48 protein-coding genes and 1 CRISPR repeat array (2 of these 49 running past the window's edge) are annotated in these 57,481 nt (G+C 74.3%); of the genes, 25 read left to right on the forward strand and 23 right to left on the reverse strand.

Annotation, left to right across the window (positions count from 1 at the left end; all coding sequences use genetic code 11):
- Positions 1-223, reverse strand: the 5' end (the start) of a protein-coding gene (locus ABZ249_RS01215) for an ABC transporter substrate-binding protein (protein ID WP_355255531.1). Its footprint begins 839 nt before the window's first position; the window shows 223 of its 1,062 coding nt (coding positions 1-223); the start codon lies at positions 221-223; the stop codon falls past the left edge of the window.
- Between the two features lie 287 nt (positions 224-510).
- The gene (locus ABZ249_RS01220) at positions 511-1,389 is read right to left on the reverse strand and encodes a MetQ/NlpA family ABC transporter substrate-binding protein (RefSeq protein ID WP_355255534.1); all 879 of its coding nucleotides are present in this window, start codon (positions 1,387-1,389) and stop codon (positions 511-513) included.
- Between the two features lie 244 nt (positions 1,390-1,633).
- Here ABZ249_RS01220 and ABZ249_RS01225 point away from each other — a divergent pair, with 244 nt between their 5' ends.
- Positions 1,634-2,149, forward strand: a complete 516-nt coding sequence (locus ABZ249_RS01225) for a winged helix-turn-helix domain-containing protein (protein WP_355255537.1) — start codon at positions 1,634-1,636, stop codon at positions 2,147-2,149.
- Positions 2,150-2,201: 52 nt separating this feature from the next.
- Here ABZ249_RS01225 and ABZ249_RS01230 read toward each other — a convergent pair whose 3' ends face one another.
- Complete coding sequence (locus ABZ249_RS01230) at positions 2,202-2,699, reverse strand: MarR family transcriptional regulator (protein WP_355255540.1); 498 nt, start codon at positions 2,697-2,699, stop codon at positions 2,202-2,204.
- Positions 2,700-2,799: 100 nt separating this feature from the next.
- On the opposite strand from ABZ249_RS01230, the gene ABZ249_RS01235 reads away from it, so the two are divergent.
- Both ABZ249_RS01235 and ABZ249_RS01240 read left to right on the forward strand, forming a co-directional pair.
- Positions 2,800-3,417: a hypothetical protein gene (locus ABZ249_RS01235; protein WP_355255543.1), complete on the forward strand. Its 618-nt coding sequence runs from the start codon at positions 2,800-2,802 to the stop codon at positions 3,415-3,417.
- Positions 3,418-3,429: 12 nt separating this feature from the next.
- The gene (locus ABZ249_RS01240) at positions 3,430-4,002 is read left to right on the forward strand and encodes an NAD(P)H-dependent oxidoreductase (RefSeq protein WP_355255546.1); all 573 of its coding nucleotides are present in this window, start codon (positions 3,430-3,432) and stop codon (positions 4,000-4,002) included.
- Between the two features lie 61 nt (positions 4,003-4,063).
- On the opposite strand, the gene ABZ249_RS01245 is transcribed toward ABZ249_RS01240, so the two are convergent.
- The 4 genes from ABZ249_RS01245 to ABZ249_RS01260 form a co-directional block, all read right to left on the reverse strand.
- Positions 4,064-5,323: a putative sulfate exporter family transporter gene (locus ABZ249_RS01245; protein WP_355255549.1), complete on the reverse strand. Its 1,260-nt coding sequence runs from the start codon at positions 5,321-5,323 to the stop codon at positions 4,064-4,066.
- Positions 5,320-5,454 carry a hypothetical protein gene (locus ABZ249_RS01250; protein WP_355255551.1) on the reverse strand — a complete coding sequence of 45 codons (135 nt, stop codon included), beginning with the start codon at positions 5,452-5,454 and terminating at the stop codon, positions 5,320-5,322. The genes ABZ249_RS01245 and ABZ249_RS01250 overlap by 4 nt, the downstream gene beginning before the upstream one ends.
- A gap of 176 nt (positions 5,455-5,630) precedes the next feature.
- Positions 5,631-6,017: a rhodanese-like domain-containing protein gene (locus ABZ249_RS01255; protein WP_355255553.1), complete on the reverse strand. Its 387-nt coding sequence runs from the start codon at positions 6,015-6,017 to the stop codon at positions 5,631-5,633.
- Complete coding sequence (locus ABZ249_RS01260; RefSeq protein WP_355255555.1) at positions 6,014-6,541, reverse strand: cysteine dioxygenase family protein; 528 nt, start codon at positions 6,539-6,541, stop codon at positions 6,014-6,016. Before ABZ249_RS01260 ends, ABZ249_RS01255 begins: the two co-directional genes overlap by 4 nt.
- Positions 6,542-7,155: 614 nt before the next feature.
- On the opposite strand from ABZ249_RS01260, the gene ABZ249_RS01265 reads away from it, so the two are divergent.
- The 4 genes from ABZ249_RS01265 (at position 7,156) to xylB (ending at position 11,070) form a co-directional block, all read left to right on the forward strand.
- Positions 7,156-8,412: an SfnB family sulfur acquisition oxidoreductase gene (locus tag ABZ249_RS01265; RefSeq protein WP_355255557.1), complete on the forward strand. Its 1,257-nt coding sequence runs from the start codon at positions 7,156-7,158 to the stop codon at positions 8,410-8,412.
- A 65-nt stretch (positions 8,413-8,477) separates the two neighbouring features.
- Positions 8,478-9,023 (forward strand): NAD(P)H-dependent oxidoreductase, encoded by a 546-nt coding sequence (locus ABZ249_RS01270; protein ID WP_355255559.1) that lies wholly within the window; start codon positions 8,478-8,480, stop codon positions 9,021-9,023.
- Between the two features lie 31 nt (positions 9,024-9,054).
- Complete coding sequence (locus ABZ249_RS01275; protein ID WP_355255562.1) at positions 9,055-9,570, forward strand: flavin reductase family protein; 516 nt, start codon at positions 9,055-9,057, stop codon at positions 9,568-9,570.
- 114 nt (positions 9,571-9,684) lie between these two features.
- Complete coding sequence (gene xylB, locus ABZ249_RS01280; RefSeq protein WP_355255565.1) at positions 9,685-11,070, forward strand: xylulokinase; 1,386 nt, start codon at positions 9,685-9,687, stop codon at positions 11,068-11,070.
- 13 nt (positions 11,071-11,083) lie between these two features.
- On the opposite strand, the gene ABZ249_RS01285 is transcribed toward xylB, so the two are convergent.
- From ABZ249_RS01285 to ABZ249_RS01295, 3 genes are all read right to left on the reverse strand, one after another.
- Positions 11,084-13,882 (reverse strand): tetratricopeptide repeat protein, encoded by a 2,799-nt coding sequence (locus tag ABZ249_RS01285; protein WP_355255567.1) that lies wholly within the window; start codon positions 13,880-13,882, stop codon positions 11,084-11,086.
- Positions 13,882-15,018 (reverse strand): hypothetical protein, encoded by a 1,137-nt coding sequence (locus tag ABZ249_RS01290; protein ID WP_355255570.1) that lies wholly within the window; start codon positions 15,016-15,018, stop codon positions 13,882-13,884. Before ABZ249_RS01290 ends, ABZ249_RS01285 begins: the two co-directional genes overlap by 1 nt.
- 70 nt (positions 15,019-15,088) lie before the next feature.
- Complete coding sequence (locus ABZ249_RS01295; protein WP_355255573.1) at positions 15,089-16,441, reverse strand: hypothetical protein; 1,353 nt, start codon at positions 16,439-16,441, stop codon at positions 15,089-15,091.
- A 125-nt stretch (positions 16,442-16,566) separates the two neighbouring features.
- On the opposite strand from ABZ249_RS01295, the gene ABZ249_RS01300 reads away from it, so the two are divergent.
- Complete coding sequence (locus tag ABZ249_RS01300) at positions 16,567-17,379, forward strand: DUF3592 domain-containing protein (protein WP_355255576.1); 813 nt, start codon at positions 16,567-16,569, stop codon at positions 17,377-17,379.
- A gap of 114 nt (positions 17,380-17,493) precedes the next feature.
- Positions 17,494-19,230: a hypothetical protein gene (locus ABZ249_RS01305; RefSeq protein WP_355255579.1), complete on the forward strand. Its 1,737-nt coding sequence runs from the start codon at positions 17,494-17,496 to the stop codon at positions 19,228-19,230.
- Positions 19,231-19,244: 14 nt separating this feature from the next.
- Here ABZ249_RS01305 and ABZ249_RS01310 read toward each other — a convergent pair whose 3' ends face one another.
- On the reverse strand, positions 19,245-21,353 hold the full coding sequence (locus ABZ249_RS01310; protein WP_355255582.1) for a hypothetical protein: 2,109 nt from the start codon (positions 21,351-21,353) through the stop codon (positions 19,245-19,247).
- A 144-nt stretch (positions 21,354-21,497) separates the two neighbouring features.
- Between ABZ249_RS01310 and ABZ249_RS01315 the strand changes: the two genes are divergently transcribed.
- The 3 genes from ABZ249_RS01315 to ABZ249_RS01325 all read left to right on the forward strand — a co-directional run bounded on the left by ABZ249_RS01315 (position 21,498) and on the right by ABZ249_RS01325 (position 25,784).
- Positions 21,498-22,451, forward strand: a complete 954-nt coding sequence (locus ABZ249_RS01315) for an aldo/keto reductase (RefSeq protein ID WP_355255585.1) — start codon at positions 21,498-21,500, stop codon at positions 22,449-22,451.
- Positions 22,452-22,514: 63 nt separating this feature from the next.
- On the forward strand, positions 22,515-23,126 hold the full coding sequence (locus tag ABZ249_RS01320; RefSeq protein WP_355255588.1) for a hypothetical protein: 612 nt from the start codon (positions 22,515-22,517) through the stop codon (positions 23,124-23,126).
- Between the two features lie 168 nt (positions 23,127-23,294).
- On the forward strand, positions 23,295-25,784 hold the full coding sequence (locus ABZ249_RS01325; protein WP_355255590.1) for an ATP-dependent Clp protease ATP-binding subunit: 2,490 nt from the start codon (positions 23,295-23,297) through the stop codon (positions 25,782-25,784).
- Between the two features lie 128 nt (positions 25,785-25,912).
- On the opposite strand, the gene ABZ249_RS01330 is transcribed toward ABZ249_RS01325, so the two are convergent.
- Positions 25,913-27,007: a glycoside hydrolase family 5 protein gene (locus ABZ249_RS01330; protein ID WP_355255593.1), complete on the reverse strand. Its 1,095-nt coding sequence runs from the start codon at positions 27,005-27,007 to the stop codon at positions 25,913-25,915.
- A gap of 868 nt (positions 27,008-27,875) precedes the next feature.
- Here ABZ249_RS01330 and ABZ249_RS01335 point away from each other — a divergent pair.
- The 13 genes from ABZ249_RS01335 (at position 27,876) to mmsB (ending at position 44,400) form a co-directional block, all read left to right on the forward strand.
- Positions 27,876-29,207, forward strand: a complete 1,332-nt coding sequence (locus ABZ249_RS01335) for an MFS transporter (RefSeq protein WP_355255596.1) — start codon at positions 27,876-27,878, stop codon at positions 29,205-29,207.
- Complete coding sequence (locus tag ABZ249_RS01340) at positions 29,197-30,615, forward strand: aspartate aminotransferase family protein (protein ID WP_355255599.1); 1,419 nt, start codon at positions 29,197-29,199, stop codon at positions 30,613-30,615. The genes ABZ249_RS01335 and ABZ249_RS01340 overlap by 11 nt, the downstream gene beginning before the upstream one ends.
- Positions 30,616-30,724: 109 nt before the next feature.
- Positions 30,725-32,014, forward strand: coding sequence for an ATP-grasp domain-containing protein (locus tag ABZ249_RS01345; protein ID WP_355255601.1), 1,290 nt, complete (start codon positions 30,725-30,727; stop codon positions 32,012-32,014).
- 14 nt (positions 32,015-32,028) lie between these two features.
- Positions 32,029-34,071, forward strand: a complete 2,043-nt coding sequence (locus ABZ249_RS01350; RefSeq protein ID WP_355255604.1) for a CocE/NonD family hydrolase — start codon at positions 32,029-32,031, stop codon at positions 34,069-34,071.
- 44 nt (positions 34,072-34,115) lie between these two features.
- Positions 34,116-34,385 carry a hypothetical protein gene (locus ABZ249_RS01355; RefSeq protein ID WP_355255607.1) on the forward strand — a complete coding sequence of 90 codons (270 nt, stop codon included), beginning with the start codon at positions 34,116-34,118 and terminating at the stop codon, positions 34,383-34,385.
- Positions 34,386-34,483: 98 nt separating this feature from the next.
- The gene (locus ABZ249_RS01360) at positions 34,484-35,761 is read left to right on the forward strand and encodes a cytochrome P450 (RefSeq protein ID WP_355255610.1); all 1,278 of its coding nucleotides are present in this window, start codon (positions 34,484-34,486) and stop codon (positions 35,759-35,761) included.
- A 46-nt stretch (positions 35,762-35,807) separates the two neighbouring features.
- Entirely contained in the window at positions 35,808-36,023 is a 216-nt protein-coding gene (locus tag ABZ249_RS01365) for a hypothetical protein (protein WP_355255613.1), read from the forward strand.
- Between the two features lie 453 nt (positions 36,024-36,476).
- The gene (araB, locus tag ABZ249_RS01370) at positions 36,477-38,165 is read left to right on the forward strand and encodes a ribulokinase (RefSeq protein ID WP_355256030.1); all 1,689 of its coding nucleotides are present in this window, start codon (positions 36,477-36,479) and stop codon (positions 38,163-38,165) included.
- Positions 38,166-38,203: 38 nt separating this feature from the next.
- Complete coding sequence (locus tag ABZ249_RS01375) at positions 38,204-38,869, forward strand: L-ribulose-5-phosphate 4-epimerase (RefSeq protein WP_220565918.1); 666 nt, start codon at positions 38,204-38,206, stop codon at positions 38,867-38,869.
- Between the two features lie 26 nt (positions 38,870-38,895).
- Entirely contained in the window at positions 38,896-40,332 is a 1,437-nt protein-coding gene (locus ABZ249_RS01380) for an L-fucose/L-arabinose isomerase family protein (protein WP_355255616.1), read from the forward strand.
- Between the two features lie 116 nt (positions 40,333-40,448).
- Positions 40,449-41,540 (forward strand): multiple monosaccharide ABC transporter substrate-binding protein, encoded by a 1,092-nt coding sequence (chvE, locus tag ABZ249_RS01385; RefSeq protein ID WP_355255619.1) that lies wholly within the window; start codon positions 40,449-40,451, stop codon positions 41,538-41,540.
- A 44-nt stretch (positions 41,541-41,584) separates the two neighbouring features.
- Positions 41,585-43,114 (forward strand): sugar ABC transporter ATP-binding protein, encoded by a 1,530-nt coding sequence (locus ABZ249_RS01390; protein WP_355256033.1) that lies wholly within the window; start codon positions 41,585-41,587, stop codon positions 43,112-43,114.
- The gene (mmsB, locus tag ABZ249_RS01395; RefSeq protein ID WP_355255622.1) at positions 43,111-44,400 is read left to right on the forward strand and encodes a multiple monosaccharide ABC transporter permease; all 1,290 of its coding nucleotides are present in this window, start codon (positions 43,111-43,113) and stop codon (positions 44,398-44,400) included. The genes ABZ249_RS01390 and mmsB overlap by 4 nt, the downstream gene beginning before the upstream one ends.
- Before the next feature lie 19 nt (positions 44,401-44,419).
- Here mmsB and ABZ249_RS01400 read toward each other — a convergent pair whose 3' ends face one another.
- The 11 genes from ABZ249_RS01400 to ABZ249_RS01450 form a co-directional block, all read right to left on the reverse strand.
- A complete protein-coding gene (locus ABZ249_RS01400) occupies positions 44,420-45,406 on the reverse strand; it encodes a LacI family DNA-binding transcriptional regulator (protein WP_220565920.1) in 987 nt (328 codons plus the stop codon).
- 319 nt (positions 45,407-45,725) lie between these two features.
- Positions 45,726-46,546: direct repeats of the CRISPR family, unit length 29 nt; unit sequence GGGACCATCCCCGCGTGCGCGGGGAGCAC.
- A 98-nt stretch (positions 46,547-46,644) separates the two neighbouring features.
- The gene (cas2e, locus tag ABZ249_RS01405) at positions 46,645-46,995 is read right to left on the reverse strand and encodes a type I-E CRISPR-associated endoribonuclease Cas2e (protein WP_355255625.1); all 351 of its coding nucleotides are present in this window, start codon (positions 46,993-46,995) and stop codon (positions 46,645-46,647) included.
- On the reverse strand, positions 46,992-47,942 hold the full coding sequence (gene cas1e, locus ABZ249_RS01410) for a type I-E CRISPR-associated endonuclease Cas1e (RefSeq protein ID WP_355255629.1): 951 nt from the start codon (positions 47,940-47,942) through the stop codon (positions 46,992-46,994). The genes cas2e and cas1e overlap by 4 nt, the downstream gene beginning before the upstream one ends.
- On the reverse strand, positions 47,939-48,673 hold the full coding sequence (gene cas6e / locus ABZ249_RS01415; protein WP_355255632.1) for a type I-E CRISPR-associated protein Cas6/Cse3/CasE: 735 nt from the start codon (positions 48,671-48,673) through the stop codon (positions 47,939-47,941). Before cas6e ends, cas1e begins: the two co-directional genes overlap by 4 nt.
- Positions 48,673-49,383, reverse strand: coding sequence for a type I-E CRISPR-associated protein Cas5/CasD (cas5e, locus tag ABZ249_RS01420; RefSeq protein ID WP_355255635.1), 711 nt, complete (start codon positions 49,381-49,383; stop codon positions 48,673-48,675). Before cas5e ends, cas6e begins: the two co-directional genes overlap by 1 nt.
- Positions 49,380-50,567, reverse strand: a complete 1,188-nt coding sequence (gene cas7e, locus ABZ249_RS01425; protein WP_355255638.1) for a type I-E CRISPR-associated protein Cas7/Cse4/CasC — start codon at positions 50,565-50,567, stop codon at positions 49,380-49,382. The genes cas5e and cas7e overlap by 4 nt, the downstream gene beginning before the upstream one ends.
- Positions 50,568-50,708: 141 nt before the next feature.
- Complete coding sequence (gene casB / locus ABZ249_RS01430; RefSeq protein ID WP_355255641.1) at positions 50,709-51,356, reverse strand: type I-E CRISPR-associated protein Cse2/CasB; 648 nt, start codon at positions 51,354-51,356, stop codon at positions 50,709-50,711.
- A gap of 22 nt (positions 51,357-51,378) precedes the next feature.
- Positions 51,379-53,091 carry a type I-E CRISPR-associated protein Cse1/CasA gene (gene casA, locus ABZ249_RS01435; protein WP_355255644.1) on the reverse strand — a complete coding sequence of 571 codons (1,713 nt, stop codon included), beginning with the start codon at positions 53,089-53,091 and terminating at the stop codon, positions 51,379-51,381.
- Positions 53,081-55,948, reverse strand: a complete 2,868-nt coding sequence (gene cas3, locus ABZ249_RS01440) for a CRISPR-associated helicase Cas3' (protein WP_355255647.1) — start codon at positions 55,946-55,948, stop codon at positions 53,081-53,083. Before cas3 ends, casA begins: the two co-directional genes overlap by 11 nt.
- Positions 55,949-56,705: 757 nt before the next feature.
- Entirely contained in the window at positions 56,706-56,906 is a 201-nt protein-coding gene (locus ABZ249_RS01445) for a DUF397 domain-containing protein (protein ID WP_355255650.1), read from the reverse strand.
- Positions 56,903-57,481 carry the 3' portion of a DUF5753 domain-containing protein gene (locus tag ABZ249_RS01450; RefSeq protein WP_355255653.1) on the reverse strand. 291 nt of this gene lie beyond the right edge of the window, so only the last 579 of its 870 coding nucleotides appear in the window; its start codon lies beyond the right edge, outside the window — the gene reads right to left on this strand; its stop codon occupies positions 56,903-56,905. The genes ABZ249_RS01445 and ABZ249_RS01450 overlap by 4 nt, the downstream gene beginning before the upstream one ends.

The raw sequence follows: 57,481 nt of genomic DNA on the forward strand, positions 1-57,481 counted from the left end.
TCTGCAACTCGACGTCGCCCAGCGCCTCGGCGAGGGTCCCGTTCTCCACGCCGACCAGGGCCGGGGCGTGGGTGAGGTTGGGGAAGTAGCCGAGGGTCAGGGAGTCGGCCGGGGCGCCGTCGCCGGACCCGCCGCCGTCCTCCGCTCCCCCGCACGCGGTCGCGGCCAGGCTGAGCGCCAGGGCCGCCGCGGCGGCGGAGAGCACGGTGGTGCGCTTGCTCATCTCGGGATTCCTCTTCACGACGTAGGGGGAGGCCGGAGCGACCAGGAAAAAACATACTTAATTAGTAGGATTAGTAGGAAGTCAATCGACAGTGATCCAGCTCACAAAAAGCTTGCGCAGAGGGGCCCTGGCCGGGAACGCCGCGAGGGGCGGCGGGGCGCACGGCCCCACCGCCCCTCACGGTGTGCGGGGTCCCGCGCCGCCCGCCGGAGAGACGAGCCGGGGGCGGCGCGGAGCCCTGGTGCGATCGGGGCCCGCCGGGCCCCGCTCGGTGTCGTCGCCGGGTGCTACTCGGCGGTCTCGATGACGTTGCCCTCGGCGTCCACGGCCAGGACGACGCCCTGCCAGGACTCCTTCACGAACTCCAGGACGCGCTCGTCGTGCAGCAGCTCGGCCAGGAGCCGAACACGCTCGTCCTCGGCGTTCTCCTCCAGGGCCACCAGGCCGTTGGCGTAGGCCTGCACGTAGTCGTCGCCCTCGGGCTCCCAGGCCAGGACGTTGCTCTCCTCGGGCAGGTTCGCCTCGATGGCGTAGTTGCCGTTGACGACCGCGGCGTCCACATCGGCGATGGCGCGCGGCAGCTGCGCGGCCTCCAGCGGCGTGACGGTGATGTCCTTGGGGTTGTCGGTGATGTCGTTCTCGGTGGCCAGCTCGCCGGCCTCCGGGTCCACCTCGATGAGGCCCTCGGTCTGGAGGATGCCCAGGGCGCGGTTGAGGTTGGCCGGGTCGTTGGGCACGGCGATCTCGGCGCCCTCGGGCAGGTCGGCGACGCTCTCGACGCTCTCGGAGTACAGGCCGAGGCGCTCGATGTGCACGTCGGTGATGTAGGTGAAGTCGGCGTCGGGACCGTTGGCCGTCCACTCCTCCAGGTAGGTGCGGTGCTGGAAGTAGTTCGCGTCCAGCTCGCCCTCGACCAGGAGGGTGTTGGGGGTGTTGTAGTCGGAGATCTCCACGATCTCCAGGTCCAGCCCGGCCTCCTCGGCGAGGTTCTCGTCGATGAAGGCGAGGATGTCGCCGTGCGGGACGGGGCTGACGCCCACGCGCAGCACCTCCGCCGCGCCCTCTCCCCCGTTGTCCTCCGCGGCCTGCTCACTGGGGGCGCCGCAGGCGGTGAGCGCCAGGGTGACAGCGGCGGCGGCACCGATGACGGCTGAGGTCGTGCGCATGTGCGCTCCTTCGTGATCGTGAGGGTGGGGATCGCGGGGGGTTCCGCCGCACCGGTGCGCGACCGGCGCTCGGGTGGGACCGGAGGGTCCGATGGGACATCCGATGACCCAATGGAAGACTATCCCACCTCCTTGGTAGGAAATCTCCCGGCCTCCCCCCGCGCCACGTGGCATCGGCCACAGGGGGCCAAGATTACCAACTAATACGGTAGCTAATATCGAGAATAGGCCGCATCATGGAGTCATGCTCACCGCACACACCGCCACAGCCGAGACCGAGGCCCGGCCCGCACGCCCGGCCCTGACCGCCGTCCCCGGCCCCCGGGAGACCCCCGGCGCCGACTCGGGCGAGCACTCGCTCCTGGGCGTGCTACCCCTTCCCGAGAGCGGCAAGTACATGCTGGTGTACGGGGTCGTCGTGGACGAGCCCCACACCCGGGTCCGCCCCCTGCCGCCCGCCGGCGGCCTGCTCCTGGACCGCGACGCCCGCCGGGTGTGGTCGGACGGGCGCGAGGTGGAGCTGACCTACCAGGAGTACGAGCTGCTGGAGTGCCTGACCGGCTCCCCCGGCCGCGCGATCACCCGCACCGAGCTGATGGAGCGGGTGTGGGGCGCCGCGGAGGGGATGCACTCGCGCACCATCGACGTGCACATCCACCGGCTGCGCCGCAAACTCGGCCCGGCCGGGGACCTCATCGCCACCGTGCGCAGGGTCGGCTACATCTACCGGGGCCCGGGCGCGCCCTCCGCCGAGGCCTGACCGCCGGCGCGGCGGGCGGGCCCCGGAGCGGCACGGCGCACCCGCCCGCGCGTCAGGCCCGCCCCCGCGCCCGGCGCTCCGGGCTGCGCGTGGGCGTGTCCCGCGCCAGGCGCTCCACCACCTTCTCGGCGATGTCGCCCAGCACCCGGACCTCCTCCGGGGTGAGCAGGTCGATGAAGTGCTCCCGCACCGTCGCCACATGGGCGGGCGCGGCGGCCTCCAGGACCTCCCGCCCGTGACCGGTGAGCGCGATCTCACTGCCGCGGGCGTCCTCCTCCGCCTCCAGGCGCCGGACCAGGCCGCGCTTCTCCATCCGGGAGACGTGGTGGGAGAGCCGGGAGGTGGACCAGAGCATGCGCGAGGCCATCTCACGGGTGCGCAGCCGGTTCCCGGCGGCCTCGCCCAGGTTGGACAGCACGTCGTAGTCCGCGTCCGACAGCCCGTCCTCGGCGAAGTCGCGGGTGATCCGCAGGTCGAGCAGGGCGCGCATGCGCCGGTAGCCGCGCCAGGCGCGGGCCTCGGGGGCGGTGAGCCAGCGTGGTGGTTCCATGCCCCCACCCTAGCGTTGACATGTCACCAAGACTCCCCTTACATTGGTGACACGTCACCGGGATATCGGATTCTTGGTGACACATCACCAAAGGAACGCCATGTCCTCCCTCCCCCTCCGGTACACCGCCCTCACCGCCGGCCTCGCGCTCTTCGGCCTCGGGGTCGCCCTGATGGTCCGCGCGGACCTGGGGATGTCCTCCTGGGACGTGCTCCACCAGGGCCTGGCCCACCGCACCGGCCTGCCGTTGGGCGGGGTCGTGATCGGGGTCGGCGCGCTGGTGCTGCTGCTCTGGCTCCCCCTGCGCCAGCGGCCGGGTCCCGGCACCGTCGCCAACGTGCTGCTGGTCGGCCCGGCCGTGGAGGTCTCCCTGGCCCTGCTCCCCGATCCGCAGTCCCTGCTCTGGCGCTGGGCCCTGCTGGCGGCGGGCGTCGTGCTCACCGCCGCGGCCACCGCCCTCTACGTCGGCGCGGGACTGGGCCCGGGTCCCCGGGACGGGCTGATGACCGGCCTGGCCGCGCGCGGCCTGAGCATCGCCCGGGCGCGCACCGCGATCGAACTGTCCGTCCTCGTCCTGGGCTGGCTGTTCGGCGGCTCGGTCGGCGTCGGCACCGTGCTCTTCGCCCTCGCCGTCGGCCCGCTCACCCAGGCGTTCCTGTCCGTGCTCCGCACCGGGGCGCCCCTCCCCGCGCCCGCCCACTCGCCCTCGAAGAACTGAGGAGGCACTCCCATGCCCCGCCTGATGGTCCTCTCCGCCAGCACCCGCCCCACCAGCCCGGGCCCCTCGATCGCCTCCTGGGTGACCGGGCGCGCGGTACGCGAGGGCGTGTTCACCCCCTTCACCGTGGACCTCGCCGAGCTGGCGCTGCCCTTCCTGGACGAGCCGGGCTCCCCCTCCCAGGACGCGCCCGTGCACCCGCACACCAGGGCGTGGAGCGCGACGGTCGCCTCCGCCGACGCCTTCGTGTTCGTGGTGAACGAGTACAACCACTCGTACACCGCCCCGCTCAAGAACGCGGTCGACTTCCTCTTCCACGAGTGGCGGCGCAAGCCCGTGGGCTTCGTCGGCTACGGGATGTCCTCGCGGGGGATACGCGCGGTGGAGGCGTTCCAGCCGGTGGCGGCGGCCCTGGGCATGGTCCCGGCGGCCCCGGTCGTCACGGTCGGGCTGCGCGACGACCTGGACGGGGCCGGGGTGTTCCGGCCCGGCGCGGCCCTGGACTCCGCGGCCGACGCGATGCTGCGCGAGCTGGGCGGCCTGGAGCGGGCGCTGTCCGGACTGCGCGCCTCGGGGGCCGCCTGACCCCGGGACACGGCGAGGGGGGCGGGCACCGGCCCGCCCCCTCGCGCGTGCGCGCTCCGGCTCAGAAGGAGAAGCCGCGGAACAGCAGGAACGCCAGCACCAGGCCCACCAGCAGGTTGAACACGGTGGCCAGGGCGAAGACGCCGATCGGCCGCCAGCCGGCCTCGCGCAGCGAGCCCGCCTTGAACTCCAGGCCGATGCTGGTGAACGCCGCGATGAGGAACCAGTCGCGCAGCGCCTTGGCGGTGTCCAGGCCGTCCTGGGCGCCGTCGCCCCCGGCGTTGGCCCAGACCGTGGCGATGACCGAGGCGGCCAGGAAGCCCAGTACGAACTTGGGGAACCGCTCCCACAGGGTCGTCAGGCCCGGACGGGCGGCGGCGCCCTCCCCTGCGGGGGCGGCCTTGACGGCGAAGTAGGCGGTGAGCAGCACCGCCACCACGCCCATCAGGACGTTCTGGGTGGACTTGACGATGGACGCGATCTGGAGCGCGTCCTCGCCGACGATCGCACCGGCCGCGGCGACCGCCGCGGTGGTGTCGATGTTGCCGCCGATCCAGGCGCCGGCCTGGGCGTCGTCGAGGCCCAGCACGCCGACCAGCCAGGGCAGCAGGAAGATCGACGGGACGGCGAACAGGATGACCAGGCTCGCGGTGTAGGCGAGCTGCTCGCGGCGGGCCTGCACGGCCCCGGCGGCGGCGATCGCGGCGCTGACGCCGCAGATGGAGACCGAGGAGGCCAGCAGCGCGCGCAGCCGGTCGTCCAGGCCGAACCGGCCGCCGAGCCACCAGGTGAACAGGAACACCGCGGTGACCAGGAACAGCGCCTGGAGGATCGCGGGACCCGCGGCCCGGACGATGACGTCGAGCAGGACGGTGGAGCCCACCAGGACCAGGCCGGTCTTGATGAAGAACTCGGTGCGGAAGGCCGGGGCCAGGCGGTCGCGCACGCCGGCCAGGGTGAGCACCAGGTTGCCGAGCAGGCCCAGCAGGATGGCGTAGACCGGGTACTCGACGGCCTCGGCGAACCCGGCCAGGGCCGTTCCCGCCGCGGCCTCGGGGACCCAAGAGGTGAGGAACCGGGTGGTGGCGGCGAGCGCCAGGACGACGGCCAGGCCGACCGCGGCCCAGGCCGGGGAGGCGCCGCCGCGGACCGCCGGGGCGTCCGCGCCGCCGCTTCCGGTGGTGTCCTCGGTGGCGGCCGCGCCCTCCCCTGCCGCCTCCGGCGGGCCCGGGTCCGCCCCGGTCCGCACCGTCTCGGCCCCGGCGGCCCCGGGGGCCTCCTCGGGGGTCTCGTCGCCGGGGGCGGGGTTCGCGTCGCTCACGGGATCAGCCCCGCCGGGATGGCGCCGACCAGGGCGAGGCCGAGCAGGACGAGTCCGGTGACGGTGGCGGCCCAGTCCTCGCCGAGGCTGCGGCGGGGGCGTTCGGGGGCGGTGGGGGGTGTCTCGCTCATGGTCCTTCTCTGTTTCTCCGGGCGCCGGTGTCGGGGCGCCCGGGGGGTGGGGGGACGCAGCGGGGCGCCGCCGATTCTCTATAAAACCTACTGATTTAGTGTAATTAAAGGCCGTGCGGAGCGCCAGGCCCGGGCGGACACCCGTCCGCCCGGGACTCACCGCGCTCCGGACCGGGTCAGCCCCGGGGTGCGAGGACCGGGAGCCCCTGGGCCCGCCAGGCGCGGAAGCCCCCGACGAGGTCCGTGGCCCGGCTCAGGCCCAGCTCCTGGAGCTGGGCGGCGGCCAGGCTGGAGGCGTAGCCCTCGTTGCAGAACAGCACGATGTGCCGGTCGGCGGAGTCCGCCTCGGGCACCCGGTCCGGACTGGTCGGGTCCAGGCGCCACTCCAGGACGTTGCGGTCGATGACCAGGGCCCCGGGGATCTCCCCCTCGGTCTCGCGGTTGACGGCGGGCCGGGTGTCGACCAGCAGCGCGCCCGCGCGCTGGGCGGCCAGGGCCTCGGCGGGCGAGAGGCGCTCCAGGCGGGCGCGCCTGCTGTGGAGGAGGCGGTCGACCGCGCTCACCGGACCCCCTCGCGGGCCGGGACGCTGTCCAGGGTCGGTGCGCCGGGCTCGGGGTCGGTGGTGAGGACGCTGTCGGTGCGGCGCAGGGCGCCGTCGCCGCCGACCTCGTAGTAGTGCATGGCCGTCAGCGGCGGGGAGTAGGCGTGCACGCTGACGGCGGGCGCGCCGGAGGCGTTGACGACGTCGTGGACGTGGCCCAGCGGGAAGCGGCCGCCCCCGCCGTCGGCGAGGGTGCGCTCGCGCAGCCGGCCGGCCCAGTAGCGCTCGACCAGCTCGCCGGCGACGACGGTCAGGGCGCCCAGGGAGCCCGCGTGGTCGTGCAGCCGGGTGGACTGGTCGGGGGTCCAGGAGATGAGCCAGACGTCGGTGTGGTCGTCCGCGTGCAGGCGCACCGACCAGCGGTTCTCGGCGTCGAAGCGGATCTCGTGCAGACCCCGGCGGACCTCTTCGGCCACTTCGGCGGTCAGCGCCGCCAGGCGGTCCAGGGTGAGCGGCGTGGGTGCGGTGGCGATGTCGGCGGTCATGGGCTTCGTCTTCTTCTCACTGCTGCGGCGGACGGGGTCGGGTGCGGGCGGCGCGGCGCGCCGGCCGCTCACCGACAGCGTTCGTCGAAGGTGAGCGACCTCCGCCAGGTCCGCGGCGGGTGTACCGGAGTGCTGACTGCCATGCACCGCAGTAAACCACATTCCCTACAGGTTTAGTCGGCATACTCCCGCGCCACGCGCGTCGCACCCGCGCCGGACACACCGCCCGACCTCGCTCAATGGCACCCCTCCGAATATTTCCTACTTTTCTGGTTGACAAAATGTGTTTAGCGTTCCAGCCTGGAGAGGGGGCCGACGGAATCGCGGAGCCGCCGGCCAGGACCCGCCGCACCCGCGGCGCCCGCCCGGGCCACCCCGCCGGGCGGACGCCGCGAGGCCGGTCCCCACGCCCCGGGCCGGGAGGGCCGCCGTGCGCGGAGCGGCCCGCCACCCCGGCCCGGGGCGTGCACACCCCCGCCGCCCGAGCCCTCCGCACCGAACGCCACGCCGAAGATCGGGCACCGCCGCCCGTCGCAGGCCCACCCGTGCTGTAATTCCACACAATTCCGGTAGGTATTCACAGGTCAGTGTGCGCCACAAGCAGGAGGTTCCCCGTGTCCGAGACGATCACCGGCCCCGCCCGAGGCACGGCCGACGACCGGGCGCCCGCCCGGGTCCTGGCCACCGACGCCGAGGCCCTGGACGCCGTGCGCGACCTGCTCCCCCACCTGGCCGAGGGCGCCGCCGCCCGCGACCGGGACCGCACGCTCCCCCGCGGGCAGGTGCGCGCGCTGTCGCGCTCCGGCCTGCTGGGCATCACCGTGCCGCGCTCCCTGGGCGGCGCCGGCGTGCGCGCCGCCACCGTCGCCGAGGTGCTGCGGCTGCTCGGCACCGCCGACCTCAGCCTCGCCCAGATCCCCCAGCCGCACTTCGCCTTCCTCAACGCCGTGCGCCTGCGCGGCGGCCCCGCCGCCCGCGAGCGGGTGTTCGGCGACGTCCTGGTGGGGGCCCTGCTCGGCAACGCCCAGGCCGAGCGCTCGGGGAGGACCGCGCACACGCACGCCACCCGGCTGGAGCGCGACGGCGAGGAGTGGTGTCTGGAGGGCACCAAGTACTACGCCACCGGCTCGCTGTTCGCCGACTGGCTCGCGGTCGTCGCCCCCGCCGAGACCCCCGGCGGCCCGCGCCCGCACATCGCCCTCGTGCCCGCCTCCGCCCCCGGGGTCCGGATCGAGGACGACTGGAACGGGATGGGCCAGCGCACCACCGCCAGCGGCACGGTGCACCTGTCCGGGGTGCGGGTGCCCGACGCGCTGGTGCTGGAGCAGTACCGCACATTCGAGGCCCCCACCACGTTCGGCGCGTTCGCCCAGCTGCTGCACACCGCCATCGACGTCGGCGCGGCGCGCGGGGCCCTGGACGCGGCCGCGGAGTTCGTCCGCACCAAGAGCCGCCCCTGGTTCGAGAGCGGGGCGGACACCGCGGCGGAGGACCCCCTGCTCGTCCACCGGTTCGGCGAGCTGGAGGTCCGGGTCCGCGCCGCCGAGGCGCTGCTGGCCACCGCCGCCGCCCGGGTGGACACCGCCGACGCGGTCCTGGCCCAGGACTCCCCCGGGGCCGGGGACGCCACCGCCGAGGCCTCCCTGGCGGTGGCCGCCGCCAAGGTCGCCGGCGGCCGGACCGCCGTGGAGGTGTCCTCGGCGCTGTTCGAGGTGGCCGGGACCCGCGCCACCGCCCAGGGCGAGAACCTGCACCGTTTCTGGCGCGACGCCCGCACCCACACCGTCCACGACCCGGAGCGCTGGAAGGTCCAGCACCTGGGCGAGTACTCCCTCAACCGGCGCCGCCCCCCGCGGCACGGGCAGATCTGACCCGCGACGACCGCTCCGTCCCGACGGCGTCCGTCCGACCGACACACCGAATCCGAAGGCCCGCCATGACCACCACCGTCCTCGTCGGCAACCCCCGACCGCACTCGCGCACCGCCACCGCCGGGCTGGCCGTGGCCCGCCACGCCGCCCGGGCCGCCGGGCTCCCCGAGCGGGCCGACCTGCTCGAACTCGCCGGCCTGCAACCCCTGCTGCTCACCCCCGGTCCGCCGCTGGACGTGGCCGCGGCCCTGGAGCAGGTGCGCGCCGCCGAGCTGCTGGTCGTGGCCAGCCCCACCTACAAGGCCACCTACACCGGGCTGCTCAAGGTGTTCCTGGACCTGCTGCCCCCGGGCGGCCTGGCCGGGGTCACCGCGGTCCCGGTACTGGTGATGGCCTCGCCCGCGCACACCCTCGCGGTGGAGGTGCACCTGCGGCCGCTGCTGCTGGAGCTGGGCGCGACGGTGCCCGCCGCCGGGGTGGCGCTGCTCCAGGACACCGTCCCCGCCGGGGGCCCGGACGTCCCCGCCCCGCTGCTGGACGAGGTGCTCGCCCCCTGGGCCGGGGCCGCCGCGCCGGCGCTGCGCGCGACCGCCCGGGCCACCGCGTCCTGAACCCGCCGTCCCACCACCCCGGGAGAGTCCGTTGAGTGCCACCGAGACCGTCCCCCCGCCCTCGACCGAGGCCGGCCGTTTCCGCGCGACGCTGCGCAACCACCCGGCCGGGGTCGTCATCATCACCGCCACCGTGGAGGGGCGGCCCGTGGGGCTGACCGCCACCTCCTTCACCAGCGTGAGCCTGGACCCGCCGCTGGTGTCGTTCTACATCGCCGACTCCTCGACCACCTGGCCGGCGCTGCGGCTGGCCGGGCAGTTCGGTGTGCAGCTGCTGGGCGAGGAGCAGTCGGAGCTGGCCACCCGGTTCGCGAGCAGGGGGGCGGACCGGTTCGCCCCGCCGACGGCGTGGCGGCCCGGCCCGTCGGAGGTCCCGCTGCTGGACGGGGCGGTGGCGTACCTGGTGTGCGACCGCTTCGACACCCGGCTGATCGGCGACCACTGGCTGGTGGTCGGCCGGGTGACCCACACGCTGGTGCTGGAGGACCCGCGGCCGCCGCTGGTCTACCACCGCGGGGCGTTCGGCGGTGTGGCACCGCTGGCCTGAAACGCTCCGCGGGACACGGGGGGCGCCCGCGGGCGCCCCTCGCCCGTGACAGAACGGACGGCGCGGGCTAAATTCGTTGGGAGCCCCGACTAATTCCTTCACCGCGGAGTCCCGATGCCCCTCGTCGCCGGAATCGACAGTTCGACCCAGTCCTGCAAGATCGTGGTCTGCGACGCCGGGGACGGGAGCGTGGTGCGCGAGGCGCGCGCCCCGCACCCGGACGGCACCGAGGTCCACCCGCGCGCCTGGTGGGCGGCGCTGGAGGAGGCCTCGGCGGGCCTGCTGGACGGGGTCGCGGCCGTCGCGGTGGCCGGCCAGCAGCACGGCATGGTGACCGTGGACGGGGACGGCGAGGTGGTGCGCGAAGCCCTACTGTGGAACGACACCCGTTCGGCCGGGGCCGCCGAGGACCTCATCGCCGAACTGGGCGGGCCCCGGGCGTGGGCGGAGGCGGTGGACAACGTCCCCGGTGTCTCCCTGACGGTGTCCAAGCTCCGCTGGTTCGCCGAGAACGAGCCGGAGGCCGCCGCCCGCGCGACCGGGGTGATGCTGCCGCACGACTGGCTGACCTGGTGGCTGACCGGCCGGGAGGGCGCCCCGACCACGGACCGGGGCGACGCCTCCGGGACCGGGTACTGGTCGGCGAGCGGCGGCGGGTACCGGACGGACCTGCTGGTGCGGGCGTTCGGGCGGGAGCTGGACACCCCGCGGGTGGCGGCGCCCGCCGAGACGGTCGGGTACACCCCGGGCGGGGCGGTGGTCGCCCCCGGCACCGGGGACAACATGGGCGCGGCCCTGGGCCTGGGGTTGCGGCCGGGCGACGCGGTGGTGTCGCTGGGGACGAGCGGGACGGTGTTCGCGGTGAGCGAGACCCCGGTCCGCGACGCCTCGGGCACCGTGTGCGGGTTCGCCGACGCGACCGGGCGCTACCTGCCGCTGGTGTGCACCCTCAACGCCGCCCGGGTGCTGACCGCGACCGCGGGGCTGCTGGGCACCGACCCGGCCGGTCTGGACGCGCTGGCGCTGGCCGCCGAGCCGGGGGCGGGCGGGCTGGTGATGCTGCCCTACCTGGACGGCGAGCGGACCCCGGCGCTGCCCTCGGCCGCCGGATCGCTGCACGGGATGCGCCGGGACAACATGACGGCCGCCCACCTGGCGCGGGCCGCGGTCGAGGGGATGCTCTGCGGGCTGGCCGACGGGCTGTCCGCGCTGACCGACCGGGGCGTGCCGGTGCGCCGGGTGCTGCTGGTGGGCGGGGCCGCGCGTTCGGAGGCGGTGCGCCGGGTGGCGGCGACCGTGCTGGACGCGCCGGTGGCGGTGCCCGAGCCCGCCGAGTACGTGGCGCTGGGCGCCGCCCGCCAGGCCGCCTGGGCGCTGGCGGGCACCGACGCCCCGCCGGAGTGGAACGCCGGGGGCATCGCGGAGGAGGTCGGGGCCTCCCCCGCCCCGCAGGTGCGCGCCCGCTACGCCGAGGTCCGCCGCGCCGTCCACGGGGTCTGACCGTCGGGGGCCCTCAGCGGGGGCCCGCGGTGGCGGTGGCCGGGGCCGCCCACAGCAGGGGAACGGCGGCCGGGTCGCCGGTGGTGCGCCAGCGGTCCAGGCGGGTGCGCTGCCAGTCGGCCAGCGCGCGCACCGGCGCGGGGGCGTCGTGGGCGGCGTCCACGGCGGCGATCAGCTCCGTGAGCGGCCGCTCCCCGGCCGGGACCCCGCCGAAGCGGTGGAAGGCGGCGTTGGTCGGCAGCGCCCACCGGGCCGCGGTGACCAGGTCGGCGCCGTTGCGCAGCAGTGCCGAGGCGGGGCCGAAGGGTTCGGCGAACCGGGTGTCGGCGCCGCTGTCGCAGGCGATGAGCGCCACCCGCGCAGGGGACGGCCACACCTCGTGCCCGGGCCGGCCGTCCGGGGTGCCCAGCAGCAGGTCCTTGGCGCTGAGCGGGCGGTGCCCGCGCACCGGTTCGGCGTGGCCCCCGGTGTCGGCGGTGCAGCACAGGTGGAGCAGGGTGTCCTCGCTCTGGCCGTCCTCCACCGGGGCGGAGGTGGCGTGGCCGACGTAGAGCAGGCGGCGCGCGCCCGCGCGCAGGGCCCCGCCCAGCCAGTGGCGGTCCTGGTCGGTCCGCCGCAGCGCCTCCTGCGGCGCGGCCACCCGGGGCAGCATGTCGTCGGCGGCGCGGTGGGCCTCGACCAGGGCGAGCACGTCCGGGTCGGTGCCCGGCCGCCCCAGCACCGACCCGAGTTCCGAGTCGGCGCGAAAGCCCGGTACGCGCGGGTCCAGGACCAGCACCGCGGGCCCTCCGGGCGCGGGCTCCGGGCGGGGGCCGGCGGTGAGGGCGGCCGGGGCCGCCAGGGACACGTCGGCGAGGTCGAGCAGGCGGGTGCCGCCGGGGTCCGCCGCCAGCAGTTCCCAGGGGACGCGGCCGGTGCGCGGGGACGGCTGGACCCGCACCAGGGGGCGCATGCCCAGCCCCCGGGCGACGGTGCGGATCTGGTCGGTGAGCTCGGCGGGCCAGAGCACCTCGGACAGGCGGGCGGCCAGGGCGCGCTCGGCCGACGGATCGGCGAGCGCGCCGTCCAGGGCCGCGGCGATCCCCTCCGGACCCGGCAGGGCGGCGGACAGCTCCGCCAGCACGGCGTCGGTGTCCGGGCCCGGCGCGTAGCCGGTGCCGAACCCCTGGGCTCCCGCCGTCCAGCGCCAGGACATGTAGAGCCCCCCGGCGTCGGCCAGGCGGACCAGCACCGTCGGCACCGGCTCCGGGTAGGCGCGGTCGGCCCCCGCGACCGGGGCGACGGACCCCTCGGAGACCACCGGGCGGCGGTAGCGGGCCTCGGCCGCGGCGATGTGCTCCTGGAGGGCGAAGCGCCCCGGCGACACCTCCACCCGGGGCACCGGCCCCACCCGCAGCCCCGGGGCGTGGGCGGCCGGAGGCGGGAAGAGCGCGGCGACCGGGTCGGCGGGGCCGGGGGCGCGGTCCACCGCCAGTGGTGCGCCCGCGCAGGCCACCTCCACGAGCTCGAACAGCAGCCCCTGGTCCCCGGTGCTCCAGGCCAGACGGAAGGCCAGGTCGGCGGCGGCGCGGGAGAGCTCGCCCCAGCGGGCGCGGGCGTGCCCGGTGGCGAAGTCCGCGCGCACCGCCGCCAGCGCCAGCGCGACCGGAACCGCCGTGGCCAGGGCCGTGCGCAGCAGCTCGTGTTCGCGGCCCGGGAAGGCCCCCGCCTCCGCGAGGGCGGCGGCGCTCGTGGCCATGAGCAGGTCCACCTGGGCGCAGCGCTCGAACGCCCCCTGCTCCTCGAAGAGGGCGCGGGCCCGGGAGGCGTGCTCCCGCACGGCGGGCAGGTCTCCGGCGGCCAGGGCGCGGCGTGCGTCCTCCAGCAGGCCCTCCCCCAGGGCGGCGCGCACCCCGTGCTCCTCGAACCGGGCGCGGGAGGCCGCGGCCAGGGCCCGGGCGGTGTCGGTGGAGCCGCTCACGCGCGCCAGGGCCGCGCGCACCTGTTCGCAGGCGGCCAGGGAGACGGGGTCGCCCCCGCGCTCGAAGGCGACCGAGGCGCGCAGGTAGAGGCGTTCGGCCTCGGCCACGTCCCCGCGGAGCAGGGCCAGGTGGGCGCGGCCGCCGTCCAGGGAGGGCGGCTCCCCGCCGTGGGCGCGGAAGCGCTCCGCGGCCCGGGCGAGGAGGTCCTCGGCCTCGTCGAGGCGGCCGGTCTCGGCGAGCAGGTCCGCGAGGCCGGAGAGCAGGTAGGGGACGGGGTGCAGGCCGGGGTCGGTGGCCGCCAGGGCGGAGCGGTACAGCTCTTCGGCGGCGCCCCACTCGCCCCGGGTGACCAGGAGGAGGGCGCGGCCGCCCGCGGCCTCGGCGCGGTGGACCTCGGGGGTGACGCTGTCGTCGGCGCGGGCCCCGGCCTCGTCCAGCAGGGCCGCGGCCCGGCCGGTGTCGCCCAGGCGGCGGGCGTTCTCGGCGCGTTCGATGAGGGTGTGGACGAGGATGCCGGTCCAGACGGGGCGGGCAGTGGGGCCGGTGACGTGCGGTCCCAGGGGGCGCAGGAGGGCCAGGGCGCGGTCCAGGTCGGCGGCCCCGCCGGTGAGGTCGGCCAGGCCGACGCGGGCGCGGCCGAGGTCGGAGAGCAGGGTGCCGCGCAGCAGGTCGACCACGGGTGAGGGGTCGAGGCCGCCGGTCGCTTCGAGGAGCCGGTCGAGGATGTCGCGGGCCTCGCGGAAGCGGTGGAGTTCGAGAAGGGTCCCGGCCTTGGCCAGCCACTCGTCGTAGGGTTCGCCGAAGAAGACGCCGTACTCGACGGGGATCTCGTCGGGGGGTCCGCCGGCCATCAGAAGTCCTCGTCCGCGCGGGCGGCGCGGACCTCGGCGGTGAACGGGGGCGGCTCGCCGGGGGCGGCGGGGGCGCCGCGGGCCAGGTCGAGGCGGCGGGCGGCCAGGGAGCGCAGCCGGTCCCGGAACACGGCGGCGCCGGGGCCGCTCGGTCCGGGGTCGAACCCGGGCAGCAGCACCGCGACGTCCGGAGCGGGCACGGCGGCGGCGGGGAGGTCCAGAGCGGCGCCGCCCGCCCAGGCGTCGCCGTCGGGTGCGAGGGGGATCCGGACGGGGGCCGCGCCGGGGGCGGGGACGACCTCGGCGACGGGATGGGCGGACACGCGCGGCCCGAGGGGTCCCATGACCGCGCGCACCTCGATGGAGCGGGCGGCGCCGTGGGCCAGGACCGTCCAGGAGACGGCGGCCTCCGCCGCGTCCAGGAACCCGGCGGGGTGGCGGCACCAGTCGTTGGCGCCGTGGCCGCGTGCCAGGGTCCGGGCGCGCCCGGGTGTTCCGGGGCCCGCCGCGAGGGCGTAGCCGTCGGCACGGGACGGGGCGGCCGGGGGCGCCGCCGCGCCCGTGAGGGCGTCGATGTCGCCGCCGTCGATCCCGGCCGCGTCGGCGACCGCGGCGAGTCCGGCGGCGAGCCCGGGCGGGCCCTCGTCGAGCAGCGCGCCGATCCCGGCGCGGTGCTCCAGCAGCAGGTCGGCGGCCGCGTCCGGGGGCAGGGCGCGGTGGGCCCGGTGGGCGAGAACGGCCAGTTCCAGTCCCAGCAGGTCGGTGTCCAGGGCCGGGACGCCGTCCAGGCGGGAGGCGGGCCACCAGCGGGCCGCCCAGTGGCCCAGGGCCAGGGCGGCCAGGGGCCGCTCCAGGGCGCCCGGCCCGGCGGGGACCCGGACGGTCGTGCCGGGGGCGGCGACGGCGGCGACCGCGCGGGCGGTGTCGGGGCCGTAGAGGTCCCACAGCCACCCCTGGGCGGCGGACACGTCGTCCAGGTGCGCGTCGGGCAGGCCGGACGCGGTGATGTCCGGCCAGGCCAGCAGCCCGCCGTCGGCGTCGACCACCGAGGAGGCGAACAGCGGCGGGGCGGCGCTCCGGCCCGCGAGGGTGACGGTGACGCCGCCCTCGGCCGCGGTGATCTCCACGTCGGTCATGCGCCGCTCCCCCGGCCGCGGGCGGCGGGCGTTCCGGTGCGGGACCGGCGAGCGTGGGACGGGACGGCGCTCATGCGGCACTCCCGGAGGCGTCGGCGGTGTCGTTCGCGGGGGCGGTCAGGGACCGCAGCACCGCGCGGACGCGGGCGCGGTGGTCGCGCAGCACCGAGTAGGCGATGCCGTCCAGCAGCGCCCACAGCTCCGCGGTGTCGGACACCGGCACCGCGTGGGCGTCGCGGCCGTGCAGGCGCGCCCACAGGCGGCGCACATAGGCGGTCCACGGGTCGCGCAGGGCGCGGGCCAGGTCGGCGAAGGGGCCCTGGTCGGCCGCGGGGTCGACGGTGGCGCGGCGGGCCCGGGACACCGAGGACTCGCGCCGCCAGCGCCGGTCCACGGCCCGGTGCGCGGCGGTGGGCCCGGCGCCCGTGCCCAGCGGGTCCAGGCCGACGGCCAGGCGGCCGCCCACCAGGAGCGCGACGCGCAGGGACTCCTCGGCCAGCCCGAGCGGCGCGCAGGCGCGCGCCGCCTCGGCGTCCACCAGTTCGGGCACCGGCGGCAGGCCGTCGTGTCCGGGGGCCCGCAGCAGCGTGAACACCCTCTCGTAGACGCTGCGGTCCAGCGGGGCGGGCAGGGATGTGGTGGAGGCCCCCGCGCCCACCGCGGGCGGCGGCGGAACGGGCTCCGTGGTCAGGCCCAGGTGCGCGGGCGCTCCGGGCCGGCCCCACCCGGAGGCGGCCCCGCCCCACAGCGCCGAGCCCAGGGCGCCGCCGTGGCCCCCGTCGACCAGAGCTGTGAAGGCCTCCCCTCCCCCGCCGTCCGGGCAGCCGTCCAGCACTGCGTCCGCCAGCGCCCGGGTCCCCTCTTTCGGCGCCGGGCCCGCGGGCGGCGGCAGGGGGCGGGACTCCCAGGCGGCGGCCAGGGCGGAGGCGACGGCACGGGCGCGCGCGGGGTCGGCCAGGTGGCCGCGCAGGGCGGACACCGTGCGGTCGCCCTGGTCGGCCGCCTCCAGGACGGCGGCGCGGGCGACCTCCTCGGCGTCGGGGCCGTCGGGGGCGCCGTGCTCGGTAGCGAGTTCGTAGCACCGCTGGAAGTACAGGTCCTGGGGGTTGCCCCCGACCACCTTCAGTGCCCGGCGCACCCGCTTGAGCAGCGCGAACCAGCGGGCCGTGGCCACCAGGCGGGGCCCGTCGGCGCGCAGCAGCCCGGCCGCCAGGTCGGCGGCCCGCGCGGTGAGCAGGTCCCCGGCCAGGTCCGGGCGCAGCACCGGCCGCAGTACCAGGGGCAGGACGACCAGCTTCACCGAGCGGGTGAGCGGGGCGCCGTCGGGGCCGCTCAGCGGTTCCAGGCCGGGGCCGAGCGCGCGCCAGGCCCGGTCGATGACCTGCGACCGGGGGCGGAGTCGTTCATCGGGGGTCTCCGGCACGGAACGACGATACCCGGCCCCCTGGACCCCGCCCGCCCGGAACCTGGGATCGGTAGGCGGGGGCCGCGGTGTGGACTGTGGACGGCAGAGAGACCGAGAGAGACCGACCGCCGAGGAGGCGTCCCATGTCCGTGGTGAGAACGGTGTTGCGTCTGGTGTTCGCCGTCGAGGTGCTGGTCGGGCTGGGCCTGCTCGGCGGGTACCTGTGGCTGGGGCTGAACGCCCCGGCCGGCGGGTTCCCCAGCCCCTGGGAGTCGTACCTGGGGATGGCGATCGGCGGCGGCGTCGTGCTGCTGACGTCGCTCTTCACGCTGAGGATCGAGTCGTCGCTCCGGGGCCTGGGCGGCGCGAAGGCGATGGCGGCCGCCCCGATCGCGGTCGGCACCGTCACCGACTGGCGGCGCACCGGGCTGACCGTCAACGACGCCCCGCAGATCGCCGTCACCCTGGACGTGGAGACCCCGGAGGGGCACCGGTTCACCGCCGTGGCCAAGGAACTGCTCGACCCGGCCGAGGTGGGCCTGCTGGAGCCGGGCGTCCTGCTGCCGGTGCGCTACCGCCCCGACCGCCCGGGCGTGGTCGCCATCGACCGCAGCGGCGACCAGGCGGCGGCGCAGGCGGCCTTCGACGCGGTGATGCTGCGGGCGGGGCTGACCACCCCGCGGGCGCTGGAGATCGCCGCGCACGGGATCCCCGCCCAGGGCGTCATCACCGAGGTCCGCCCGACGGGGAACCTGGTCGACGGCAACCCGGAGATGGACGTGGAGGTCGCGGTGACCCGCCCCGACGGCGGCGTCTTCCACACCCGCACGGTCAAGCGGCTGCCCGCCCGCCTGTCGACGTCCCTCCAGGTCGGCCGGGTGGTCACCGTCCACTACCTGCCGGGCCGGGAGGACGAGATCACCATCCAGACCCCCGCCAACCCCGGTGTCCACTGATCCGGTGCCGGAGGCGGCCGCCCCTCCGCGTTCCCCGCGGGGAGGCGCCTTCGGTACGCTGTTCCGTCGCCGGACGGAACACGGGCGAGGAACACGAGGGCCGCGGGAGGGCGCATGTCGGTCGGAGAGCGGCTCCGGGTCCCCATCGGGGCCGCACCCGGGTGGTCGACCGCCCCGGACGCCCGGCGGGTCCTGGTGGTGGCGCACACGGTCACCGCGCTGACCCGCCTTCTCGACATCATCCCGCTCCTGGAATCCGACCCCCGGGTACAGCTCGTCTTCACCCGGGCGCGAACCTCGAACTTCCGCGAGGGGGTCACCGAATTCCTCGCCGACATCGGCGCGGCGGTGGCCCCCTGGGAACAGGCGGTGGAAGAGGAATTCGACCTCGCCGTCTCGGCCAGCTACGGGGACGACCTGCACCTGGTCAAGGCCCCTATGGTCGTCTTCTCCCACGGGGCCGGTTACAACAAGCTGGTGAAGCCGGAAAGCCGGAAAGCCGGCCGGGCCTTTCCCGCGGATTCCGATCCCGATTCCGTTCCCGGCCCCGACGCCGTCTTCGGTCTCTCCCGTGAGACCCTCCTGCGCGACGGCGCCCTCATCCCCCGGACGCTCGTCCTCTCCCACACCGAGCAGCGCGACCGCCTCGCCGCCGCCTGCCCCGAGGCCCTGGACTCCGCCGTCGTCGCGGGCGACCCGACCTACGACCGCATCCTCGCCGGGCTCCCCTGGCGCGACCGCTACCGCGACCACCTGGAGGCCGGCGGCCGCCGCCTGGTCCTGATCAGCTCCACCTGGGGCCCCACCTCCCTCCTCGGCGCCCGGCCCGACCTCCCCCTGCGCCTGCTGGAGGAACTGCCGGTCGACGAGTACCGCGTCGCCCTGGCCCTGCACCCCAACGTCTGGCACGGCCACGGCCCCTGGCAGGTGCGCGCCTGGCTGGCCGACGCCGAACGGGCGGGGCTGCGCGTCCTGCCGCCCCGCAGCGGCTGGCAGGCCGCCCTCGTGGCGGCCGACCACGTCATCGGCGACCACGGGTCGGTGACGTTCTACGGCGCCGCGCTGGGGACCCACACCGTGCTCGGCGCCTTCCCCGACCACGAACTGGCGGCCTCCTCCCCTATCGCCGGGTTCGGCCGCGCGGCGACCCGGCTCGACCCGGACGCGCCCCTGCTCCCCCAGCTGACCGCGGACGCCGCCCGGCACACCCCGGACCGGTTCGCCGCCACCACGCGCCTGCTGACCTCGGTCCCGGGCGGGTCGGCGGCGGTGCTGCGGTCCGCCTTCTACAAGCTCCTGGGCCTGTCCGAACCGGACCGGCCGGTGCGCGTCGTTCCGCCCGAGCCGCCGGTCGCGTACCGGCGGGGGTGGCCCGACACCGCGGGCGTCCCACCGCTGATCGCCACGGCCGAGCCCGACCCCGCCGACCCGACCGCCGTCCGGGTGACCCGGCGTCCGGCGGAGCCCGTCGCCGCCGGACGGCTGTCGCTGCGCCGCCCGCACACGGTCGTGCACGCCGACGAGCCCCAGACGCGGTGGCGCGACGCCGCCGACGCGGTGCTGTGCGGACCCGCGCCCGGCGACCCGTGGCGGCGGCTCGCCGACGCCCTGGCCGCCTTGCCCGGCGCCCGGCTGGCCGCCGAGGCCGACGGGGACGCCTGCCTGGTGCTGGACCGCGACGGCGTCCGCCACCGGTTGGTCCCGCGCGGCGCCGCCGCCCCGGACCCGACCGCGTACGCGTCGGCGTTCCTGCGGCTGCGCCGCACCGTCGCCGAACCGGACGGCCTGGTGTGCACCGTGAGGATCGGCGACCGGGAGGTCCGCGTCGGGGTGGAGCGCTTGGGCCCCTGAGCGAGTCCGACCGGTCAGCCCGGGTCGGCGAGCCGGGACCGCACCTGTGCCACCAGGTGGCGGGCCCCGGCCCGGGTGTAGTGCTCCAGGGCGGTCTCCAGCGCCGCCCGCGCGGCGGCGGGGTCCGTCGGCTCCAGGGCGTCGGCGCGCTTGACGCACATGTCGCCGGTCCGGCGGTCGTCGCCGAGCCGGGTGTGCAGTTCGGCCGCGGCGTCCCACTGCTCCAGCGCCCGTTCCCGGTCGCCGCACGCCAGCAGCAGGTCGCCCAGGGCGGCGCCGACCCGCGCCCGGTTGTGCAGGTCGTCGGGGCGCTTGAGGAGCACCAGGTCGCGGGCCCGGACCAGCAGCCCGCGGGCGGCGTCGCGGTCCCCCTGCTCCAGGCGGACCTGGGCGAGCTTGCGGGAGGCGTTGAGCACGGCACGCGGGTCGAGCGGCTCGGCGGCCTCGGCGACGGCCAGCGCCTCCGCGAACCGTTCGGCGGCCGGTGCCGGACGCCCCTCCTCCCGCTCCACGTCGCCGACGGCCTCCAGGGCGGTGAGCAGCACCGGAGGCTGCACCGGCTCGGCGTCCCGGGCCAGCTCCAGGGCGAGTTCGGCGTCCTCGCGCGCCTGTTCCAGGGAGCCGTCGCGCCGGTAGGCGATGGAACGCTGCACGCACAGGCGGGACAGCCGGGCGGGCGACAGGCGGTGGGTGCCCAGGGCGTGCCGGAGCACCTCGGTGTGGGTGTCGACCACGTCCGCGAAGAGGCCCGAGGTGAACCAGTACGCCCACAGGTGCTCGCACAGCTCGGCGGCCCGCCGGTGCTCGCCGCGCACCGCCGCGTGCATGACGGCGGCGCGCAGGGCCGCCCGGTCGGGCTCCAGGGCCAGGCGGGCGGCCCCGCCGTCCTCGAAGCGGGGGCCCGCCGTGTCGGGGAACGCCGAGTCGTGGTCGAGGTCGGCCTGGAGCCAGCGGCCGGGCAGCAGCGCCCGGTGGGCGGCCGCGGCGAGCCCGAAGTAGTACTCCAGGACCCGTCCGAACACCGCGGCCCGGTCGTGGGCCCGCGCCCCCAGCTCGCGCTGGGCGCGGGCGGTCCGGAACCGGTACCTGCCCCCCGGTGCGGCGGTGAGCACGTCCCCCTCCACCAGGGCCGCCAGCAGGGCTCCGGCGTCCTCGCCGGGGAGGACGCGGGCGGCCACCCCCGCCCCGAAGTCGGTCTCGGGGTGGCAGGACAGCGCCACGGCCGCCGCGCGCACCGGCGCGGGCAGGCCCGCGCCCTCGCCGTCCCCGTCCCGCGGCCCGGCCGGGGCGGGGACGATGAGGCTCCGGTGCACGGCGGCCAGGGCGCCGGCGGCCCGGCGGCGGCGCAGCCGCCGGATGTTGCGGCCCACCTGGAGCAGCAGGTGCGGGCTGCCTCCGGTGTAGCCGGCCAGGTCCTCGACCAGGCGGCGGTCCTCGTCGGTCTCCGGCTCCACCCCGGCCTTGGCGCACAGCAGTTCCACCGCGTGCTCGGCCGCCAGGGCGCCGATGCCGATCCACTCGTCCTGCACGTGCGGCAGCACCTCGTCGAACTCGAAGTCGTGGGCGGTCGCCACGACCGTGAGGCTGCCGGGGGCGGTGGACACGAAGGGCAGGACGTCGTTGACCCCGGCCGGGGCGTCCACCAGGACGGCGACGGCGCCCCGGCCGGCGAACTCCCCCTGGAGGCGGTCGCGCCGCCTGCGCTGCCCGGCGGGGATCTCCTCGACCCCCATCCGCCGCAGGATCTCGCTGACGGACTCGGCCACCCCGTCGCGTTCGACGTCGGCGAAGAAGTACCCGCCGGAGAAGCGCCGCGGGTCCCGGACGAAGACCTCGTGCAGGACCTTGAGCCCGAACGCGGTGGCCCCGCTGCCGCGCGGGGTCGCCTGGACGACGAGCACGCGGGCGTGCGGGCCCCCGTCCAGGGCGAAGTCCCGAGCCCGCTCCAGCTCCCCGTCGCGGTTGACGAACAGGGGCGGGGCGGGGACGGCGTAGAGCGGCGCGCCACCGCCCTGCGGCCCGACCATGTTCACGGTGATGTCGCGCCCCATCATGGTGGTCCCGCCACTGACATCGCCGACACTGTTCTCGGTGCGGGCGGGTTCGGGCCGTTCGTCGCTCAAGGTGCCACCTCACGGGTGTCGCGCTGCCGGGGTAGGGGCAGCCTACCGATCCGGTCCCGACCGGGGCCGCGTCACTGGCAGCGGGGCGGGCGGTGCCCTAGCCTGTGCGCGGCAGCATCCGCCCCCGTAAGAACCGTGGTGAGCATGAACGACGTCAAGCCCCGTCCCCTCGGCGACTCCGATCTGTACGTCTCCCGGCTGTGCCTGGGCGGGAACGTGTTCGGGTGGACCGCGGACGAACCGACCTCCTTCCGTGTCCTGGACGACTTCGTCGCGGGCGGCGGCACCTTCGTGGACACCGCCGACGGCTACTCCGCCTGGGTGCCCGGCCACCAAGGCGGGGAGTCCGAGACCGTCATCGGGCACTGGCTGGCCGACCGGGGCCGCCCCGAGGGCCTGGTGCTGGCCACCAAGGTGAGTGAGCACCCCGGGTTCCCGGGCCTGTCGGCGGCCAACATCCACGCCGCGGCCGACGCCTCGCTCGAGCGGTTGGGCGTGGACGCCATCGACCTGTACTACGCGCACTTCGACGACGCGGCCACCCCGCTGGAGGAGAGCGCCCGCGCCTTCTCCGAGCTGGTGGACGCGGGCAGGGTTCGCCGCATCGGCCTGTCCAACTACACGCCCGACCGCATCCGCGCCTGGCTGGACATCTGCGCCGACCGGGGCCTGCACGCCCCGGTCTGCGTCCAGCCGCACTACAGCCTGCTGGCACGGGACGCGGAGGACGCGCTGGTGCCTCTGGCACGGGAGCGCGGGCTGGCCCTGCTGCCGTACCATGGGCTGGCGCGCGGCTTCCTCACCGGCAAGTACCGGCCGGGCGGCCCGGCCGTGGACAGCCCTCGGGCGGGCCGGGCCTCGGCGTTCCTGGAGGACGAACGGGCGCTGCGCGTCCTGGACGCCCTGGACACGGTGGCCGGGCGGCTGGGCGTCGCGCAGGCCGCCGTGGCGCTGGCCTGGCTGGCCGACCGTCCGACGGTGTCCTCGGTGCTGGCCAGCGCCCGCAACCCCGAGCAGCTGGCGGACCTGCTGCCGGTCAACACGCTGGTGCTGGACGAGGAGTCCACCGCCCTGCTGGACGAGGCCTCCGCCCCCTGACCCGCGGACGGGCACCCGGGTACCGGCTGCAACCGCACCGGTCCCGGGTGCATCACACGTCCCATGAGTAACGGCATCACCGGACCCCTCACCGAAGAGCAGCAGCGCGAGTACGTCGAGGACGGGCTCCCCGATCTGGAGGACATCTTCCAGGGCTACCCCTCCTACGATCCGTTCGGGCGCGTCGAGGCGGCGGCCTCCGGGCTGCTCGCCGACCTGTCGGCGGAGCGTCCCGTCGTGATCTCCCTGCTGTCCACCCTGTCGGTCGTCTACTGGGCCGCGACGGTCGAGGGCAACGACGACCGGCAGTGGGCGGACATCCGGACGATGCGCACCGAGGTGCACCGGGCGTTCTCCGAGGCCGTGCGCCTGCTGGCCCCGCTCGCCGAGGAGCCCTGCGGGCACGGCCGGCACCCGGCCGAGGACGGGTTCGGTCCCGACGACTTCGAGTCCCTCGCCCTACAGCTGCGGGACGTGGACGGCGTGCTGGAGTACGAGGGCTTCGACCGGGAGGACCCGGAGGAGCTCGCGGAGGCGGAGGAGTCGCACGGGCGGCTGTCCCGGGAGTGGGGCTGTGCCCACAACCTCCTGCTCCTGGCCCGGCAGGGCCGGAGGGAGATCTCCGCCTCCCTGGACGAGATCCCCGCCCCCGCCTCGGCGGAGGTCTCCGGGTAGTCCCCGGAGCGCCCCGCCCGTCCCCCTACGGCTCGGGCGGGGCCCGCCGCGGCACGGCACCGCGACCACCCTGACACCGGGCCTCCGACGGAATCCCTTACCGGACACCGGACACATCGTCACTTAGGGTTATGAGGTCATTACATTCTCGCCCGGGGGACGCACACGATGACCACCGACCTTCCCGACGACGGCGACCGCTCGTTCGACGAGTTCCTGGCCCGGTTCCTGGGCTCCTCGCGCGGCCAGGTGCGCCGCGTGGACCTGTCCAAGCTGATGAGCCCGGAGGCCCGCCAGGTCGCCGACACCGCCGTCCGCCGCGCCCTGGAGAACGGCAGCGCCGACGTGGACAGCGTCCACCTGCTCTGGGCCCTGCTGCGGTACCAGCCCACCCGCGACCTCGTCGAACGCACCGCGGGCGACGCCGGCCGCATGGAGGAGGTGATCGACCAGGCCGCCGCCCACGCTCCCAGGTCGGTGCGCGCCTCGGCCCTGCTCACCCCCTCCGCCAAGCGCGGCCTGCTGGACGCCTTCCAGATCGCCCGCGCCACCGGCAGCTCCAGCATCACGCCCGAGCACCTGCTGTTCGCGCTCGCCGTCAACCCCGACAGCGCCGTCGGGCGGCTGCTGCGCGACTCCGGGGTCACCCCTCAGAGCCTCCAGCGGGCCGCGGGCCCGGCCCCCGCCGCGGCGGAACAGGCCGAGGGGGAGCCGTCCGCCACGCCCACCCTCGACGAGTTCGGCACCGACATGACCGGGCTCGCCCGCGAGGGCCGCCTGGACCCGGTCGTGGGCCGCGACGACGAGGTCGACCAGTGCATCGAGGTGCTGGCCCGGCGCCGCAAGAACAACCCCGTCCTCATCGGCGACCCAGGCGTCGGCAAGACCGCCATCGTCGAGGGGATCGCCCAGCGCATCTCCGACGACGACGTGCCCGAGACGCTGCGCGGCCGCCGCCTGGTCCAGGTCGACCTGGCCGGGCTGGTCGCCGGGACGCGCTACCGGGGCGACTTCGAGGAGCGCCTCACCACGCTCATCGACGAGATCCGCGCCCGGTCCGACCGGCTGCTGGTCTTCATCGACGAGATCCACACCATCGTCGGCGCCGGGGCCGCCGAGGGGTCGATGAACGCCGGGAACATGCTCAAGCCCGCGCTGGCCCGCGGCGAGCTGCACATCATCGGCGCCACCACCGTCGACGAGTACCGCAAGAACATCGAGAAGGACGCCGCCCTGGAGCGCCGGTTCCAGCCGATCCTGGTGCCCGAGCCCTCGGTCGAGGACACCATCGAGATCCTGCGCGGCCTCCAGGACCGGTACGAGGCCCACCACCAGGTGCGCTTCAGCGACGAGAGCCTGGTGGCGGCCGCCGAGCTGTCCGACCGCTACGTCACCGACCGGTTCCTGCCCGACAAGGCCATCGACCTGGTCGACCAGGCGGGCGCCCGGGTCCGGCTGCGGCTCAGGACCTCCAGCTCCGCGCTGCGCGAGCTGGAGGAGCGGCTCGAGAACCTGGAGGAGCAGAAGGAGAAGGCCGTCCAGGACGAGGACTACGAGCGGGCCTCGGCGCTGCGCGACGAGATCAACGCCGCCCGGAGCTCCGTCCACCAGGCGCGCGGCACCGGATCGGCGGTGCCGGAGGTGACCGCCGCCGACATCGCCGAGGTGGTCTCGCGCAGCACCGGGATCCCCGTCGCCCGGCTCACGCAGGAGGAGCGCGAGCGCCTGGTCGGCCTGGAGGAGGTGCTGCACGAGCGGGTGATCGGCCAGGACGAGGCGGTCACCGCGGTGTCGGAGGCCATCCGCCGCTCCCGCGCCGGGCTCGGCGACCCCGACCGGCCGGTGGGCAGCTTCCTGTTCCTGGGGCCGACCGGGGTCGGCAAGACGGAGCTGGCCAAGGCGCTGGCGGTGGCGCTGTTCGGGTCCGAGGACGCGCTGGTGAGGATCGACATGAGCGAGTTCCAGGAGCGGCACACCACCAGCCGCCTGACCGGCGCCCCGCCCGGGTTCGTCGGGTACGAGGAGGCGGGCCAGCTGACCGAGGCGGTGCGCCGCCACCCGTACTCGGTGCTGCTGCTGGACGAGGTCGAGAAGGCCCACCCCGACGTGTTCAACCTGCTGTTGCAGCTGCTCGACGACGGGCGCCTCACCGACGGGCAGGGACGGACGGTGGACTTCCGCAACACGGTGGTGATCATGACCAGCAACCTGGGATCGGAGGCGATCACCGGCGGGGCCCCGATGGGGTTCACGAGCGACGGGCAGATGGACCCCGACACCGAGCAGCGGGTGATGCGGCGGCTGCGGGAGGAGTTCCGGCCCGAGTTCATCAACCGGATCGACGAGATCGTGGTCTTCCGGCAGTTGGACCGCGAGGAGCTGGACCGCATCACCCGGCTGATGCTGGCCGAGACCGAACGGCGGCTCAAGGCCCAGGGGATCACGATCCGCTTCACCGACGAGGCGGTGGGGTGGCTGTCCCGGCAGGGGTACCAGCCCGCGTACGGGGCGCGGCCGCTGGCCCGCACCATCCAGCGCAACGTGGGCAACCGGCTGTCGCGGATGGTGCTGGACGGGCAGCTCGCCGAGGGCGACGACGTGGTCGTGGACGCGGGCGGGGAGGACGGCCTGCGGATCTCCACCGCGTCCTCGGCCTGATCCGGTCCGGGCCCGGCGGCCCGGGCGCGCGGCCGTCCGGGCCGCGACGGCGGGACCGCCGGTGTCCGAAGGCCCGGGGGCGGTGAGCGGGGCGCGTCCGCGCGGCGCGCCCCGCCCGCGTGCGGGGGTCAGGCGGAGGTGCCGCTCTCGCGGATGCGGTCCCTGATCCACTCCCCCGCCGGCTTGAGCGAGTCCCAGTCGCCCGAGGAGCACGACCCGGTCCGGAAGACCGCGCCGGAGCGGAAGTCGTCGGAGAAGTTCCAGTTGACCCAGCTGATCTGCTCCTGCTCCATCAGGTCGAGGTAGGCCTGGGCGGAGGCGAAGTCGTCGGGCCCGTCCCCCGTGTACTCCTGGGTGCCGAACTCGGTCACGAACAGCGGCAGCTCCCGCGCGGCGGCGCGGAGGCCCTCGCGGTGGTAGGACGTGTGCGAGGCCGCGTAGAAGTGGAAGACGTACATGATGTTGTCCGCGTCCACCGGGTCCGCGGTGATCTCCCGGTGGTCCCCGTTCTCGGAGAGGCCCAGCGAGGACCAGCCGCGGGTGCCCACCAGCACGACCGCCTCGGGGTCCCGGGCGCGGATGACCGGGATGACCTGCTCGGCGTAGCCCTTGATGGAGGACCACGGCACGCCGCTGGGCTCGTTGGCGATCTCGTACAGCACGTTGTCCTTGTCGGCGTGCACGTCGGCGATCTCGGCGAAGAAGGTGCGGGCGGCGTCGAGGTTGTGGTTGGGGTCCCCCGGGCTGAGCATGTGCCAGTCGACGATGACGTACATGCCGCGCTCGGTGGCCTCCCCGATGAGCTCGTGGACCCGGTCGGTGAAGCCGCGCGGGTCGGTCTCGTAGCCGCCCTCCTGGATGTACATGGACACGCGCAGCACGTCGGCGTTCCAGTCGTGGGCCAGGGTGTCCAGCGAGGCGTCGGTGAGGCAGTGGTCGAACCACTGGAGGCCGTGGGAGCTCATCCCGGTGAGCTGGACCCGCTGTCCGTTCTCGTCGCAGAGCTTGATGCCGCACACGCGCAGCCGCCCGTGTTCGCCCACCGGGGTGGCGGCGGCGTCCGCGTCGGCTGGGGCGGGGGCGGGGTCCGCGGCGGCCTGGCCGTGGACGGTGAACGCGGCGGTCGCGGCCAGGCCGAGGCCCAGGAGCGCTGACCCGGCGCGGGCGAGGCGCCCGGGGGCGGTGCGGGGCTTGCGGGCGCGGCGGGGCGAGGGGTGGGGCACGGCTTCCTCCGGCGGGGGGCGGCGGTCCGATGCGGCCGGGGCCGGGGCCGCACCGAACCGGAAGGAGTCCTTCCTGTCCGAAACCTAAGCCTCCGTCACGCTGGGGTCAATCCCCCTTACGGAACGGATTCGCCCCGGGCGACACCCTCCCCGCCGGGCACCGCCGTCACCGGCGGGAACGGCCCGGCCGGCCCCGGCTCAGGCCGGCTCGGGCTGGGGCTCCGGCGGGGGCGGCTCGGGGAAGGGGCCGGGGCCCGGCGGTTCGGGATCCGGCCCCGGCTCGGGCGGAGGCGGGGGCACGGGCATCGGCGAGGGCGGGAACGGGTCCGGCGGCATCGGCGGCTCCGGCGCCGGGTCAGGATAGCGCAGCCGGTGCGCGGACGGGCGCGGGCGGTGCTGCGAACGGGGCTGTCGGTTCGGGTGCACGGTGTGCATTTCTCCTCCGTGCTGTCGGGAGGACGGCGCGGCCGGGGCCGCCGCCCCGAAGCGGGCGGGGACCGCCGCCCGCCGTCCCCCGCCGGTCGTGTCCCGGCTCGGAATCGTCGGTCGGAGGGATGTGTGTACACGGCTACCCGGGGCGACGGCGGGGAAACCCGCACGTGGAGACAGGTGGGACGGTCGTGTGCCCGCCTCGGCCCGCCCGGCGGTCCCGAAGGCGCCGCACACCGGCCGTCCACGGCCGCGGACGGCGGGCCCGGGGTCACCCTGTGCGAAAACCGAGGTCACGGACCCGCGGGCCATTGCCCGCGCCCGCCCGCCGGCGGTAACGTGCGCGGGTGGACTCCCCCCTGTACACCGGGCGCGCCCCTGTCAACCGCCCCGGATCCCCCTCCCCCCGTCCCCCGGGCCGCCCCCGCGGCGGCCGCCCATGACCGCAGGCCCGCTCCCCCGCCCCCGGCTCCTCGCCTACGGGATCGGCTCCGTCGGCACCGGTGTCTTCTCGGCCCTGCCCGGCCTGCTGCTGCTCTACTACCTGACCGACGTGCTCGGCGTCGCCGCCGGGGTCGCCGGGCTCGTGCTGGTCCTGCCCAAGGTCTGGGACATGCTCGTCGACCCCGCCATCGGCGTGGCCAGCGACCGGGAGGCCGTGCGCACCGGCGGCCGCTCCCGGCTGATGCTCGCCGGGGCGCTCGCCCTCCCGCTGCTGTTCGCCGCCATGTTCGCGGCCCCCACGCAGTCGCCGGCCTGGTCGGCGCTGTGGGTGGGCACGGCGTTCCTGCTGGCCACCACCGCGTTCAACCTCTTCCAGGTGCCCTACGTGGCGCTGCCCGCGGAGATCTCGCCGCGCCGCGACCAGCGGGCCCGCGCCATGTCCTGGCGGGTGGTGTGCCTGACCCTGGGCATCCTCGCCGCCGGCGGGCTCGCCCCCGTCGTCGTGGAGGCCGCGGGCGGCGGGCGCCCCGGCCACCTGGCCATGGGCGCCGCCATCGGGGCGGTGCTGTGCGCGGCGCTGCTGGCCGCCACGCTGGGGACCCGGTGGATCCCCAGCCGGCCCGGTACCGGCACGCTCGGGCCCGTCGCCGCGTTCAGGGCGGCGCGCGGCAACAGGCCGTTCTTCGCGCTGGCCGCCGCGTTCTCCACCCAGTCCCTGGCGGTGTCGGTGATGCTGGCGGGCGCGCCCTACGTGGCCGCCTACCGGCTGGACGACTACGGGCTCACCTCCGCCATGTTCGTGTGCGTGGTGGGGCCGAGCCTGGTGGCCGTCCCGGCCTGGTCGGCGCTGGCCCGGCGGTTCGGCACGGTGAACTGCTACCTCGCGGCGCTGGTCGCGATGACCGCCACCGCCGCCCTGCTGTTCCCGGCGGTGCTCGCCGAGCACACCGTCGCGGTGCTGGCGGTGACCGGGCTGGTGGGCGTCTTCTACACCGGCCTGCAACTGCTGCCGCTGACCCTGCTGCCCGAGACCGTGCGCGAGGACGCCGGCCGCAGCGGGCAGGCCCAGGCGGGCACGTTCACCGGCCTGTGGACCGGCCTGGAGACGGGGGCGATGGCGCTGGGGCCGGGGCTGTTCTCGGCCGTGCTGGCCGCGACGGCGTTCCGCTCCTCGGACGTGGCGACGGCCGTCGTCCAGCCCGGGAGCGCCCTGCTCGGCCTGAGTTGGGGGTTCACCCTGATGCCGGCCGCGCTGTTCCTGGTGAGCCTGGTGCCGCTGCTGGCCTTTCGGAAACTGACCGCCGTGGGAGAGAAAAGTGCTGCCTGAGAACGGACGCTCCACCGAGGACCTGCTCGCCGAACTGGCCCGCCTCAAGGAGGGCGACCTGCCGGTGCGGGAGGGCCGGGTCGCCGCCTACGTGTACGACCCCGGGCGGCCGCACGTGCGCGAGGCCGGGCACCGGGCCTACCTGGAGATGCTGGAGGTCAACGGCCTCGACCCGACGGCGTTCCCCAGCACCGTCGCCCTGGAGAAGCGGGTGGTGGGCGCGGTCGCGGCCGTCCTGGGCGGGGACGCGTCCACCCCGGGCGTCTTCACCAGCGGCGGGACCGAGTCCATCATGCTGGCGGTCAAGGCGGCCCGCGACACCGGGAGCGGGCGCGAGGTGGTGCTGCCGGTGACGGCGCACCCGGCGTTCCGCAAGGCCTGCCACTACCTGGGGCTCACACCCGTCACGGTCCCGGTGGACCCCGGGACCCTGCGTGCGGTGCCGTCGGCGGTCGCCGACGCGATCGGGCCGGACACCGCGCTGGTGGTGGCGTCGGCGCCGTCGTACCCGCACGGGGTGGTGGACCCGGTGCCGGAGATCGCGGCGCTCGCCGCCCGGCACGGGGTGCCCTGCCACGTGGACGCCTGCGTGGGCGGCTGGGTGCTGCCGTGGCTGGCGGACGCGCCGCCGTTCGACCTGTCCGTCCCCGGCGTCACCTCCCTCTCGTGCGACCTGCACAAGTACGGGTACGCGCCCAAGGGGGCCTCCGTCGTGCTGTTCGCCACGGAGGAACTGCGGCGGGCGGCGTACTACGCCAGCGCCGACTGGCCGGGGTACACGGTCATCAACTCCACCGTGCAGAGCAGCAAGGGCGCGGGTCCGCTGGCCGGGGCGTGGGCGACCCTGAACGCGCTGGGCGCGTCGGGGTACCGTGAGCTGGCCGCCGAGGCGATGGCCGCGGCCGCACGGCTGCGCGAGGGGGTCGCGGGGATCCCGGAGCTGCGGGTGCTGGGCGAGCCGGACGCGCCGCTGGTGGCGCTGGCCTCGGCCGACCCGGCGGTGGACGTGTTCGTCCTGGCCGACGAGGTCGCGAAGTCCGGGTGGTTCCTCCAGGCGCAGCTGTCGTACGCGGGCATCCCGCCCAACCTGCACCTGACGCTGACCGGGGTGTCGCTGGCGGGTGTGGACGCGCTGCTGGAGGTGCTGGCCGGGGCGGTCGCAGCGGTGCGCGGCGTGCGCCCCGACCTGCCCGGGGGCCTGGCCGGGGCCGTGGAGGGCCTGGACCTGGAGGCGGTGGACGACCGCGCGTTCGTGGAGCTGCTGTCGGCGGTGGGCGTCACCCTGGGCGGCCCGGGCGGCTCCCCGACGGCGGCGGTGAACACGATCCTCGACGGGCTCGCGCCTGCCACCCGCGAGGCGCTGCTGGTCCGCTTCCTGTCGGCCCTCAACTCTCCGCACACCGATTGAGGGGTGCCTCTTCGGGTAGTCGCCCTCCCACATCCCCCGTCCCCCGGTCCCCCCAGTGGGGTACCACGGGCGGGGGACGGGGCGGAAACCGGAGGACGAGGGAGGTCCGATGCCACGGAAGAACGTCTTCATCCCCGGCCTGGACGAACGCAACCACGAGATCCTCAGGAGGACGCCCACCGGCCGGGAGTGCGACTTCCACCCCCTTTCCACCCTGGACGACCTCAGGTCCGAGCGCCTGGACATCGAGGAGACCGTCGCCGGGGCCCAGGCCGCCATGGACGGGTTCGACGGGTCCGTCGACGCCATCGCGGGCTTCTGGGACTTTCCCATCACCCTGCTGGTGCCGATCCTGGCCGGCCCCCGGGGCCTGCCCTCCCCCACCCTGGAATCGGTCGTCCGGTGCGAGCACAAGTACTGGAGCCGCCTGCTCCAGAGCGAGGTCATCGACGAGTACCCCGCCTTCGCCCTGGTGGACCTGCACGACCCGGTCCCGCCGACCGAACCCGGCTACCCGATGTGGCTCAAGCCCGTGAAGTCGGCCTCCTCCGAGCTCGCCTTCCGGGTGGAGAACGACGAGGAGTTCTATGAGGCCGTCGACCGCCTGCGCGAGGGGATCGGCAAGGTCGGGCGCCCCTTCGAGGAGATCCTGAAGCGCGTCGACCTCCCGCCGGAGATCGCCGAGGCCGGCGGCACCTCCTGCCTGGCCGAGGCCGCCCTGCACGGGGTCCAGGTGGCCGTCGAGGGCTACGTCCACCGGGGCGAATGCGTCGTCTACGCCACGCTGGACTCGGTCGACTACCCGGCCAGCCCGGTCTTCCTGCGCCACCAGTACCCCTCCACCCTGCCCGAGGACGTCCGGCGGCGGCTGGCGTCGGTCGCCACGCGGGTGATGGGCAGGCTGGGGCTGGACAACTCGACGTTCAGCATCGAGTTCTTCTACGACCCCGTCGAGGACGACATCCGGGTCCTGGAGGTCAACCCCCGCCACTCCCAGGCGCACGCGTCGCTGTTCGAGATGGTCGACGGCACCGCCAACCACGAGCGGATGCTCAGGCTCGCCCTGGGGCGGGAGCCCGTGCTCCCGGACGGGCTCCGCGGGGAGTACGACATCGCCGCCGAATGGTACCTGCGCCGCTTCTCCGACGGCCTGGTCAACCGGGTCCCCACCCCCGAGGAGATCCGCCGGCTGGAGGAGGCCGTGCCGGGGGTGCGGATCGCGATCGTGCCGGAGGAGGGGCAGCGGCTCTCCGGACTCCAGGCCCAGGACAGCTACAGCTTCGAGCTCGCCAAGATCGTCATCGGCGGCGCCGACGAGACGGAGATGCGCGCCAAGTACGAGCGCTGCGCCGAGGAGCTCTCCTTCGACATCGAGGACGACCCCGGCGACGACCACTGACGGAAGGAGACCCCATGCGGGTGATCGAGACCCTGCCGTACGAGGTCCGGACCGAGGACCACTTCTGGATCCCCCTCTCCGACGGGGTGCGCCTGGCCGGGCGGGCCTGGCTCCCCGCGTCCGCCGAGATGGACCCGGTGCCGGCGGTCCTGGAGTACATCCCCTACCGCAGGCGCGACCTCACCGCGGTACGCGACTCGACCCACCACCCCTACATCGCCGGGCACGGCTACGCCTGCGTCCGCGTGGACATGCGCGGCAGCGGCGACTCCGAGGGGGTGCTCACCGACGAGTACCTGGAGCGCGAGCAGCAGGACGCCGAGGAGGTCCTGGCCTGGCTCGCCGAGCAGCCCTGGTGCGATGGCACGACCGCCATGATGGGCCTGTCCTGGGGCGGCTTCGCCGCGCTCCAGGTGGCGGCCCGGCGCCCGCCGAGCCTGGGCGCCATCGCCATCGCCTCCTTCACCGACGACCGCTACAACGACGACTTCCACTACATGGGCGGCTGCCTGCTCTCCGACAACCTCGCCGAGTCCGGGACCACCTTCGCGTTCGGCACCTGCCCGCCCGACCCGATGACGGTGGGCGACCGGTGGCGGGACATGTGGCTGGAGCGGCTGGAGGCCAACCGCCCCTGGATCATCACGTGGCTGCACCACCAGCGCAGGGACGACTACTGGCGGCACGCCTCGGTGATCGAGGCCCCCGAGCGGGTGGACTGCCCGGTGCTGGCCGCCGGCGGCTGGGCCGACGGCTACTCCAACGCGGTCCTGCGCGTCCTGGAGTGCCTGGAGTCGCCGCGGCTGGGGCTCGTCGGCCCCTGGTCGCACCGCTACCCCCACCTGGGGCTCCCCGGGCCCGCCATCGGCTACCTCCAGGAGGTCGTGCGCTGGTTCGACCACTGGCTCAAGGGGGTGGACAACGGGGTGGACGAGGGGCCCGCGCTGTGGGCCTGGATGCAGGACTCCGTCCCGCCCGCCACCTCCTACGAGGACCGGCCCGGGCGGTGGGTGCGCGAGGACCGGTGGCCGTCCCCGGGGGTGGAGCGGACGCGGTTCGGCCTGGGCCCGCACCGGCTGTTCACCTCCGACGAGTACACCCCGGCCGAGGACGAGGAGCCCGGCGACCCGCTGACCGTGTCCTCGCCCCTGACCGTGGGCCAGTTCGCGGGCAAGTGGGCCTCCTACAGCGCGCCGCCCGACCTGCCCTACGACCAGCGCGAGGAGGACGGCGGCTCGCTGGTCTTCGAGACCGAGGCCCTCCGGGAGCCGGTGGAGATCCTCGGGGCCCCCGAGGTGGAGCTGGAGGTGTCCTCCGACGAGCCGGTGGCGATGGTCGCGGCGCGGTTGAGCGACATCGCCCCCGACGGGTCCGCCACCCGCGTCACGTTCGGGCTGCTCAACCTGACCCACCGCGACGGGCACGCGGAACCGGAGGAGATGCCGCCGGGCGAGACCCGGCGGGTGCGGATCGTCCTCAACGGGGTGGCCCAGGTCTTCCCGGCGGGCCACCGCATCCGGCTGTCGCTGTCCACCTCGTACTGGCCGCTGGCCTGGCCCCCGCCCCGGCCGGTCCTGCTGACCGTCCACCCGGGCGGCAGCGCCCTGGACCTGCCGGTCCGCCCGGTGCCCGAGGGGGAGGACCCCTCCGCCCGGCCCTTCGGCGAACCCGAGACGACGGCGGAGATCCCGACCTCCCGGCACGAGCTGCCCGAGCACCGCTGGGAGGTGCACAGGGACCTGGTCGACACCCGGTCCTCACTGGAGATCGTCAAGGACGGCGGGATCCTGCACCTGGAGGGCATCGACCTGGACGTGGGCCGCCGCGCCCGCGAGCACTACGAGTCGGTGGCGAACGACTTCACGTCGGTGCGCGGCGAGACCTCCTGGACGATGCGCTTCGCCCGGGGGGACTGGGCCACCCGCACCGAGACGCACACCTCGCTGGAGTGCACCGAGACCGGGTTCCGGGTGTACGGGACGCTCGACGCCTACGAGAACGGGGAGCGCATCTTCTCCCGCCAGTGGAACGAGACGATCGCACGCGACCACGTGTGAGGGGCGCGTGCGCAGGAGAGGGGGCGGGGCCGATGGAGGGCCCGGTGTCCGCGGGACCGCTGGTGGTCCTCGTGTCCGTGGCCGTTCCGGTGCTGGTGATCCTGTTCGTGATCTGGGTGCTGCGCCGGGACGTCGCCCGCAAGCAGAAGGCCGTCCGCTCGCCCGACTACTGGAAGGAGCGGCCCGACGGCCGCCGGTACCCGACCGGGTGGGACCAGAGCCCCGGGGCCGGGAGCGCCCGGCGGGAGCCGGAAGAGGATCCAGCGGACGACGACCTGCCTCCGCCGGAGGGCGGCGACCCGCCGGTCCGGTGAGGCCGGGGCGGGGGCGCCCGCGTTCACTCCCGGCGTTCATGGGTAGTCGCCCCGTGCACACCCGTGGTCGAACACCGTGGAAGGCGGTGAAGCCGATGATGGGCACGGAACCCGCCCCCGGCCTGCTGGAGCGGGCGCGCCTGCTCCCCCTGCTGTCCGCACAGGTCGCCCGGGGGGTGATCGTGCGCCGCCCCGCCTGGGAGGGCCTGGCCGCGGCGCTCGGCGCCGACCGCCGACTCGCGGAGCTCCTGCGGGAGCTGCGGGAACGGTACGGGGACCGGCCCCTGCCGCTGACGGTGGCGGGCCGGCCCGTCGCCCTCGTCCTGGACCCTGCGGACGTGCGCGGCCTCCTGGAGCGCACCCCGGACCCGTTCTCGCCGGGCGGCCGGGAGAAGCGGGGCGCTCTGGCGCACTTCCAGCCGCACGGGGTGCTCGTATCCGACGCCGACGACCGCGTGCCCCGGCGGGAGGCCAACGAGGAGGCGCTGGCCACCGGGCGGCCCCACCCCGACGGCGGGGTGCTGGACGCCCACGCCGACGAGGAGGCGGCGGTGCTGCGCCGCGCCCTGGGCGAGGCCGGGGGCGGGCTGGACTGGCCGCGGTTCTCCGCGTCGTTCGACGCGCTGGCCCGCAGGCTGGTCTTCGGGGCGCACGCCGCCGAAGACCACCTCACCACCGAGCTGCTCCGGCACCTGCGCTCGCGCGCCGACTGGTCCTACGCGCTGCCGGTGGACCGGCGGACCAGGGAGGAGTTCCTGGACCGGGTGCGGACGGGCGTCGAGGGCGCCGAGCCGGGGAGCCTGGCCGCGCGGCTGCCCCGGGACGGCCGCGTGCGGCCCGAGGACCAGGTGGCGCACTGGCTCTTCGCCTTCGACGCGGCGGCCATCGCCGCCTTCCGGTCCCTGGCCCTGCTGTCCGCGGAGGGGGCCGACCCCGAAGCGGCGGCCGGCGACGCGGCCCGGTGGGAGGCGACGGTCCAGGAGTCGGTGCGGCTGTGGCCGACGACGCTCGTGATCCTGCGGGAGGCGGTGCGGGAGACGGTCTGGCGGGACCGGGAGTTCGCCCAAGGCACGGTGTTCGTGATGGTGAGCTCCTACTTCCACCGCGATCCGCGGCTGCCGTACGCCGACGCGTTCACCCCCGGGATCTGGCTGGACGGGCGCGCCCGGGCGGAGCCGGGGCTGGTGCCGTTCAGCCACGGGCCCGCCGGGTGCCCGGGCCGGGACGTGGTGCTGTCGAGCGCCTCGCGGTTCCTGGCGGCGGTCACGGGCGGGGACCCGCCGGCGCGCACCGACGCCGCCCCGCTGTCGGCCGCGGACCTGCCGGCGTCACTGGACCACACCGCCCTGCGCTTCTCCCTGGCGGGGACGGCGTGAACGGCGCGGTGGACCGAACGGACCCCGAATCGGAGAGGTGAAGGACATGGAATGGGCGTGGGTCGTGGCCGTGGTCATGATCGTCGCGATCGTCGTGGCGGCGGTGTTCGTGCTGCGGCGCAACACCGCCGACGACCGCAGACTCCCCGACAAGCCCGCCCGCGAGCGGCGGCGCTATCCGACGGGCTGGAACCGCAGTACCGGTGAGATGCGCATGCCCCCCGACGAGGGGGATCCCCCCGCGCCCCGCCGCGACGCCTGACCGGCCCGCCCACGGCGGACCGCCGGACGGTGCCGCGCCCCGGACGGGGACGGCACCGTCCGGGCACATCGTCCCTGGCGGCCACAGAGGCGGGCACGTGCCGGTTCGTCACGGCGGGTGCCACCGCGTCCGGCGGTCTCGCCGGGTGTGGTGAGCGGCCGCCGGCTCGGCGGGATCTCTCCACCGGCCGCCTCGGGTTCCGCCAGGTGTCCCGCGTCAGAACAGCGGGGCCGGTCCGTGTGGCCTGCGGGGGTTGACATTCCAAAATGTTAGCGCGAACAATATTGCCTGGATCACATTCACGCCCCCGCTCCCGCCCCTCCCCCTCCAAGAAAACCGACACTCCCCCATTTCAGGGCACCATCCACCCGATACCCCTCAATCTCCCCATCTCGGAAGGAAGCGCCCTTGTCGCGGAATGTTAGCGCCCACAAAATCCCGCCGGACGATCCCGTGGTCGTCGGCATCGACTTCGGCACCCTCTCGGGCCGCGCCGTCGTGGTCCGGGTCTCCGACGGCGCCGAACTGGGCACCGCCGAGCACGCTTACCCCCACGGCGTCATCACCGACCGCCTCCCCGGCGGCAAGGGGGAGCTGGAGCCGGAGACCGCGCTCCAGCACCCCGGCGACTACGAGGAGGTGCTGCGCACCGCCGTCCCCGAAGCGCTGGAGCTGGCCGGGGTCCACCCCGGGCGGGTCGCCGGGATCGGCACGGACTTCACCTCCTGCACCTTCCTGCCCGTCACCGCCGACGGCACCCCCCTGTGCCTGCTGCCCGGACTCGCGGACCGCCCGCACGCCTGGCCCAAACTCTGGCGCCACCACGCCGCCCAGCCCGAGGCCGACGAGATCACCGCCCTGGCCGCCGAGCGCGGCGAGCCCTGGCTGCCGCGCTACGGCGGCCGGATCTCCTCGGAGTGGCAGTTCGCCAAGGCCCTCCAGGTCCTGCGCGACGACCCCGGGGTGTACGAGCGCGCCGACCGCTGGATCGAGGCAGCCGACTGGATCGTCTGGCGGCTGTGCGGCCGCGAGACCCGCAACACCTCCAGCGCCGGCTACAAGGGCCTGTACCAGGACGGGCGCTGGCCCTCCCGGGAGTACCAGGCCGCCCTCGACCCGCGCCTGGCGGACTTCGCCGCGACCCGGCTCGACCACCCGCTCTCCCCGCCGGGGACGCGCGCGGGCGGCCTCACCGCGCAGGCCGCGGAGTGGACCGGCCTGCCCGAGGGCACCCCGGTCGCGGTGGGCGCCATCGACGCCCACGTGACCGCCGCCGCCGTGGGGACCACCGGCCCGGGCCGGATGCTCGCCATCATGGGCACGAGCACCTGCCTGGTGATGAACTCCGACGTCAGGGCCGAGGTCCCGGGCATGTGCGGCCTGGTCAGGGACGGCATCACGCCCGGCGCCTGGGGGTACGAGGCCGGGCAGAGCGGGGTCGGCGACATCTTCGGCTGGTTCGCCGACACCCACGTCCCCCCGGCCTACCACGACGAGGCCCGCGCCCGCGGGGTGTCCGTGCACGAGCTGCTCTCGTACAAGGCGGCCGACGCCCCGGCCGGGTCCCACGGCCTGGTCGCCCTGGACTGGCACAGCGGCAACCGCTCGGTCCTGGTGGACCACTCGCTCTCCGGCCTGCTCGCCGGGATGACGCTGGCCACCCGGCCGGAGGAGGTCTACCGGGCCCTGGTGGAGGCGACCGCGTTCGGCGCCCGCACCATCGTCGATGCCTTCACCGGCGCCGGGGTCCCGGTCCGCGACCTCACCGTCGCCGGGGGCATGGTGCGCAACCCCTTCGTCCTCCAGGTCTACGCCGACGTCCTGGACCGGCCGCTGCGGGTCGCGGCCACCGGGCACGGCAGCGCCGTCGGGGCGGCCGTCCACGGGGCCGTCGCCGCCGGGCTGTACCCCGACCTGCACACCGCCTCCGCCGCCATGGGCCGGGTCCGCGCCGACTCCGTCGAGCCCGACCCCGCCGCGGCGGCCGCCTACAAGGAGCTGTTCGCCGTCTACACCGAACTCCACGACCACTTCGGCCGGGGCGGCAGCGACGCCCTGCACCGGCTCCGCGCCCTGCGCAACGGCACCCGCGCCGCCGGCCCCTCCGGCACGGCGGCCTCCGACGAGGGGAGGCGGCGGTGACGGCCCCCCGGACGCCCGCGCCCGCGGCCGCGGCCGCGCTGGCCGCCCACCGCGACGAGGTGGAGCGCCTGCGCGCGCAGGTCTGCGCCCTGCACGCGGAGCTGCCCCGCTGGAACCTGGTCACCTGGACGAGCGGGAACGTCTCCGCCCGGGTGCCCGGCGCCGACCTCATGGTCATCAAGCCCAGCGGGGTGTCCTACGACGACCTGGCCCCCGGGGACATCGTCGTCTGCGACCTCCACGGGAACACGGTCGAGGGGCGGCACCGGCCCTCCAGCGACACCTTCGCCCACGCCCACATCTACCGGGAGCGCCCCGACATCGGCGGGGTGGCGCACACCCACAGCCCCTACGCCACCGCGTGGGCCGCCCGCGGCGAGGCCGTCCCCTGCGTGATCACCGCGATGGCCGACGAGTTCGGCGGCGACATCCCGGTGGGGCCCTTCGCGCTCATCGGGGACGACGCCATCGGCCGCGGCGTGCTCGACACCCTGGCGGGCCACCGCTCCCCGGCCGTCCTCATGCGCGGCCACGGCGTGTTCACCGTCGGACCCACCGCCGCGGCCGCGGTCAAGGCCGCGGTGATGTGCGAGGACGCGGCCCGCACCGTGCACATCGCCCGGCAGGCCGGGCCCGTCGAGCGCCTGCCCCAGGAGCACATCGACGCGCTCCACGAGCGCTACCGCAACGCCTACGGCCAGTGACCCCCACCGAAAGCGAGGAGACCCCCGTGACCGTCCCCACCGCTCCGCCCTCCCCGAACCCGGCCGTGCGCGGACGCGCGCCGCGCATCGGGCTGCTCGGCATCATGCAGCCGCTCTACGACGACATGATCCCGGGCATCACCGAGCACCAGGCGCGGTACGCCGCCCGGGTCGCCGACCGGCTATCCGGCGTGGCCGAGTGGACCGTCGCCCCGCCGGTGCGCGGGCGCGAGGAGGCCGAGCGGGCGGTGCGGGCGTTCGAGGAGGCCGGCCTGGACGGGGTCCTGGTGGTCATGCTGACCTACGGGCCGTCCCTGCGGATCACCCGGGCGCTGACCGGCGCGCGGCTGCCGCTGGCCCTGGCGAACATCCAGCCCGAACCCGCCGTGAGCGCCTCGTGGGACATGGACGACATGACCTACAACCAGGGGATCCACGGCGCCCAGGACACCGCCAACGCGCTGGTCCGCGCACGGGTGCCGTTCGAGGTCGTCACCGGGGACTGGGAGCGCCCGGAGTTCGCCGAACGGGTGGGCCGCTGGGCCCGGGCGGCCCGGGCCGTGCGCGCGCTGCGGGACCTGCGGGTCGGCGTGTTCGGCTACCCCATGAACGGCATGGGGGACGCGCGGGTCGACGAGACCTCGCTGCTGCGGGTGATCGGCCCCGAGGTCCACGTCATCGCCCCGGGCGCCCTGCACCGGACCATGGCCGGCCTGCCCGAGGAGCCCGTCCGCGAGCTGATGTCCTGGGAGGACTCGGTCTTCGACGTGGACCCGCGCCTGTCCAAGGAGGAGCGGGAGGACCACGCCCGCATGCAGCTGGGCATCGAACGGCTGCTGGAGGAGGCTGGCTGCGGGGCCTACTCCACCCACTTCGACGCGATCGGCGAGGACGGCCGCTTCGCCCGGCTGCCCATGGCCGCCGCCTCCACCCTGATGGCCAAGGGGTACGGCTTCGCGGGCGAGGGCGACGTGCTCGCCGCCTCGGTGGTCTACGCGGGCCACCGCCTGGCGGGGGACGGCCACTTCACCGAGATGTACGCGATGGACTTCCCTAGTGACTCCATCCTCATGAGCCACATGGGCGAGGGCAACTGGCGGCTGGCCCGGGAGGACGAGCCCGTACGCCTGATCAAGCGGCCCCTGGGCATCGGCGGGCTGGCCGACCCGCCGACCCTGCTGTTCCGGTACCGGCCCGGCCCGGCCACGCTGGCCTCCCTGGTCGCCCTGGGCGGCGACCGCTTCCGGCTGGTCGTGGCCGAGGGCGAGGTCCTCGACTCCCCCGCGCTCCCCTCCCTGGAGATGCCCTACGGGCGGTTCCGGCCCGACAGCGGGGTGGGCGGGTGCATGGACGCCTGGCTCCGGGCGGGCGGCACCCACCACATGGCCATGAACACCGGCCGCCGGGCCGAGGACTGGCGCGTCCTGTGCGCGCTGGCCGGCATCGAGTACGTGCCGGTCTGACCCGGTGCGCACCCGGCACGGCCCCGGCCCCCGGCCCCTCCCCCGTCCCTCCGACCCGCGTCCGGTCCCCTCCCGGCCCGGACCTCCACGCACACCGACACGAAAGCGGACCCCCCATGTCGCACAGCCCACGTACGGCGGGCACCGCGCTGCTCGCAGCGTCCGCCCTCCTGCTCACCGCCTGCAACGGCGTCGGCGACGCCGCCCGGCCCGAGGGCGAGAACGGCCTCATCGGCATCTCCATGCCCACCCAGTCCTCCGAACGGTGGGTCAACGACGGGCGGAACATGGTCGCCGAGTTCGAGGCCCGCGGTTTCGGCACCGACCTCCAGTACGCCGAGGACGTCGTCCCCGACCAGATCTCCCAGATCGAGAACATGATCACCCGCGGCGCCGACGTCCTCGTCATCGCCGCGATCGACGGCGAGGCCCTGGGCGACGTGCTCGACACCGCCGCCGACAGCGGCATCCCCGTGATCGCCTACGACCGGCTCATCATGGGCAGCGAGAACGTCGACTACTACGCCACCTTCGACAACTTCGAGGTCGGCGTGCTCCAGGCGCAGTACATCGTGGACGCCCTCGGACTGGAGGAGGGCGAGGAGGGGCCGTTCAACCTGGAGGTGTTCGGCGGGTCCCCCGACGACAACAACGCCTACTTCTTCAACGACGGGTCCATGTCGGTGCTGCGGCCCTACCTGGACGACGGGACGCTGGAGATCCCCAGCGGGCAGACGGAGATGGAGCAGATCGCCACCCAGCGCTGGGACGGCGCCATCGCCCAGGCCCGGATGGACAACCTCCTCAGCGCCCACTACTCCGACGAGGAGCTGCACGCCGTGCTCTCCCCGTTCGACGGCATCAGCCTGGGCGTGATCGAGTCCCTGCGCGCCGTCGGCTACGGCAGCGGCGACCTCCCCCTGCCCGTCGTCACCGGCCAGGACGCCGAGCTGTCGTCGGTGCGGTCCATCATCGCCGGCGAGCAGACCCAGACGGTGTTCAAGGACACCCGGGCCCTGGCGGCCCAGACCGTCGACATGGTGGAGGCGCTGCTCGCGGAGGAGGAGGTGCCGGTCAACGACACCGAGACCTACGACAACGGCGTCAAGACGGTCCCGGCCTTCCTCCTGGAGCCCGTGTCGGTCGACATCGACAACTACCGGGAGGTGCTCGTCGAGAGCGGCTACTACGAGGAGTCGGACCTGTGACCGGCGCCCCCGCCGCGGGCGCCCCGCCGGGCCCGCTGCTGAGCATGCGGGGCATCCGCAAGGAGTTCCCCGGGATGGTGGCCCTGGACGGGGTCTCCCTGGAGGTGCGCGCGGGCCGCGTCCACGCCCTCATGGGCGAGAACGGGGCGGGCAAGTCCACCCTGGTGAAGGTGCTCAGCGGGGTCCACCCCGCCGGGACCTACACCGGGGAGGTCCTCCTGGACGGGAGGCCCTGCGCGTTCACCGGGGTGGCCGACAGCGAGCGGTCGGGCATCGCCATCATCCACCAGGAGCTGGCACTGGTCCCGCAGCTGTCCATCGCCGAGAACGTGCTGCTCGGGCACGAGATCACCCGGTTCGGCGTCCTGGACCGGGACGCCACCCACGCCCGCGCCCGCGAGCTCCTGCTCCGGGTGGGTCTGGACGAGAACCCGGACGTCCCGGTGTCGGCGCTCGGCATCGGCGCCCAGCAGCTCGTCGAGATCGCCAAGGCGCTGGCCAAGCGGGTGCGGCTGCTCATCCTGGACGAGCCCACCTCGGCGCTGAACGAGACCGAGAGCCGGCGGCTCCTGGACCTGCTCCTCGAACTGCGCGCCCAGGGCGTCACCTGCATCCTCATCTCGCACAAGCTCGGCGAGGTGGTGGACGTGAGCGACGAGATCACGATCCTGCGGGACGGGCGCACCATCGAGACGCTCGCCGTGGAGCGCGACGCCGCCGGGACGCCGTCGGTGGACGAGGACCGGATCATCCGCGGCATGGTCGGGCGCTCCCTGGACCGCCGCTACCCCGAACCGCTCGGGGAGGCCGGCCCGGTGCGGTTCCGGGTGCGCGACTGGACGGTCGACCACCCGACCCGGCCGGGGCGGCGCGTGGTCGACGGCGTCGACATGGACCTGCGCGCGGGCGAGATCGTCGGGCTGGCCGGGCTCATGGGGGCCGGGCGCACCGAGTTCGCGATGAGCCTGTTCGGCCGCTCCTACGGCAGGTTCGTGCGGGGCACGCTGTCCAAGGACGGCGAGGTCCTGCCGGTGCACGACGTCGCCGCGGCCGTCCGCGGCGGCCTGGCCTACGTGCCCGAGGATCGCAAGACGCTCGGGCTGCTGCTCGACGAGGACATCCGGCGCAACACCACCCTGGCCGCGCTGCACCGCGTCTCGCGCCACGGGGTCGTCGACCAGGCGCGGGAGACCGTCGAGGCCCGGCGGATGGGCGAGGAGCTGCGCGTGCGCGGGAACGTCGCCGCCGGGACGGTGCGCACGCTCAGCGGCGGCAACCAGCAGAAGGTCGTCCTGGCCAAGTGGATGTTCACCCGGCCGGAGCTGCTGATCCTGGACGAGCCCACGCGCGGCATCGACGTCGGCGCCAAGTACGAGATCCACCTGATCATCCGCAGGCTGGCGGCGGAGGGCGCCGCCGTCCTGCTCATCTCCTCGGAGCTGCCCGAGGTCCTGGGCATGTGCGACCGCGTCCACACCATGTGCGAGGGCCGCATCACCGGCGAGGTGCCCGCGGCCGAGGCAGACCAGGAGACCCTCATGAGACTGATGACGAGAACCGGGGACCGGCCATGAAACAGAAGACCGCGGGACGGACCGGCTCCGGGCGGGCCGGGCTCGGCGCCCTGCTGCGCGGCGACACCCGCCGCTACGGGATGGCGGTGGCGCTGGTCGCCATCGTCGTCCTGTTCCAGATCCTGACGGGCGGGCTGCTGCTGACCCCGCTCAACATCACCAACCTGATCCTCCAGAACTCCTACATCCTGATCCTGGCCATCGGCATGATGTTGGTGATCGTCACCGGGCACATCGACCTGTCGGTCGGGTCGGTGGTGGCGTTCACCGGCGCAGTGTCGGCGATCATGCTCACCTCCTGGGGGCTCCCGACCTTCGCGGTGGTGCCCCTGGCGCTGCTGCTCGGCGCGGCCATCGGCGCCTGGCAGGGCTTCTGGATCGCGTACGTGCGCGTCCCCGCGTTCATCGTCACCCTCGCCGGGATGCTCGTGTTCCGCGGCGCCACGCTGGCCGTCCTGGGCGGCGAGTCCATCGCGCACCTGCCCTCCTCCCTGCGGCGGATCGCGGGCGGGTTCCTCCCCGGCCAGACCGACGGCCCGCACCTGCCGACCCTGCTGCTGGGCGCGGCGGGCGCGGCGGTCGTGGTGTGGATCCAGTGGCGGGCCCGGGCGCGGACCCGGGCGCACGGGCTGCCGGTGCAGCCCGCGGCGGTGACCGCGGCGGGCTCGGCGGTGCTCGTCGCGGCGATCCTGGCGTTCACCTGGGCGCTGGCGGCCCACAACGGCCTGCCCCTGGTGGGGCTGCTGCTCGTGGCGCTGATCGCGGGGTACTCGTTCGTGACGCGCTCCACGACGCCGGGCCGGCGGATCTACGCGGTGGGCGGCAACGAGCGGGCGGCGGCCCTGTCGGGCATCCGCACGCAGCGGACCACCTTCTGGGTGTTCGTCAACATGGGGGCGTTGTCCGCGCTGGCCGGGCTGGTGTTCACCGCGCGGCTCAACGCGGCCACCCCGGGCGCGGGCACCATGTTCGAGCTGGACGCCATCGCGGCGGCGTTCATCGGGGGCGCGTCGGCGTCCGGCGGGGTGGGCACCGTGGTGGGGGCCGTCATCGGCGCCCTGGTCATGGGTGTCCTCAACAACGGGATGTCCCTGATCGGGCTCGGCGTGGACTGGCAGCAGCTCATCAAGGGGCTGGTGCTGCTGCTGGCGGTGGCCTTCGACATCTACAACAAGCGTCGGATCGGCGCGGGAGGGGCGGTGTTCGGGCTGCGCGTCCGCCGGGACGGGCCCGGGGAGGGCGGCGCCGCACCCGCCCCGGGCGCCCGGGAGCCGGCCTCGGCCTGACCCGGCGCGGCCGCCCCGCCTACCGGGGCGGGGCGGCCACGCTGGCGCGTTCCACCAGGGTCGGCGTGATCGTCCGGCGGGTGGAGGCGGCGGGCTCCCCGGACATGCACGACAGGAGCACGTCCAGCGTCTCGGTGGCCACCGTGGCGAAGTCGGGGCGCACGGTCGTCAGGGGCGGGATGAAGTAGGCGGCCTCGGGAACGTCGTCGAACCCGACGACGCTCACCTCGCCGGGGACGGCGCGGCCGCGCTCCGACATCGCCCGCAGGATGCCCAGCGCCAGGTGGTCGTTGGCGGCGAAGACCGCGGTGACCTCGGGCATGCGGGCGAGGATCAGCCCGGCCCGGTAGCCCGAGGCGGCGCTCCAGTCCGCGGGGCTCACCGGCGGGACCTCGGCTCCCGCCTCCTCCAGGGTCCGCCGCCAGCCCCGCTCCCGGTCGGCGGCGTCGAACCACTCCGAGGGGCCGGCCACGTGCCAGACGGTCCGGTGCCCGGCGTCCAGCAGGTGGCGGGTGGCCAGCCGCGCGCCGGCCTGCTGGTCCACGGTCACCAGGGTGTCGCCGCGCGCGGGGTCGCCGTCCACCGCGACCAGCGGGATGTCCGGCGGCACCGCGGCCAGGGCCTCGTCGGCGGCGGCGGTGGGCGCTATCACCACGATCCCGGCGGCGCGCTGCTCCAGGTGGTGGTCGACGGCCTCCGCGATGGAGCCCCGGTCCAGCACCCGGACCCGGCGGACGCTGACGACGAAGCCCCGGGCCGCGGCGGCGAGCTCGAAGGCGGCCAGCAGCGAGGAGGGGCCGAACAGGGTCGAGTTCTGGGCGACGACGCCGATGAGCTGCGACCGCCCGGTCGCCAGCGCCCGGGCGGCCCGGTTGGGCCGGTAGCCGAGCTGCTCGATGGCCGCGCGCACCCGCAGCCGGGTCTGCTCGCGGACGTTGGGGTGGCCGTTGAGCACGCGGGAGACCGTCTGGTGCGACACCCCGGCCAGGCGCGCGACGTCGGTCATCGCGGGCTCCCGCGCCGCGCCGGGGGTCGATGGGGTCTGGGCCACCCGCAGCTCCTTCACAGCCGATGCGGTCGCGTGCTCGGTGAACGCCCGCCGGGCACGAGCCGGACGGTGGGCGCTAACATATCTCATCTCCCCCACACGGCAACAGCCTCCCACCCAAGGTAAACGCTTCCAGTTCCCCTTTGTTAGCGCTCCCATCCCGCCGCTTCCCCTACCCTGCGCACTTAGTCCCCCGCCGCCCGCTCCCCGCCCCTCCTAGCCCCCATCCCGCGCGTGGGGAGTACACGTGCGGTCATGTGTAGTGATATGCGGTCGAGGAACCATCCCCGCAGGTGCGGGGAGCACGGCGGCGTCCCCCGGTCGGACAGTGGTCGGTGGGAGCATCCCCGCGTGCGCGGGGAGCACATGCCGCGGCGCTCAGCGTCCCGGACTCCCGGGGGACCATCCCCGCGTGCGCGGGGAGCACATGGGTAGCGCCCTGCCGACCGGCCTGGACCCGGGACCATCCCCGCGTGCGCGGGGAGCACATCAGCGTGCGCCGGGCGATGTGGCGGGCAGCGGGACCATCCCCGCGTGCGCGGGGAGCACCCCGTCATCAGCGTCACGCTGTAGTACGTGCTGGGACCATCCCCGCATGCGCGGGGAGCACACCCAGGCCACCGTCGCCCAGATGCTGGCCTGGGGACCATCCCCGCGTGCGCGGGGAGCACCCGGAGTTGTTCGCCAACCAGTGCTGGGTCTCGGGACCATCCCCGCGTGCGCGGGGAGCACTACGGCCCCGACACCCCGGCGCGTGCGGCCAGAGGACCATCCCCGCGTGCGCGGGGAGCACTTGATCTTGGCCGGGTCCCACTTGCCGGGCTGGGGACCATCCCCGCGTGCGCGGGGAGCACGGGCCGGGGTCCACGTGGCCACGGCGGCGGTGGGGACCATCCCCGCGTGCGCGGGGAGCACGTGGGGGGCGTGGGGGCCGAACGCCTTCGACTGGGACCATCCCCGCGTGCGCGGGGAGCACCAGACCGTGGACTTCGTGTCCATGTCGACCCGGGGACCATCCCCGCGTGCGCGGGGAGCACTGCTCCAGCTTGACGCGGTGCAGGACGAGGTAGGGACCATCCCCGCGTGCGCGGGGAGCACGTAAATGACCTGCGAAGATCCCACTGGGAACCAGGCGATTTTCAAACTTCTTGAATTTCGGACACTCGACCCAAAAGAACACAAAAGTCGAATATCGCTCAGCGGCCGAAACGACGCCGCTTGGAGGCCTTGCTCCAGCCCTTCTTCGGCGGGTTGGTGGAAGTGGACGGCGAAGACTCCTTCGGGCGGTTCATGAGGATCAAGCCCTCATGGTCGACCGGCTGCCAGTGGTGCTCGAAGGTCTTGAAGCCGAACCCCTGCTCCGAGTCGTTCGTGTACACGAGCAACGCCCTCCCCTGCCCCGCGTACTGCTGCACCTCCTCCCACAGCAGATCACGGATCCTCCGCGAGGGCCTGCCCACGAACACCCCTGACGAGATCTCCATCAGCCACCGGGTCAGCAGTCCCCGCAACCCCTTCGGACAGTTGGTCAGCACCAGGACCGTCACCACACGACCTCGAACTCGTAGTTGCGCCCCGCCTCCAACAACCGCCCGCGGTCGCCCACGAGGGCCACCTCGTCCCGTTCATCGGCCGCCTCGTCCGCCGCGTCCCCCAGGAGCAGACGCTTCACGTCGTCCACGCAGCGCTCCAGCAGCCCCTCGCGGTTGATCCGGTCCCGCAGCAACCGCCGGGTCACCCCGTCGACGTCCTCGTCGCCCTGCGCAGCCGCGTCGAAGGCCACCGGGATCCCGATCTCCACCTTGTACAGGTCGGCGATGTCCATGACGAACCCGCGCTCGTGCCCCGAGTGCACGAACCCCAGCCCCGGACTGCATCCCAGCGCCGCCGTCACCGAGTGCGCCATCCCGTAGAAGCACTGTGCCGCCGAGGTGATCGCCTTGTTCGGCGTGTCCGACCGGTCGTGGTCCCCCGGCACGTAACGCCGCCCGCGCCAGGTCACCCCCGTCCGCTCGGCCTCCTTCCGATAGGCGGCCTGGACGCGCTTGCCCTCGTACCCGAGAAGCTGCTGACGCGTCCGCCCCTCGACATCCAGGTCCGGGAACCGCATCCGGTACATCCCCCGCGCAACGCTCAACCGCTTCTGCGGGTTCGCCCACGCCGTCGCCTGCACCTCCACCAGCTTGGACGACCGCGTCAGCGCCCTCCCCGCCGCGTAGAACCGCACCCCGTACTCGCCGACCCACACCACGGTCGCGCCGCACTCCCCCAGCAGCTTCATCGCACCGTCGGTCACACTGGTCCCCGGCCCCAGCAGCAACGCCCCGATGGTCGCCGACGGCAGGTGCCGGACCCCCTCGCCGTCCGCCGCGGTGATCGCGTTGTCCTCCCGGTGCACGATGCACTTCTCCAGGTACACGAACGAGATCCGCTCACCGACCCTGGTCAGCTCCCACGGTGTCGACGCCCCGCGGCTCCCCGCCGTGGCGGTCACCGCCCCGCCCCCACCGGCGCCAGCGTCATCAGCCCGCAGCCGTACGCCTTGGCCCTGCCGAGCCCCGCGCACAGCACCCGGCGCAGCGCCTCCGGGTCGGTGACGGTGAGCCGTCCGTCGAAGGTCGCCGTGACGATCGGCACCCTCATCCGCTTCCCCCTGCGATCGGGCCTCGGGTCAGGTTTGTCGAACCCTGCCGCGTTCCGGTCGTGCACGGTCAGTTCGTACTCGTCCTCCCCCGGCAGCAACTGCTGGTCGGAGGGCTTGCGCACGATCACGAACCCGGAGGCGTCCTGCCGCTGGATCAGCCACCCCGCCTGGTGGCGCGGGGTGACGTGCGCGGTGACCTTGGTGGGCTCCCCGTCCTTGCGCCGGATGCTGTGCACCGGGTTGGCGGTGAGCCGGAACGCCCACGTCTGCCCCTTGGACAGCCGGTCGAGGAACCCCGTGTAGTCGTGGCTCTTCCACACCCGTTCCGGGTCGTCGACGCCCCGCCACCCGGCCTGGTCCATGAGGTCGTCCATCAACGGCCGGCTCGGACTCACCACGTACAGCAGCACCTCCGCCCGCGAGTTGCGGTCCAGGCGCCACAACACGCGCGGCCCGCCCGGCTCGGAGGGCAGTATCTCGGGGAAGCAGCCCATCACGGCGGCGTGCAGCACCTGCGGGGACGACAGCAGCCGACGGCTTCCCGTCTTGTTGGTGTTGAAGCGGAAGCGGGTGAGGTACATCAGTCTCCTCCCAGCGCGAGCAGGGGGTCGTGGTCGGGTATCCGCTCGCGGCGCGCGTCCGGGTTGCGCACCCGTACCGAGTCGGTGGTGACCGCACGCATGGCGTAACGCCGGTGCAGGGGGTCGAAGCTGAGCGGAAGGTCGCGGAACAGGTCTCCAGCGGTCCCGCGTCCGGCGTCGATGATGGTGGTGAGGTCCACCACGGCCTCCCGGCTCCTGCTGCGCCGGTACCACGGGGCGGCCTGCCAGGACTGGCCCTCCAGCACGTCCTCCACACGGCCGGGGACCGGCTCTCCCAGGTCGAGGGGCCGGGCCGGCGGGCAGGAGCGCCGCCCGAGATAGGGAAGGAAGACCGGGGCCCGCACGGCGTCGTACAGCGTCCCGACGAGTTCGTCGTCGCCCTCGACCGCCGCGACGAACACCGCGTCCGCCAGGTAGAAGCGTTCCGACACCGGCATGGACACGTCGGTGACCAGGTGCCGGGCGGTCTGGTAGTCGCGCACCCGGACCCCGGGCTGGTCGATGCGGACCCCGAAGCGCAGCGCCGCCAGGTCGGACAGGTCCTCGGTGCGCTCCCGGCCCAGGGCGGAGGCGAGCAGCCCGACCACCCCGCTCTTGGTCGGGGCGTTCTCCGTGGTGCGCCGGGCGAACCTGGACGCCGACCCCCAGGACTGGAGCGGTCCGGCCAGGACGAGGGGCAGGACGCTCATGCGCCGGACACCTGCCGCCGGGCCACCGCCTCGCCGACCTGATCGACCAGTTCGGCCAGGGAGACGGAGGCGCCGACGCCGGACAGCTTGGCCGTGCGCTCCCCCACCCGGACCACCCAGGTGTCCACGTCGTCGGTCGCGTTGTAGGCGCGCTCGACCCCGACGATGTAGTCGGCGAGCCGCGCGCAGGCCTCGGCGAGGTGCCCCCTGCCCGCCTCGACGGGCTCTTCAAAGGCCCCGACGAAGCTGATCGGCCGCGCGCTGCGCAGTTTGACGATCACCGCGTCCGGCAGGGTGTGGTTGCCGAAGGTGTTGATCTTGCCGGTGGGCAGCGACTCCACGAACCCGCGCACGAACGCCTGCACCGCTCGGCGCAGCGGCTCGGTGGCGGGCTCGTCCTCGCGCAGCCCCTCCCCCAGGTTCCTGCGCAGCTGGTCGACGTCGACGGCGGCGTAGCGGTAGAGGGTCGCGGAGTTGAACTCGACGGTGCCGATCATGCCCGCGCCCGGCTCGGAGTCCTCATTGCGGTCGTCGACGGCGGTGTAGTAGTCGGACTCGTTCTCGACCGCGTGCACGCTGATGGCGTGGGCGACCTGGGCGGCGGCGTCCACGTTGATGTCGGCACCGTCGGCGACCATGCGGCCGAACAGGGCGATGTCGACGGAGTGGTGGGTGTCGGCGATGGCCTTGGCACGCGCCTTGGCGTCCTTGTCCTTGAGGAACCCCTTGATGTCCTCGCGGCCCTCGACGGCGAGGGCGGCCAGGCCGTCGCGCTGGCGGGCGCTGAGGAACATGAGGTAGGAGGACTCGGGAGCGGGCTCCTTCTCGCCCTTCTTCTTGGCGGCGTCGGCCTTGCGCTTGGGCACCTCGATCTTGGAACCGGTGGCGACCTGAACGGTCTCGGCGGCGAGGGCGACGGCCTCGTCCCGGGAAAGGTCCGGTGCGAGTTCGGTGATGCGGTCGGCGACCAGTTCGGCGACCCGCTTGGTGCGGGTGCCCAGGTCCTGGGGGTCGAGGAGGGCACCGAACGCCTGGCGGGTGGCGCGCTTCCAGGCCTGGCTGGAGACCCGGGCCCGGCGGACGCCGCCGTAGACGGCGGTCTTGGGGGTGCCGGTGTCGTCGCGGTTGAGATTGCTGGGCGGCACGGTCTGCAACACGTGCACGTCGAGAATGGTGCGGCTCATGGTCGTCGGTTCCTCGTGGTCTCGTCGGTGTGGTGCTGTGTGTCCGCACTGTCGCAGCGGGGGCGGAATCCGGTGGATGTGCGCGCGACAGGAGGAGGGTCCCGGGATCGGCCGGAGGGCGTGTGGGCCAGGCCCGGCCTGTCAGCCGTCCGTCGGGGACGTCGTCGTTCCGGTACCGCCCTCCCCCGCGGTCGCGGGGCGGTAGGACTGGAACCCGCGACCCCAGGCGGTGCGGACGCGGGCGGGGCCGCCCCTGACGGCCCGGATCGTGTAGAGCTGGTCGGCCAGCAGGCCGTAGTCGAGGGGGACGTCGGCGGCTCGCAGCAGCTTGACGATGCCCCGGAGGCGGTCCAGGCGGACGCCGTGGTCCACCGCGCTTCCGGCCTGGACGAAGCGCCTGCGCAGGGGTTCGTCGATGGTTCCGGCCGGCATGAGGCGCCGCACCGCACCGCCCAGGTCGCGACCCCGCCGGTGCATGCCCTGGTCCCGTTTGGACTGCTGGTGCAGGGCGTACAGGGTCAGGGCCTCGTGGGCGGCGGCCTCGGCGTGCTCAACATGCGAGTGGTCGACCGGGAACTTCTCGTAGAAGTCGTGGTCGAGGGTGAGCCCGATCAGTTCCGGGACGTCCGCTAGGGGTTTGCCCGCGCCCCGGCGCAGTTTGGCCAGGAGCGCCACCGCTTCGGGTCGGTCCTTCATGTAGCCGCCCTGGATGGGGCGGATGCGCTCGTCGACGAAGGTCCCCAGGTCGTGGAGCGCCGGCATGTACTCGGTGGGGGTCGTGGTGGTCACCGCTGTGTCTCCGTTGTCCGGTTCAGTCGTCGTCGCCGGTACCGTCCGGCGTTTTCGAGGCGGCCGCGTCCTCGGGGGCGGCCATGGTCAGGGCCTTGCGCAGGCCGGAGCGGAAGCGCAGGTCGGCCCGGGAGGCGTTGAGCCACAGGTCCCCCTTCGCGGTGTGGACGACCCGACCCTGCCAGGCGGCCTCTCCCGAGGCCCGGACCAGGTCGCCGCCCAGGTCGGAGACGATCCGGTGGACCTCGGCCTGCCACCGTCGGCGTTGTTCGGCCGGGTAGCCCGGGTCGTCCGATGACCTCAGTGCGCGGAGCCACGCCCGGAAGCGGTCGTCGAGCGCGGCGAACCCCTGGTCGCGGGCTGTGCTCCGGGGCGGGTCGGGCTCCCTGCCCTCGGCTCGGGCGAGGTCGGTGGCCAGGTCGCCCAGAACGGTGACGGCGTTCTCGGCGTCCGCGACCGCGTCGACGGCCATCCGCCCGAGGTCCGCGTTGCGTTCGCCCAGCAGGACGATCGGCAGAGCAACCGCGTCGTCGACGATCTCGTCGATGACGGACTGCTGGGTGCCGTAGACGGCCCCGGCCAGGCGGACCCTGATGAGGGTCGACGGTTCGAAGGGCCCGTGCACCGCGAGCCGGTGGAACCAGTCCAGGATGCGGGGTCGGACGATGGCCGCGGCCTCATGGCGTTGTTCGGCGCCGCGGACCTCCCCGGTGACCAGTGCACCCAGGCCGCGCCAGGCCGCCCGGGAGGGATCGTGGTCCCGGGGAAGGTAGACGGTGGCCTGCTTGAGCTTCTTCTCCTGGGCGGGGCTGCGCCGCCAGGCCGTCATGGGTTCGCGGTCGTGCTTGTTGTGGGGGGTCAGCGGGTTGCCGTAGGCGAGCAGGACCCCGTTGACGGATTCCCCGTCGTGGTGCAGGCGCAGGCGGCGGGTCTGCCAGGTGTAGAGGTCCCGCAGACCGTGCGGTCGGCTGACGGCCGCGGTCCCGGCGAGGGGTGCGGACGTGTCGGGCGGCAGGCGCCAGGCGGGGAGGTCCGGTTCGGTGTCGAAGTCGGGGTCCCAGTGCAGGCCGTCGGTGTCGAAGGCGACGAGGTTGAGCAGCAGTGTTTCCCGGAGGGTGTCGCCCTCGACGTGGACTCCACCGAGGTTCCCCGCCCACCCCACCCCTTGCGGGTAGACCTTGCCGCTCTTGAGCCGGGGATCGCCGACGGCCCCCGACTTGATGCCGGAGGTGTCGTAGGCGTGGGCGTGGACCAGCCAGCGGGCGGCCTCGGCGAAGGTCAGGGTGGCGGCACCGAGGGCGCGCATGGTGAAGAACCGGGCGTTGTTGGGGACGTCCGCGACGATCGGGTCGGGCGAGGAGTACTCGTCCTTGCCCGTGCGCAGGTCCGCTACCTGGAAGAACGGGGTGGCGGGGTGGAACAGGTCGAAGCGCTCGCGGTGGTCGTGCAGGTAGGCGGCGACGGTGTCGGCCGGGATGCCCTCCCGCCAGAGGTCCTCCCACTCGTCCAGGTCCGAGGGTCCGTCGAGGGCGTCGTGCAGGACCGCCAGCAGCAGGCGCAGCAGCGCGAACTCCTGGGTGGGCACGTCGCCGACCAGCCGTCGCAGGTCGGCGGCCTGGGCGAACACCTCGGTGAGGGAGAGCTCGTCCGCGGTGCCGTCGGTTCGCAGGACCGGGAGCCAGGGGCTGGTGGTGAGATCGAAGGTTACGGGTGCGGTGGCTGTGTCATTCGGCACGGGTGGCCTTCAATCCGTCGGTCCGGGTGTAGTGCAGGTGGTGTCCGGCCAGGTCGGCCCGGTCGTCCTCGTCGAGGAAGAGGACGAGTTCCCCGGCGATCCAGTGGGCGTCCTTGGACTGCCAGGCGGGGACCATGTCGGTTTCGAGTTCGTCGATGGCGCGGTCGATGGTCGCGCCGAAGGTGAACTGGTAGGGCAGGCGCAGCGCGGAGGCGAGCAGGGTGCGGGCGGCTTCGGCGGGAGGGGCGGTGTGGGTCGGCAGTTCCACGCCGCCGCGGCCGTCGGGAAGCCACGGGACGGTGGTGACGGTGCCGTCGGCGGCCCGGCGGGCGACCAGGACCTCCAGGCTCTCCGCCGTGTCGCGGACCTGAGCGCGGCCCCTGTGGGAGTCGTCGGCGTCGCCGACCCCCGCGTCGATCCAGCCGATGAGGGGTTTGCCCGGGGTGGCGGGCTTCCTGAGGAGGAACGTGCGGGCCTTCTCGCGCTGGATCAGCCGGGCGACCTCGTGGGCGGTGCGAGCCTCCTCGGCCCTGCCCTTCCAGGCGGGCGGGAGGAGTGCGTCGTCGTCGGCGTAGGCGTCCTGGACCAGGGGGCTGATGTCGGCGGGGAGGCGGACCGTGCGTTCGGCGTCGGCGTGCGCGTCCAGCCGGGAGCGCAGGACCGCGAGGGAGCGCAGGAGGACGTGTTCGCCGTAGATCGTGCGCGAGCCGCGGACGGGTTCGGGGGGTGTGGCGGTCCAGTCGACACCGGTGACCAGGCAGCGGGCGCGGCGCAGGGATGCGGGGCGGTCGGACTGCCGCTCGCCGCGGGGGTGGCGGTGCAGGCGGCCCATGCGCTGGAGGACGAGGTCGACGGGGGCCAGGTCGGTGACCAGGAGGTCGAAGTCGACGTCCAGGGACTGCTCGACGACCTGGGTGGCGACCACGATGTGCCGGGCGGGGCGCTCCGGATCGCGGTCGGGCGGGCCGTAGGCGGCGACGAGGGCGGCGTCGTTCGCGGCGCGGTCCAGGTCGAGGAAGCGGGAGTGGGCCACGGTGACGGTGTTCTCGCCGAAGGCGTCGCGGAGGCGGGACGCGGCCTCGTGGACGCGGGCGACGGTGTTGCGGATGACCAGTGCGCAGCCGCCGTCGGAGAGTTCGGTCTCGAGCCGGCTTGTGAGGGTGTCGAGGTCGTCGTCGAGGGGTTCGATGAGGACGTCGGCGCCGCGGCCGGAGGCGCGGGGCCCGGTGACGTCCGCGCGGACGCCGGGAGCCGCGGTGGTGATGAGGGGGTAGGCGCGGGCCTGCTCCACGTGGTCGTGGCCGTCGCGGTCACCGGTATAGGCGGCGACGAGTTCGCGTCGGCGGCGGGCGGGGAGGGTCGCGCTCAGGATGACGACGGGGACGCCGTACTCGCCGAGCCAGGTCAGGGCGCGGTCGAGGTAGGTGTTCATATGGGTGTCGTAGGCGTGGGCCTCGTCGACGACCACGACCTTCCCGGACAGGGCGAGGTGGCGCAGGGCCAGGTGGCGGCTCTTGAGGCCGAGGAAGAGGAGCTGGTCGACGGTGCCGACGGCGAAGGAGGCGAGCATGCCCTTCTTGCGTCCGCGGAGCCAGCGGTGGGCGATGAGGGCGGTCACGGCCCGGTCGTCACCGCCGTCCCGGTCGAGGTCGAGGGTGATACCGCCGCCCATCAGGGCGAGGTAGTCCTCGTTGAGGTGGGCCTTGGAATGGGCGAGGAAGACGGAGGCGGCTTCGGCGGGCATGCCGGGGACATGGGCGAGCCAGGTGAGGAAGCGGTCGAACATGGCGTTGCTCGTGGCCATGGTGGGGAGGGCGACGAAGCAGCCGCCGGCGCCGGAGCGGGCGGCGAAGACTTCGGCGACGGTGAGGGCGGCCTCGGTCTTGCCCTCGCCCATGGGGGCCTCGATGATCATCAGGCCGGGGGCGGGCATGGCGCGGGCGGCCTCGACGGCCTGTTCCTGGACGGGGCGGGGGGTGGCGCCGGGCGGGAGCTCGAAGCGGGCCGCGAAGAGCTCGGCGGGGGTTCCCTGGGGTTCTCGGGGGCGCCATTGGGCGGGGAGGCCGAGGAGACGCCAGGCCTCGCGAGTGCGGACGGGGTCGTGGGCGCGGGTTCCGGCGTTGGGGTAGAGGGGGAAGAGGTCGGGATTGCTGGCGATCCAGTCGGCGGTGATGACCAGTGCGGAGAGCAGGACCTGCGCGGTCTGGGGGATTGCTGTGTCACGCCAGGCGGTGAGGCGGGGCGCGGCACCGGTGCGGGTGGCGGCGGCGTCGAGGAGTTCGTACTGGACGTCGAGCCAGGCCTGCTCGTTGCCGGGGGTGCGCAGGAGTTCGGGGCGCCTGTCGGCTTCCCGGATACCGGCGTCGGTGGGCTGGACGCCGTGGTGGCCGCCGACGACGACGGTGAGCTGGTGGGTGGCGCGCTTCGACCAGCCGTGGCGGGCGGTGAGCCAGTCGCGGAGGATGAGCTGGCCGGCCAGGCCGTGGGGGGCGTGGGAGTGATCGGGGAGTTGCTTGCGCGAGGGGGTGTCCAGGCCGTTGGCGCGCATGCGGTCGGCGAGGCCGTCGACCTGGCCGGCGAACGCGGGCGTCGCCTTGCCGATGTCGTGGACGCAGCAGAGCCAGGTGACGAGGAGGCGGACGTCGGCCTCACCATCGGGCAGGGCGGCCGCCATGAGGCGGCGGACCTGTGGGGGAAGCCACTCATCCCAGAGGAGGCCGCCGACGGCGGCGCTGTCGGCCATGTGGCGGTACAGCGGGAGCCAGCCGTCGGTGTCGAAGTCGTGCTTGGCCCACACGGCGCGCGCAGCAGGGGAAAGGGAGGCCACCCAGGGCTCGGGGTGCCCATCAGTCGTCATGGGACTTTGATATCCCCTTGGGTCCCGCCGCCGCAGGCGATTTCGAAACTTTGTGCTGGCCAGGCCCGGACAGTTGCTACCCATCGGTTTCCCTGCACGAGGGCGACAGGTCGTGCTATAAGCCGAAACCTGCCGCCCTACGAACCTGAGAAGCACATCGGTACGCCACCGAAGCCCTCACTGAAACCATCCCCGCGTGCGCGGGGAGCACACGACCCTACGCATCTCTCTACTAACGACTTCGAGAGCATCCCGAAAAGCATCGGGCAACACCCAATACCGTACACGAAAAAGCTAGTCCACGCGAACGAAGTCGTTAGAAGAGCGAATGCGAAGCGTGTGCGAATCCAAGCCATGGAACGAAGTAGTTAGCAGTGACAATTTTTAGGGTGTGGTACTCCTGCCTCACGCCCCAGCAGCCCAACGAGCGTGCTAGCCTCACTTCAATCGACCATGGCAGCGGAGCGCGTGCGCGAGCACAATAAGAGCCGCCAATCGGATATGGGGGACATATGGTAAATCCCGATGATTTTGGCCCCATATACATACAACTCGTAGTTGAATCGGTCACATCTGGGAAAACTACACCAAAAGACGTATCAGACTTTTCCGGAGTCCATGCGCTCGTGGTGGAGGGGTGGGTACGCATGTCAGGAGAAGGTCCTGAATGAATGATCTCAAAATCACCATCGCGCCCTCCCCTTGAAAACAAAAGGCCCCCGCACCAGCGGGGGCCAAGCAGGAGAGATCGGCAAGGTCAGTGGCTCACGGCCAGCAACAGTACGCACCACTCAGACCGATCAAAGGCGAGGTGCTCGACCTCTCGGTTTCGAGTATCCCGAACAGCTGAACCCTCGGGCGTAATGGCCACCTCTACGCAGTTGCCGGAAGTTCCGCTATAGGAGGACTTCCGGAAGACCGAAGAAGGCGGGAGGCGATCCGAGGTACGTGTGCTCATGACGTGAGCCCTTCCAGGATGTCGATCATCAGGGCCCGGGACTCGGGCGTGTTCAACGCGGCTTTCCTCAGGTGCTCGAAAACACGGCGATAGGTTTCCACGTCCGCCGGGTCGTCCATGAACATGTCCGCCGTGGGGCCTTCGAGGTAGACCGTGGAGAGCCCTTCACTATTAACGGTCAGGATCGCGAAGCTGTTCAATTCCGTAGCGGAGTGCGCGCCCGCAGCGAACGGCAGTACTTGCAGCGTCAAAATGTCTTGCCGTTCTGCCATTTTGAGCAGGTGACGGAGCTGCTCTGCCATGATGTCGGACCCCCCGACCAGAGTCCGCAACGCGGCCTCGCCCACGACCGCCCACAGGTGCGGAGTCTGCCGTTCGAGCCACCGTGATTGTCTACGTTGGCGGACGGCGACACGATCTTCTATGTCCGTCATGGGAGCACGGGAGGGAGCATGCGCGGCAAGCATGACGGCGTGGGTGTAGCGCTCCGTCTGTAGCAACCCTGGGATCAACTGTGCCTCGTAGGCGAGGATCTCGGCGGCCGAATCCTCCAGCCCGATGAACGTCCCGTACGG

This window comes from Nocardiopsis sp. NPDC006139 (genome assembly GCF_040614155.1).
GTDB classification, from domain to species: domain Bacteria; phylum Actinomycetota; class Actinomycetes; order Streptosporangiales; family Streptosporangiaceae; genus Nocardiopsis; species Nocardiopsis changdeensis.

Excerpts from the sequence above, each read along its gene's own strand:
- ABZ249_RS01220 (WP_355255534.1), bottom strand. The coding sequence starts at position 1,389 with ATGCGCACGACCTCAGCCGTCATCGGTGCCGCCGCCGCTGTCACCCTG.
- ABZ249_RS01225 (WP_355255537.1), top strand. The coding sequence starts at position 1,634 with ATGCTCACCGCACACACCGCCACAGCCGAGACCGAGGCCCGGCCCGCA.
- ABZ249_RS01230 (WP_355255540.1), bottom strand. The coding sequence starts at position 2,699 with ATGGAACCACCACGCTGGCTCACCGCCCCCGAGGCCCGCGCCTGGCGC.
- ABZ249_RS01235 (WP_355255543.1), top strand. The coding sequence starts at position 2,800 with ATGTCCTCCCTCCCCCTCCGGTACACCGCCCTCACCGCCGGCCTCGCG.
- ABZ249_RS01240 (WP_355255546.1), top strand. The coding sequence starts at position 3,430 with ATGCCCCGCCTGATGGTCCTCTCCGCCAGCACCCGCCCCACCAGCCCG.
- ABZ249_RS01250 (WP_355255551.1), bottom strand. The coding sequence starts at position 5,454 with ATGAGCGAGACACCCCCCACCGCCCCCGAACGCCCCCGCCGCAGCCTC.
- ABZ249_RS01260 (WP_355255555.1), bottom strand. The coding sequence starts at position 6,541 with ATGACCGCCGACATCGCCACCGCACCCACGCCGCTCACCCTGGACCGC.
- ABZ249_RS01270 (WP_355255559.1), top strand. The coding sequence starts at position 8,478 with ATGACCACCACCGTCCTCGTCGGCAACCCCCGACCGCACTCGCGCACC.
- xylB (WP_355255565.1), top strand. The coding sequence starts at position 9,685 with ATGCCCCTCGTCGCCGGAATCGACAGTTCGACCCAGTCCTGCAAGATC.
- ABZ249_RS01285 (WP_355255567.1), bottom strand. The coding sequence starts at position 13,882 with ATGGCCGGCGGACCCCCCGACGAGATCCCCGTCGAGTACGGCGTCTTC.
- ABZ249_RS01290 (WP_355255570.1), bottom strand. The coding sequence starts at position 15,018 with ATGACCGACGTGGAGATCACCGCGGCCGAGGGCGGCGTCACCGTCACC.
- ABZ249_RS01300 (WP_355255576.1), top strand. The coding sequence starts at position 16,567 with ATGTCCGTGGTGAGAACGGTGTTGCGTCTGGTGTTCGCCGTCGAGGTG.
- ABZ249_RS01305 (WP_355255579.1), top strand. The coding sequence starts at position 17,494 with ATGTCGGTCGGAGAGCGGCTCCGGGTCCCCATCGGGGCCGCACCCGGG.
- ABZ249_RS01315 (WP_355255585.1), top strand. The coding sequence starts at position 21,498 with ATGAACGACGTCAAGCCCCGTCCCCTCGGCGACTCCGATCTGTACGTC.
- ABZ249_RS01320 (WP_355255588.1), top strand. The coding sequence starts at position 22,515 with ATGAGTAACGGCATCACCGGACCCCTCACCGAAGAGCAGCAGCGCGAG.
- ABZ249_RS01325 (WP_355255590.1), top strand. The coding sequence starts at position 23,295 with ATGACCACCGACCTTCCCGACGACGGCGACCGCTCGTTCGACGAGTTC.
- ABZ249_RS01335 (WP_355255596.1), top strand. The coding sequence starts at position 27,876 with ATGACCGCAGGCCCGCTCCCCCGCCCCCGGCTCCTCGCCTACGGGATC.
- ABZ249_RS01345 (WP_355255601.1), top strand. The coding sequence starts at position 30,725 with ATGCCACGGAAGAACGTCTTCATCCCCGGCCTGGACGAACGCAACCAC.
- ABZ249_RS01350 (WP_355255604.1), top strand. The coding sequence starts at position 32,029 with ATGCGGGTGATCGAGACCCTGCCGTACGAGGTCCGGACCGAGGACCAC.
- ABZ249_RS01360 (WP_355255610.1), top strand. The coding sequence starts at position 34,484 with ATGGGCACGGAACCCGCCCCCGGCCTGCTGGAGCGGGCGCGCCTGCTC.
- ABZ249_RS01365 (WP_355255613.1), top strand. The coding sequence starts at position 35,808 with ATGGAATGGGCGTGGGTCGTGGCCGTGGTCATGATCGTCGCGATCGTC.
- chvE (WP_355255619.1), top strand. The coding sequence starts at position 40,449 with ATGTCGCACAGCCCACGTACGGCGGGCACCGCGCTGCTCGCAGCGTCC.
- ABZ249_RS01390 (WP_355256033.1), top strand. The coding sequence starts at position 41,585 with ATGCGGGGCATCCGCAAGGAGTTCCCCGGGATGGTGGCCCTGGACGGG.
- mmsB (WP_355255622.1), top strand. The coding sequence starts at position 43,111 with ATGAAACAGAAGACCGCGGGACGGACCGGCTCCGGGCGGGCCGGGCTC.
- ABZ249_RS01400 (WP_220565920.1), bottom strand. The coding sequence starts at position 45,406 with ATGACCGACGTCGCGCGCCTGGCCGGGGTGTCGCACCAGACGGTCTCC.
- cas6e (WP_355255632.1), bottom strand. The coding sequence starts at position 48,673 with ATGTACCTCACCCGCTTCCGCTTCAACACCAACAAGACGGGAAGCCGT.
- cas5e (WP_355255635.1), bottom strand. The coding sequence starts at position 49,383 with ATGAGCGTCCTGCCCCTCGTCCTGGCCGGACCGCTCCAGTCCTGGGGG.
- cas7e (WP_355255638.1), bottom strand. The coding sequence starts at position 50,567 with ATGAGCCGCACCATTCTCGACGTGCACGTGTTGCAGACCGTGCCGCCC.
- cas3 (WP_355255647.1), bottom strand. The coding sequence starts at position 55,948 with ATGACGACTGATGGGCACCCCGAGCCCTGGGTGGCCTCCCTTTCCCCT.
- ABZ249_RS01445 (WP_355255650.1), bottom strand. The coding sequence starts at position 56,906 with ATGAGCACACGTACCTCGGATCGCCTCCCGCCTTCTTCGGTCTTCCGG.